Annotated in this window: 48 protein-coding genes and 1 pseudogene (2 of these 49 cut by a window edge); 28 read left to right on the forward strand and 21 right to left on the reverse strand. The window is 61.7% G+C overall.

All coding sequences use genetic code 11. The annotated features are described in order from the left end of the window. Both DAES_RS12525 and DAES_RS12530 read right to left on the reverse strand, forming a co-directional pair. Positions 1–368, reverse strand: partial view of an efflux RND transporter periplasmic adaptor subunit gene (locus DAES_RS12525; RefSeq protein WP_013515399.1) — the start only. The gene continues 691 nt to the left of window position 1, outside the view; only the first 368 of its 1,059 coding nucleotides appear in the window; it begins with the start codon at positions 366–368; the stop codon falls past the left edge of the window. 193 nt (positions 369–561) lie between these two features. Next, entirely contained in the window at positions 562–978 is a 417-nt protein-coding gene (locus DAES_RS12530) for a MarR family winged helix-turn-helix transcriptional regulator (protein WP_236608501.1), read from the reverse strand. A gap of 148 nt (positions 979–1,126) precedes the next feature. On the opposite strand from DAES_RS12530, the gene DAES_RS12535 reads away from it, so the two are divergent. Further along, positions 1,127–4,228, forward strand: a complete 3,102-nt coding sequence (locus DAES_RS12535; RefSeq protein ID WP_041271436.1) for a UvrD-helicase domain-containing protein — start codon at positions 1,127–1,129, stop codon at positions 4,226–4,228. A gap of 35 nt (positions 4,229–4,263) precedes the next feature. Here DAES_RS12535 and DAES_RS17815 read toward each other — a convergent pair whose 3' ends face one another. Continuing rightward, complete coding sequence (locus DAES_RS17815; RefSeq protein ID WP_013515402.1) at positions 4,264–4,407, reverse strand: hypothetical protein; 144 nt, start codon at positions 4,405–4,407, stop codon at positions 4,264–4,266. A 77-nt stretch (positions 4,408–4,484) separates the two neighbouring features. Between DAES_RS17815 and cbiR the strand changes: the two genes are divergently transcribed. The 4 genes from cbiR (at position 4,485) to polA (ending at position 9,543) form a co-directional block, all read left to right on the forward strand. After that, positions 4,485–5,288 (forward strand): cobamide remodeling phosphodiesterase CbiR, encoded by an 804-nt coding sequence (gene cbiR / locus DAES_RS12540; protein ID WP_013515403.1) that lies wholly within the window; start codon positions 4,485–4,487, stop codon positions 5,286–5,288. Continuing rightward, positions 5,285–5,794 carry a bifunctional adenosylcobinamide kinase/adenosylcobinamide-phosphate guanylyltransferase gene (locus DAES_RS12545; RefSeq protein ID WP_013515404.1) on the forward strand — a complete coding sequence of 170 codons (510 nt, stop codon included), beginning with the start codon at positions 5,285–5,287 and terminating at the stop codon, positions 5,792–5,794. The genes cbiR and DAES_RS12545 overlap by 4 nt, the downstream gene beginning before the upstream one ends. Positions 5,795–5,797: 3 nt before the next feature. After that, complete coding sequence (locus DAES_RS12550) at positions 5,798–6,793, forward strand: DHH family phosphoesterase (protein ID WP_013515405.1); 996 nt, start codon at positions 5,798–5,800, stop codon at positions 6,791–6,793. Positions 6,794–6,879: 86 nt separating this feature from the next. After that, positions 6,880–9,543 (forward strand): DNA polymerase I, encoded by a 2,664-nt coding sequence (gene polA / locus DAES_RS12555; RefSeq protein WP_013515406.1) that lies wholly within the window; start codon positions 6,880–6,882, stop codon positions 9,541–9,543. 82 nt (positions 9,544–9,625) lie between these two features. Here the strand turns inward: polA and DAES_RS12560 are convergent, their stop codons facing one another. Genes DAES_RS12560 through DAES_RS12570 form a run of 3 tightly spaced genes read right to left on the reverse strand, consistent with a single transcriptional unit; the run spans position 9,626 to position 12,230 of the window. Beyond that, positions 9,626–10,426: a sulfite exporter TauE/SafE family protein gene (locus DAES_RS12560; protein ID WP_013515407.1), complete on the reverse strand. Its 801-nt coding sequence runs from the start codon at positions 10,424–10,426 to the stop codon at positions 9,626–9,628. Between the two features lie 56 nt (positions 10,427–10,482). Further along, positions 10,483–11,505 carry an alpha-hydroxy-acid oxidizing protein gene (locus DAES_RS12565; RefSeq protein ID WP_013515408.1) on the reverse strand — a complete coding sequence of 341 codons (1,023 nt, stop codon included), beginning with the start codon at positions 11,503–11,505 and terminating at the stop codon, positions 10,483–10,485. Then, entirely contained in the window at positions 11,502–12,230 is a 729-nt protein-coding gene (locus tag DAES_RS12570; protein ID WP_013515409.1) for a FadR/GntR family transcriptional regulator, read from the reverse strand. The genes DAES_RS12565 and DAES_RS12570 overlap by 4 nt, the downstream gene beginning before the upstream one ends. Positions 12,231–12,560: 330 nt before the next feature. Between DAES_RS12570 and DAES_RS12575 the strand changes: the two genes are divergently transcribed. Further along, the gene (locus tag DAES_RS12575; RefSeq protein WP_013515410.1) at positions 12,561–12,875 is read left to right on the forward strand and encodes an SLC13 family permease; all 315 of its coding nucleotides are present in this window, start codon (positions 12,561–12,563) and stop codon (positions 12,873–12,875) included. A gap of 71 nt (positions 12,876–12,946) precedes the next feature. On the opposite strand, the gene DAES_RS12580 is transcribed toward DAES_RS12575, so the two are convergent. Further along, positions 12,947–14,161, reverse strand: a complete 1,215-nt coding sequence (locus tag DAES_RS12580) for a metallophosphoesterase (protein WP_013515411.1) — start codon at positions 14,159–14,161, stop codon at positions 12,947–12,949. A gap of 718 nt (positions 14,162–14,879) precedes the next feature. On the opposite strand from DAES_RS12580, the gene DAES_RS12585 reads away from it, so the two are divergent. The 6 genes from DAES_RS12585 (at position 14,880) to DAES_RS12610 (ending at position 21,191) form a co-directional block, all read left to right on the forward strand. Next, positions 14,880–15,590 carry an anaerobic ribonucleoside-triphosphate reductase activating protein gene (locus DAES_RS12585; RefSeq protein WP_013515412.1) on the forward strand — a complete coding sequence of 237 codons (711 nt, stop codon included), beginning with the start codon at positions 14,880–14,882 and terminating at the stop codon, positions 15,588–15,590. Beyond that, entirely contained in the window at positions 15,538–17,595 is a 2,058-nt protein-coding gene (locus DAES_RS12590) for a ribonucleoside triphosphate reductase (RefSeq protein WP_013515413.1), read from the forward strand. Before DAES_RS12585 ends, DAES_RS12590 begins: the two co-directional genes overlap by 53 nt. 309 nt (positions 17,596–17,904) lie before the next feature. Further along, positions 17,905–19,218 (forward strand): multiheme c-type cytochrome, encoded by a 1,314-nt coding sequence (locus tag DAES_RS12595; protein ID WP_013515414.1) that lies wholly within the window; start codon positions 17,905–17,907, stop codon positions 19,216–19,218. 33 nt (positions 19,219–19,251) lie between these two features. Next, complete coding sequence (locus DAES_RS12600; RefSeq protein ID WP_013515415.1) at positions 19,252–19,914, forward strand: hypothetical protein; 663 nt, start codon at positions 19,252–19,254, stop codon at positions 19,912–19,914. Beyond that, a complete protein-coding gene (locus tag DAES_RS12605) occupies positions 19,911–20,744 on the forward strand; it encodes a formate dehydrogenase subunit gamma (RefSeq protein ID WP_013515416.1) in 834 nt (277 codons plus the stop codon). Before DAES_RS12600 ends, DAES_RS12605 begins: the two co-directional genes overlap by 4 nt. A 195-nt stretch (positions 20,745–20,939) precedes the next feature. Next, on the forward strand, positions 20,940–21,191 hold the full coding sequence (locus tag DAES_RS12610) for a hypothetical protein (RefSeq protein WP_013515417.1): 252 nt from the start codon (positions 20,940–20,942) through the stop codon (positions 21,189–21,191). 41 nt (positions 21,192–21,232) lie between these two features. Here the strand turns inward: DAES_RS12610 and DAES_RS12615 are convergent, their stop codons facing one another. From DAES_RS12615 to DAES_RS12645, 7 genes are all read right to left on the reverse strand, one after another. Further along, positions 21,233–21,448 (reverse strand): YgaP family membrane protein, encoded by a 216-nt coding sequence (locus DAES_RS12615; protein ID WP_013515418.1) that lies wholly within the window; start codon positions 21,446–21,448, stop codon positions 21,233–21,235. Between the two features lie 153 nt (positions 21,449–21,601). Then, positions 21,602–23,287: a M14/M99 family metallopeptidase gene (locus DAES_RS12620; RefSeq protein WP_236608411.1), complete on the reverse strand. Its 1,686-nt coding sequence runs from the start codon at positions 23,285–23,287 to the stop codon at positions 21,602–21,604. 46 nt (positions 23,288–23,333) lie between these two features. Continuing rightward, a complete protein-coding gene (locus DAES_RS12625) occupies positions 23,334–24,038 on the reverse strand; it encodes a hypothetical protein (protein ID WP_013515420.1) in 705 nt (234 codons plus the stop codon). Next, positions 24,035–25,294 (reverse strand): L,D-transpeptidase family protein, encoded by a 1,260-nt coding sequence (locus DAES_RS12630; RefSeq protein ID WP_013515421.1) that lies wholly within the window; start codon positions 25,292–25,294, stop codon positions 24,035–24,037. Before DAES_RS12630 ends, DAES_RS12625 begins: the two co-directional genes overlap by 4 nt. A 62-nt stretch (positions 25,295–25,356) precedes the next feature. Continuing rightward, positions 25,357–25,917 carry an orotate phosphoribosyltransferase gene (pyrE, locus tag DAES_RS12635; RefSeq protein ID WP_013515422.1) on the reverse strand — a complete coding sequence of 187 codons (561 nt, stop codon included), beginning with the start codon at positions 25,915–25,917 and terminating at the stop codon, positions 25,357–25,359. A gap of 6 nt (positions 25,918–25,923) precedes the next feature. Continuing rightward, on the reverse strand, positions 25,924–27,219 hold the full coding sequence (gene purB, locus DAES_RS12640; RefSeq protein WP_013515423.1) for an adenylosuccinate lyase: 1,296 nt from the start codon (positions 27,217–27,219) through the stop codon (positions 25,924–25,926). 82 nt (positions 27,220–27,301) lie between these two features. Continuing rightward, the gene (locus DAES_RS12645; protein WP_013515424.1) at positions 27,302–27,640 is read right to left on the reverse strand and encodes an FmdB family zinc ribbon protein; all 339 of its coding nucleotides are present in this window, start codon (positions 27,638–27,640) and stop codon (positions 27,302–27,304) included. A gap of 338 nt (positions 27,641–27,978) precedes the next feature. On the opposite strand from DAES_RS12645, the gene DAES_RS12650 reads away from it, so the two are divergent. Further along, positions 27,979–28,482: a hypothetical protein gene (locus tag DAES_RS12650; RefSeq protein ID WP_013515426.1), complete on the forward strand. Its 504-nt coding sequence runs from the start codon at positions 27,979–27,981 to the stop codon at positions 28,480–28,482. 79 nt (positions 28,483–28,561) lie between these two features. Here DAES_RS12650 and DAES_RS12655 read toward each other — a convergent pair whose 3' ends face one another. Next, positions 28,562–28,891, reverse strand: a complete 330-nt coding sequence (locus tag DAES_RS12655) for a hypothetical protein (RefSeq protein WP_013515427.1) — start codon at positions 28,889–28,891, stop codon at positions 28,562–28,564. A 215-nt stretch (positions 28,892–29,106) separates the two neighbouring features. Then, positions 29,107–29,709 (reverse strand): hypothetical protein, encoded by a 603-nt coding sequence (locus tag DAES_RS12660; protein WP_041271437.1) that lies wholly within the window; start codon positions 29,707–29,709, stop codon positions 29,107–29,109. 198 nt (positions 29,710–29,907) lie between these two features. Here DAES_RS12660 and DAES_RS12665 point away from each other — a divergent pair, with 198 nt between their 5' ends. The 5 genes from DAES_RS12665 (at position 29,908) to DAES_RS12685 (ending at position 35,767) form a co-directional block, all read left to right on the forward strand. Next, positions 29,908–30,180 (forward strand): acylphosphatase, encoded by a 273-nt coding sequence (locus DAES_RS12665; RefSeq protein ID WP_013515429.1) that lies wholly within the window; start codon positions 29,908–29,910, stop codon positions 30,178–30,180. 101 nt (positions 30,181–30,281) lie between these two features. Further along, positions 30,282–31,721 (forward strand): sensor histidine kinase, encoded by a 1,440-nt coding sequence (locus DAES_RS12670; RefSeq protein ID WP_013515430.1) that lies wholly within the window; start codon positions 30,282–30,284, stop codon positions 31,719–31,721. After that, positions 31,718–33,076 carry a sigma-54-dependent transcriptional regulator gene (locus DAES_RS12675; protein ID WP_013515431.1) on the forward strand — a complete coding sequence of 453 codons (1,359 nt, stop codon included), beginning with the start codon at positions 31,718–31,720 and terminating at the stop codon, positions 33,074–33,076. Before DAES_RS12670 ends, DAES_RS12675 begins: the two co-directional genes overlap by 4 nt. 119 nt (positions 33,077–33,195) lie before the next feature. Continuing rightward, positions 33,196–34,158: a chemotaxis protein gene (locus DAES_RS12680; RefSeq protein WP_013515432.1), complete on the forward strand. Its 963-nt coding sequence runs from the start codon at positions 33,196–33,198 to the stop codon at positions 34,156–34,158. A gap of 25 nt (positions 34,159–34,183) precedes the next feature. Continuing rightward, positions 34,184–35,767, forward strand: a complete 1,584-nt coding sequence (locus DAES_RS12685; RefSeq protein ID WP_013515433.1) for a DUF885 family protein — start codon at positions 34,184–34,186, stop codon at positions 35,765–35,767. 87 nt (positions 35,768–35,854) lie between these two features. Here DAES_RS12685 and DAES_RS12690 read toward each other — a convergent pair whose 3' ends face one another. The 5 genes from DAES_RS12690 to DAES_RS17005 all read right to left on the reverse strand — a co-directional run bounded on the left by DAES_RS12690 (position 35,855) and on the right by DAES_RS17005 (position 44,722). Then, entirely contained in the window at positions 35,855–37,621 is a 1,767-nt protein-coding gene (locus DAES_RS12690; RefSeq protein WP_013515434.1) for an HD-GYP domain-containing protein, read from the reverse strand. An 18-nt stretch (positions 37,622–37,639) separates the two neighbouring features. Then, on the reverse strand, positions 37,640–38,020 hold the full coding sequence (locus DAES_RS12695; protein WP_013515435.1) for a response regulator transcription factor: 381 nt from the start codon (positions 38,018–38,020) through the stop codon (positions 37,640–37,642). Positions 38,021–38,130: 110 nt separating this feature from the next. After that, positions 38,131–40,662 (reverse strand): ATP-binding protein, encoded by a 2,532-nt coding sequence (locus DAES_RS12700; protein ID WP_013515436.1) that lies wholly within the window; start codon positions 40,660–40,662, stop codon positions 38,131–38,133. After that, positions 40,650–41,912 (reverse strand): ABC transporter substrate-binding protein, encoded by a 1,263-nt coding sequence (locus DAES_RS12705; protein WP_013515437.1) that lies wholly within the window; start codon positions 41,910–41,912, stop codon positions 40,650–40,652. Before DAES_RS12705 ends, DAES_RS12700 begins: the two co-directional genes overlap by 13 nt. 125 nt (positions 41,913–42,037) lie before the next feature. Beyond that, entirely contained in the window at positions 42,038–44,722 is a 2,685-nt protein-coding gene (locus DAES_RS17005; protein ID WP_157864860.1) for a hybrid sensor histidine kinase/response regulator, read from the reverse strand. A gap of 310 nt (positions 44,723–45,032) precedes the next feature. Between DAES_RS17005 and DAES_RS12715 the strand changes: the two genes are divergently transcribed. The 10 genes and pseudogenes from DAES_RS12715 to DAES_RS12750 all read left to right on the forward strand — a co-directional run. Further along, positions 45,033–47,858: an SIS domain-containing protein gene (locus tag DAES_RS12715; RefSeq protein WP_013515439.1), complete on the forward strand. Its 2,826-nt coding sequence runs from the start codon at positions 45,033–45,035 to the stop codon at positions 47,856–47,858. Positions 47,859–47,964: 106 nt separating this feature from the next. Then, on the forward strand, positions 47,965–48,789 hold the full coding sequence (locus DAES_RS12720; RefSeq protein WP_013515440.1) for a heteromeric transposase endonuclease subunit TnsA: 825 nt from the start codon (positions 47,965–47,967) through the stop codon (positions 48,787–48,789). After that, the gene (locus DAES_RS12725) at positions 48,776–50,863 is read left to right on the forward strand and encodes a DDE-type integrase/transposase/recombinase (RefSeq protein WP_013515441.1); all 2,088 of its coding nucleotides are present in this window, start codon (positions 48,776–48,778) and stop codon (positions 50,861–50,863) included. The genes DAES_RS12720 and DAES_RS12725 overlap by 14 nt, the downstream gene beginning before the upstream one ends. Beyond that, positions 50,864–52,504: an AAA family ATPase gene (locus DAES_RS12730; RefSeq protein ID WP_013515442.1), complete on the forward strand. Its 1,641-nt coding sequence runs from the start codon at positions 50,864–50,866 to the stop codon at positions 52,502–52,504. It abuts the gene before it with no gap. A gap of 4 nt (positions 52,505–52,508) precedes the next feature. Then, the gene (locus DAES_RS17385; RefSeq protein ID WP_083808653.1) at positions 52,509–53,210 is read left to right on the forward strand and encodes a TniQ family protein; all 702 of its coding nucleotides are present in this window, start codon (positions 52,509–52,511) and stop codon (positions 53,208–53,210) included. A gap of 50 nt (positions 53,211–53,260) precedes the next feature. Continuing rightward, positions 53,261–54,335 (forward strand): annotated as a pseudogene (locus tag DAES_RS12740) (IS3 family transposase); the annotation flags it as partial. 232 nt (positions 54,336–54,567) lie between these two features. Next, positions 54,568–55,263 (forward strand): TnsD family Tn7-like transposition protein, encoded by a 696-nt coding sequence (locus DAES_RS17390; RefSeq protein ID WP_083808654.1) that lies wholly within the window; start codon positions 54,568–54,570, stop codon positions 55,261–55,263. Next, the gene (locus DAES_RS17395; RefSeq protein WP_157864861.1) at positions 55,251–56,861 is read left to right on the forward strand and encodes a Tn7-like element transposition protein TnsE; all 1,611 of its coding nucleotides are present in this window, start codon (positions 55,251–55,253) and stop codon (positions 56,859–56,861) included. The genes DAES_RS17390 and DAES_RS17395 overlap by 13 nt, the downstream gene beginning before the upstream one ends. A 370-nt stretch (positions 56,862–57,231) precedes the next feature. Continuing rightward, complete coding sequence (locus DAES_RS18110) at positions 57,232–57,495, forward strand: DUF6471 domain-containing protein (RefSeq protein WP_013515445.1); 264 nt, start codon at positions 57,232–57,234, stop codon at positions 57,493–57,495. 8 nt (positions 57,496–57,503) lie between these two features. Beyond that, on the forward strand, positions 57,504–57,671 hold the start of the coding sequence (locus DAES_RS12750; protein WP_013515446.1) for a class I SAM-dependent methyltransferase. The gene runs 1,095 nt beyond the window's last position; only the first 168 of its 1,263 coding nucleotides appear in the window; it begins with the start codon at positions 57,504–57,506; its stop codon lies off the right edge, out of view.

Consider the following 57,671-nt stretch of genomic DNA (forward strand, 5'->3'; position numbering starts at 1 on the left):
GTGCGCACCCGCTCATGCTCCAGGCGCGCGAACTCGTACTCGGCGCGGGCCTGCTGGGCCAGGGCGCGGGCGCGGCGAATCTGCTTCTCCAGCAGGGTCGCGGAGAGCACCACCATGACATCGCCCTGTTTGACGCGCTGGCCGTCATCAACCTTGAGGTCCACCACCTTGCCCAGCACCTCGCTGGCCACATCGGATATCTCGGTGAAATACACGGTGCCGATGAACTCGGACTGGGGGACCATGTCGCCTGCGGTCACCTTGGCCGTGACCACGGGAGACGGGGGACGGCCCGTCTGGGCATGCGCCGGAACAACAAGAGTGGCCGTCAGGAACAGGGCCGTTGCGAGCATCAATATGAGACGCATAACACCATCACTTATTTGCTTGAATTTTTCCAAGGCTTGAAAATTGAAAGCCAGATCATCAAGACCAAGCCCCCCACCTGAACCGAACCCCAGACGAAATCGAGCCGCTGGCTGGCGAAATAGGCCGCGTTGTCCAGGGCCGCGATGCCAAGTTGACCGAAATCTCCATCATGGTGGTCTTTGCGACCAGGATTCACTCCGTCCCACGGAGCAGGCAGGCGTGATCGAACGACGGCTCGACGATCTTCCACAAGACCCGCATGCAGACTTCCAAATCCTCGGGCGAAATGTCGGCGCAACACCCCCGGCTGTTCTCAAGGGCCATTTGGATGGTCGCGTCCACCAGCCCGCGCCCCTGGTCGGTGATGAACAGGTGCTTGACCCTGCGGTCGCCGTCGCCGGACTCCCGGCGCACCAGCCCGCGCCGCTCCAATGCGGCCAGCAGACGGCTCACGCCGGTCTTCTCCTGCGAGAGCACCTCGCACAGCCTGCCCTGGCTCATCCCGTCGCACTTGTACAGGGGGAGCAGCGCACGCCACTGCTCCACGGTGATCCGGATGCCCTCTGCCGCGAACCGGGCCGCCAGACTGTTGGTAAGCAAACGGGACACCTTCCAGGTGAGAAACCCCAGGGAATCCTTCGGATTGAGTCGGTCAATGGTCATGGCGAAGGTTGTATATGCAACAAACACACAGGTCAACCGGTTTTTCGCAGGCATGCTGGTTGCAATAATGGGCGTATGCCTTTACTGTCCGGCCATGGAAAGATTCACCGCCGACCTCCACGTCCACTCCCGGTTTTCGCGGGCCACAAGCAAGAGCCTGACCATCAGGAATCTGGCCGCCTGGGGCCGTCTCAAGGGTATTTCCGTGCTCGGAACCGGCGACTTCACCCACCCCGAATGGCTGGCCGAGATCGAGGAGCAGCTCGTGGACGGCGGCCAGGGGCTCTTCGCCCTGCGGCATCCCGGCGGGCTCGAAGCCGAGATCCCGGAATTCGAAGGGCCGATACCGGGCCGCACCCGGTTCATGCTCCAGGCGGAGATCAGCTCCATCTACAAGCGCGGCGGCAAGGTGCGCAAGGTGCACAACCTCGTCTACATGCCCGACCTCGCCGCGGCCAAGCGGTTCAACGAGCGGCTGGCCCAGGTGGGCAACCTCGCCTCGGATGGCCGCCCCATCCTCGGCCTGGACTGCCGCAACCTGATGGACATGGTCCTCGAATGCCACCCCCAGGCCTTCCTGGTCCCGGCCCACATCTGGACCCCGTGGTTCTCCCTGTTCGGCTCCAAGTCCGGTTTCGACTCCATCCGCGAATGCTTCGGCGACTACGCGCCAGAGGTCTTTGCCATGGAGACCGGCCTCTCCTCGGACCCGGAGATGAACTGGACCTGGAGCGAGCTGGACCGCATCAAGCTCATCTCCAACTCCGACGCCCACTCGGGCGAGAAGCTGGGCCGCGAGGTCAACATGTTCCGGGGCGAGATGTCCTATGAGGGCATCTACCGCGCCCTGCGCGGCGAGGGGCTGGGCCACCGCTTCCTCGGCACGGTGGAGTTCTTCCCGGAAGAAGGCAAATATCACATGGACGGCCACCGCAAGTGCGGCGTGGTCATGGACCCGCACGAGACCATTGCGCGCGGGGCCATCTGCCCGGTCTGCGGCAAGCCCGTCACCGTGGGCGTCTACAACCGCATCCTTGAACTGGCGGACCGCCAGGAGCCTGTCAGGCCCCAGGGAGCGCCAGATTTCGTCTCGCTCATCCCGCTGCGCGAGGTGCTCTCCGAAGTGGTCGGCACCGGCTCCGGCTCCAAAAAGGTGACTGCCCTGTACATGCGCCTGATCCGCGAGTTCGGCAGCGAGCTGGACATCCTCCAGCGCGTGCCGCCCGAGGATCTGTCGCGCCACTCCTGCCACCTGGGCGAGGGCATCAAGCGCATGCGCGAGGGCAACGTCATCCGCAAGCCCGGCTTTGACGGCGAGTTCGGCGTCATCCAGGTGTTCAACGACAAGGAGCGCGCCCAGATCAGAAACGGGGCCACCCTGATCCCCATGGACGCCCCGAAAAAGGACACGACCGGCCCCGCCCCAGTCAGCGAGCCGGTCTGCCAGCCCCTGTCCATGCCCCAGGCCGCGCCCATCGCGCCCAACCCGGCCCAGCAGGCGGCCATCGACGCCGGTCCCGGACCGGTGCTGGTCCTGGCCGGACCCGGCACAGGCAAGACCCAGACCCTCATGGGCCGGGTGGCCCGACTCATCAAACAGGGCGAACCGGCCCGGCGCATCCTGGCCCTGACCTTCACCCGCCGCGCCGCCCAGGAGCTGCGCGACCGCCTCAAGACCCTGCGCGGGGAAAACGCCGAACTGCCCCAGGCCGGAACCCTGCATTCCCTGTGCTTCGACTACTGGAAGCACGCCTACAGCGAGACCCCCATCGTCCTGCCAGAGGCTGCGGCCAAGAAACTTTTCGCCGAGGTCAACCCGGAGTTCGCGGGCAAGAACCTCGACCACCACTGGACCCGGTACAACCTGGGCCGCGAGCGCCTCACGGACCTGCCCGCCGATCTGGCCGAGGCCCACATCAGCTACGGCAACCAGAAAAACCACTGGGATCTGGTGGACTACACCGACCTCCTGGAATTCATGCTGGAGCAGGCGGGCGCGCCCACCTTCCGCATGCCCTACACCCAGGTGCTGGTGGACGAGGTGCAGGATCTGACCCCGCTCCAGTTGGCCGTGATCCGGGGCATTGCCGGGCCGTCGGGCGAGGGCGTGTTCCTCATCGGCGATCCCAACCAGTCCATCTACGGGTTCCGGGGGGCCGCGGGCGACATCCAGGCCCGCCTGACAGAGCTGTGGCCCGCCATCCAGTCCGTCACCCTGACCGAGAACTACCGCTCGGCCCAGAACATCCTCGACTGCGCGGGCGCGCTCTTTCCGGAAGCGCCCAAGTTGCATTCCCATGTCCGGGCCGCCGCCTCCATCCACCTCTTCGAGGGGCCGGACGACATCCGCGAGGCCACCTGGATCAGCGACCGCATCAAGGGGCTGATCGGCACCACCAGCCACTCCCTGGCCGACGCCGGGGAACACGGCGAGCTCGCGCCCGGCGACATCGCGGTGCTGGTGCGTTTCAAGGCGCTCATCCCGATCATCCACAAGACCCTCAAGCGGGCGGGCATCCCCTGCTCCACGCCCGAACTCGAAGGGTTCTGGCAGGAGCCCCGCGTGGCCTCCATCCTGCACGCAGCCGAGCGGTTCCTGGGCATGGCCCTGGGCGGCGTCGAGGATGTCATCGACGTGCCAGACCACATCCTGGCCAAGGGACCGGTGGGGCTGGCTGCCTACTTGAGCGAGACCCCGCCCTTTGATCAGTTTTTCTGGGAGAGCCGACAGTTCAAGGAATTGAAGCACGAATTCGAGCTGCGCGGCGGCTGGCAGGGGCTGGTCAACTGGGTCAGCCTGCAATCCGAACTCGAGCTGGTCCGCCGCTCGGCGGAAAAGGTCCAGATCATGAGCCTGCACGCGGCCAAGGGGCTGGAGTTCGAGGCCGTGTTCATGCCCGCCTGCGAGGAGGGCATCCTGCCCTTTGCGGGCATGGACCTCCTGACCGCCAAGATCACGCTCACGCCGGGCCGGGGCCAGCGGTTCCCCGAGGAGCGCCGCCTGATGTACGTGGGCATGACCCGCGCCAAACAGAGCCTCTACCTCAGCCGGGCCGCCAGACGGCAGCTCTACGGCAAGACCCTCAGCCTGCCGCCCTCGCGCTACCTGCGCGAGATCCCGGAGGCCCTCCTGATACGCTCCACCCTGACCGCCCGCAAGGTGACCAGGGAGAAGCAGCTCGGTCTGCTCGACTAGCCGGGCCGGGACCGGGGGGCAGCCCTCGCCTCCCGCTAGAGAATGAATCGATAAAGCCCCCGCTCGTAGACGCGGCAGACGCCCCTGGCAAAGCCCAGGGACACGCCCGCCTGCCGGAGACGGCAATAGACATGGAGTGGGTTGAAGACATGCTGGCAGAACTGACGAAACGGTTTCATGGGCGTACCCCCCGGACTGGCTGTTTCCTCTGGAACCGTGTCGTGCAAGGCCCATGCCCGGAGAGAATAATCCAACAATGACCAATTGCCCCCACCGACCAGCCGACCCTGCCAGGGAAATATCTGCGCACACGCGGCACGAAACCGGCGCAGCCAGGCTCCCCTTCACCCTGGCCGCGCCCTCCTTTGTCATCCCGGCAGGCGTGGCTGAAAACGCCCGGTTCCTGGCCCGGCACTTTGCCGAGATCGGCCTGCTCTTTTTCGAGACCCGCGCCTGCCTCGACTACACCGCAGCGGACCTGCCGCCCGACCTGGCCGGGCTGCCCGTCTCCTGGCATGTCCACCTGCCGCTCGACCTGCCGTGGCATCAGGGGATGGACGCGGCCTGGGAGGCCATGGCCCGGCTCATGGACAAGGGTGCCTTTCTGCGGCCACACGCCTGGGTCCTGCACCCGCCCGGTGCGCCGGGCCAGCTGGCCGGGCTGGCCGCGCGGCTGCGCGACGCGGGCGTGGACCCGGCGGACATCCTGCTCGAAAACGTGGAGGAGTCGGACCTGTGCGCCCTCTGGGACGAGGCGCGCGCGGGCGGCTTTTCCACCTGCCTGGACCTCGGCCATATCCTGGCCTACGGGCAGGACGCGGTCCTGGATCTGCCCGGCCTGTGGCAGACGGTCAAGATGCTCCATGTCTACGCACCCGGCCAGGGCGGACGGCACGCCCCGCTCGACCGGCTCGACGCAGCGGGCCAGTCCCTGCTGCGCACCATGCTCGACCGGTTCCAGGGGAGCACCGTGACCATCGAGGTGTTTGACAAAACGGGCCTCTTCGAGTCCATTGCCCTGATTGGCTCATGGCTGGAACGCTGGGAGGCAAAAAAATGATCACCCTGATTCTCGGCGGCAACAAATCCGGAAAATCCGACTTTGCGCTCGATCTGGTGGCAAAAGGACCGGGTCCGGCCCTGTTCATCGCCACAGGCAAGGCCAAAGACCTCGAATTTCGCGAGCAGATCCGGCTCCACAGGCAAAGTCGCGGTCCCGGCCTGGAGGTCGCGGAGGTGGACAAGGGGTTGCCTCAAAAGCTCGGACAGGTTAAATTGTCCTTTCCGACCGTGGCGGTTGACAGCCTGGACTATTGGCTCTTCGCCTGCCGCGAGGCGGGGTGTGAAGATGACAAGGTGCGGGAATTTCTAGAAGTTCTCAGGGATTGGAGCGATAGTGAACTGGTGCTGGTCTCCTGCGAGGCCGGGCTTGGGCCTCTGCCGGTAGGCAGCGGGGTCCGGGCGTTCATCCGGAGCCTGGGCGCGCTCAACCAGAGCGTTGCCAGGGCGGCGGACAGGGTTGTCCTGATCGCCGCCGGGCTGCCGTTAACCCTGAAACAGGGATAGGTTGTGGCACTCTTCAGACAGCTGGACGAACAGGTGGAGCAGCTGCTGCGCCTCTTCAACAAGGATGAGAGCTGGCTCATCATCATCAACGCCGACCCGGACGCTCTGGGCTCGGCGCAGGCGCTACGCCGTATCATGGCCCGCAAGGTGAAAGCCGTGGGCATCGGCCAGATCAACGAGATCAAACGGCCCGACAACCTTTCCATGATCCGCTACCTGCGCATCCCCACCAGAAAACTCATCCCCAACCTCGCTGCCCAATACGACAAATTCGCCCTGGTGGACTCGCAACCCCATCACAGCCCGGAGTTCGCCTCCTACACCTTCTCCATCGTCATCGACCACCATCCCGTGGTCAAGGAGAACCCGGTCGAGGCCGCCTTTGTGGACATCCGGCCCAAATACGGCGCGGTCTGCACCATGATGACCGAGTATCTCTACAACATGAAGATCAGGCCGGGCAAACTGCTGGCCACGGCCCTGCTCTACGGCATCCGCTGCGACACGCGCACCTTTGAGCGCGAGTTCATCGACGCGGACATGTCCGCCTTCAAGTACCTGAACAAATTCTCGGACTCCAAGCTGCTCAACCGCATCAGCCGCAGCGAGTTCCACCTGGACTGGATGCGCTATTTCTCCCGCGCCTTCTACAACCTGCGCCGCATCGGCCACGGCCTCTACGCCCACTGCGGCACCGTGGACAACCCGGACATCCTGGTCATCGTCACCGACTTCTTCACCCGAGTGCACAACGTCCCCTGGGTGGTGGTCTCCGGCGTGGCCGACGACAAGCTGGTCTGCATCCTGCGCGGCGACGGCCTGCGCCGCGACATGGGCAAGATGGCCCAGAACCTGATGAACGGGCTGGGCAGCGCGGGCGGCCACAAGCAGGCCGCACGGGCCGAGGTGGACCTGGCAGCCCTGGACGGTGAAGACCCGGAAATCTTCATGCTCAAGCGGCTGGGCCAGGGCAGAAAATCGACCATCCACCGGCTGTGACGGCCAAGGGCCCAGCCTTGCTGACCGCCATCCGCCACTCCATCCACAGCGGCTGAAACAGCCCGACAACCAGCCGAGAGTTCGCCATGTCCCTCAAAGACCGCCTGCGCTTCGACAAGGAACCCGTCTATCTCATCGACGGCACCGCCCTCTTCTACCGCGCCTTCTACGCCAGGACCGACCTCGCGCGCGCCGACGGGTTCCCCACCAACGCCATCAACACCACCCTGCGCGTGCTCCTGAACATGCTGCGCGACGAGAACCCCCGGTACGTGGCCTTCATGATGGACGGCAAAGGCCCCACCTTCCGCCACCAGCTCTATGACCGCTACAAGGCGCAGCGCCCGGCCATGCCCGAGCCGCTGGCCATGCAGATCGAGCCGGTACGCCGGGGCGTGGAGCTGCTCGGGGTCAGGCTCCTGGTCTCTGACGGCGTGGAGGCGGACGACTGCATCTGCGCCCTGGCCAAGCGCTACAAGCAGGAGCGGCCCGTGGTGGTCGTGGCCTCGGACAAGGACCTCAAGCAATGCCTGGACCACAACGTGGTCATCCTCAATCAGGCAGGCAAGACCGAGAAGATCATCACCCTGGAGAGCTTTCGCGAGGAAGAGGGCATGGAGCCGTCCCAGTGGCCGGATTTCCAGGCCATCATCGGCGACTCGGCGGACAACATCCCCGGCATCCCCAAGGTCGGCCCGGTCACGGCCCGCAAGATCATGGAGACCTGCCCCACCCTGGAAGCCCTGCGCGACAACTGCGCCGCCCTGCCCGCCAAACTGCGCGAAAAGGTCGAGCCAGAGCTTGAAAACGTCTTTCTCTATCGCGAACTGACGCGCATGAAGACCGACTGCTGCGACCAGCCCCTCGATCACTTCGCCCTGCAACCCATGGACCTCGACGGCCTGCGCGCCTTCCTGGACGAATACGAGCTGCGCGGCCTCAAGCAGGCGTTGCCCAAAACCTCTGCCCCTTCGGGCAAGCCCGGTGCGTCAGGCAGCGCATCGTCCAAAACGTCGGGCGGGGCATCGCCCCAGGCAGGGGGCCAGTTCTCCCTGTTCGGCGCGCCCATGCCCGCCCCGGCCCAGGACGACGAACCGCCTATGACCGAGGCGACTAGCACGGACGCCCTGCCCTCGCTGGCCGGGGAGGACGTGGGCCTCGTCTTTGAGGACAACGCCTTTTTCATCGGCATGGAAGGCCGGGAATACCGCTACACAGGCCCGGCGGACGCGCTGGCCCGCGCTCTGGAGCACGCCTCTGTCATCGCCACGCCCAGCGTGCAGGATTTGCTGCGGGCAGACGCGGCCTGGGGATATCTGCTCTCGTCCCAGTGGTTCGACCTCAGCCTGGCCGCCTACCTGCTCGACCCCGAGGCGCGCAACTACACCTGGCCGCGCCTGCGCCAATCCCTGTTCCAGGATGGCCGCTCCGAGTTCGCCGAGCTGGCAGCCACCCTGCACCCCAAGGCCAGGGGACTGGCCGCCCTGGCCTACATGCGCGGCATCCGGGGGCAGGTGGAGTCGGCCCACCTCTCGACCCTCATGCGCGATCTGGAAATCCCGCTCATCCCGGTGCTGGTCTCCATGGAGCAGGCAGGCATCGGCGTTGACCTCGACGCCTTTGCCGGGTTCCTCGACGATGTCAGCACACAGCTCGACGAGCTGACCCGCTCCATCATCCGCCACGCAGGCGAGCCGTTCAACATCCGCTCCAGCCAGCAGCTGGCCGCCATCCTCTTTGACAAGCTCGACATCAAGGAGGGCAACAAGACCGCCACCGGGCAACGCTCCACCGCCAACCAGGTGCTGGAGGCGATCCGCAGCCGCCACCCCATCGTGGAGGACATCCTCGAATACCGCATGCTGGAGAAGCTGCGCTCCACCTACCTTGAGCCGCTGCCCAAGCTGGTGGGGGAGGACTCGCGCCTGCACACCCATTTCAACCAATTGGCCACGGCCACCGGGCGGCTCTCCAGCTCCCAGCCCAATCTGCAGAACATCCCCATCCGGGGCAAGCACGGCCCGCGCATGCGCGCCTGCTTCATCGCCGGGCCAGGGGCCATGCTGGCCGCCGCCGACTACTCGCAGATCGAACTTCGGGTGCTGGCTCATTTCTCCGGCGATCCGGCCCTTATCGACGCCTTCCGCAACGACGAGGACATCCACACCCGCACCGCGGCCCTGCTGACCGACAAGCAGCCGCAGGACGTGCTGGCCGACGAGCGGCGCAACGCCAAGACCATCAACTTCGGCCTCATCTACGGCATGGGCCCGCAGAAACTCGCCCGCGAGCTGGACATCACGGTCAACCAGGCCAAGGAATTCATCGAGCGGTACTTCGACAAGCTGGCCACCCTCAAGGCTTACTACGACACCATTGTCAAGGACGCGGAATCGCACGGTTTTGTCACCACCCTGGCCGGTCGGCGCAGGCTCCTGCCCGAGCTGCACTCGCGCAACACCCAGCTGGTGTCCCAGGCCCGGCGGCAGGCCGTGAACACGGTCATCCAGGGCTCGGCTGCGGACATCATCAAGATGGCCATGGTCGCGGCCCACAAGGACAAGGACCTGGCCGCCCTTGGCGCGCACGTCATCCTCCAGGTGCATGACGAACTCATCATCGAGGCCCCGGAGGCCAGCATCCGCCCGGCAGGCGAACGGCTCAAGACCATCATGCAATCCGTGGCCGACCTCGCCGTCCCCCTCAAGGTGGACCTCGGCCTTGGCCGCACCTGGGCCGAGGCGCATTGATCGGGTTGAACGCTTTTCGCAATGACAAAGGCCGCCCCCTTTCCGGGAGCGGCCTTTTCATTTCATGCGGTGCAGCAACCCGCTACATGAACACCGTCCAGAGCATCCTGCTCCCCACGAGGATGAGCAAAACGGCGAAGATACGCTTGAGCTTGTCCACGGGCAGGCTGTGGGCCAGCTTGGCACCCAGGGGGGCGGTGAGCACGCTCATGGCGATGATGCCGAGGAAGGCCGGGATGTAGACATAGCCGATGTGCGGGCCGGGAATGCCGTCCACGTTCCAGCCGCCGATGACGTAGCCCGTGGTGCCTGCCAGGGCGATGGGCAAGCCCACGGCTGCGGCGGTGGCGATGCATACGTGCATGGTCTGGTTGCACCAGGAGAGAAAAGGCACGGTCAGCGTACCGCCGCCGATGCCAACCAAAGCCGAGAAGATGCCGATGCCCGTACCCGCAGCAGAGGTGCCGACCACGCCGGGCAGCTCACGATGCGGTTTGGGCTTGATGTTGAGCAGCATCTGGATGGCCACATAGTAGAGGAAGAAGCCGAAGAACGCCTTGAGAAACCCGGTGGGCAGGGCCGAGGCGAGCATGGCCCCGAGGTAGGTGCCGATCACGATGCCCGGAGCCAGCCGCCAGAACGCGGGGTAGTTGATGGCCCCGCGCCTGTGGTGGGCGTACATGCTGGAGAGGGAGGTGAAGATGATGGTCGCCATGGAGGTGCCCAGCGCGATGTGCTGGATGTGCATCTCGGGGAAGTTCTGCAACTCGAATGCGATGTTGAGCATGGGTACGATGACCAGCCCGCCGCCGATGCCGAGCAGCCCGGCCAGGATTCCGGCCACGGCACCAAGCACGATATAGAGGATGTATGTCGTCAGCATTTATTCTCCGGCCCGTGCCGATGCCGGGCAAAAGGTCTGCTAGAGGTTGCCGCGCGCTAGCCGTTCCAGATGACGCGGGGGGTGACCGAGGCAATGTCTGCCGAGCCGGTCAGGACCATGGCCTGGATCAGCTGCCCCTTGAGAGCGGCCAGATACTTGACCACGCCCTCGCGCAATCCGCCCACCGCGGCCACGGACACCGGGCGGCCGATCATGACCGCGTCCGCGCCCAGGGCGAGCATCTTGAGCACGTCCGCGCCGTCGCGCACGCCGCCGTCCACAAGTATCGCCAGCCTGCCCCTGACCGCCGCCGCCACCTCGGGCAGCACCTCCACCGTGCCGGGGGTGTGGTCGAGCACACGCCCGCCGTGGTTGGAGACCACGATGGCGTCCGCGCCCACCCGCGCGGCCAGGAGCGCCTCGTCCGGGGTCATGATCCCCTTGAGGATGAACTTGCCGCCCCAGCCGTGGACTTCCTCGATGATCTTTTCCAGTTCAGCCGGAGTCTTGGGCGACACGGGCCGGCCCATCTGACGCAGGGTGACCAGCCCGGCGGCGTCCACGTCCATGCCGAAAATCGAGCAGCCCGTGGTCCGCGCCTTGTCCAGCTTCTCGGCCAGTTCCGGGCCTTCCCAGGGCTTGATGAACGGGATGCCATGGCCGTCGCTGGCGCTGATGGCCGCGTAGCCGGACTCGTGGATGACCGGGGGCACGCCGTCGCCGGTACAGCCGATGACGCCGCTGTCGCGGCAGCCGCCGACCACGGCCTCGATGTACTCCTCCTCGCTCACCCCGCCGCCCATGTTGAAGGACACGCCGCCGATGGGCGCGGCCAGCACGGGCATGGCCAGATCAAGGCCGAGCAGGGATACGGACGTGTCCGGCGCGCTGACATCATGCACCAGACGCATGTTCAGCCTGACCCCGGCCAGGGCCGTGACATTGTTCTTGAATGAAGCTGCGGTGCCGAGCCCGCCCATGCCGGGCACCTCGCCCGCGCACGCCTTGCCGTCGCAGACCTTGCACACGCGGCAATATCCCTTCATCAGTTCTCTCGCCCTTTCGCGCGTTTCCTTCATGATACCTCCGATGGTGTTTGATGCCCGGAGTAGCGGCTCCCGGCAAAGACAATGGCTTCGATTTCCTCAAGATGATCGCGCATGGCTTTTTCGGCCTGCATGACGTGACCGCCCCGGACCGCCTCGACAATGGCCCGGTGCGCGGCCAGCGACGCCTCCTGCCGCTCGCGCGACTGGAGTCCCTCCACCCGGCTCTGATTGAAATCCTCGTGCAAGACCTTGACCATCTCGCACAGGATCACGTTGCCCGCTGCCTCGGCCAAAAGCCCGTGCAGCAGCAAGTCATGATCCGCAGTCGGCTCCCCGGCGCGCACGGCCCGCTCCTGGTCGGCAAAAGCCGCCTCAATGCGGGCGATGTCGCGCGGGGCCGCGTGGCGCGCAGCCAGGGCCGCAATCTCCGGCTCGATGAGCCTGCGCACCTCAAAAATATCGCGCAGGGCCGGACGCCCGCGCATGATGATCCCGGCCAGGGTGGAGACAAACCGCTCGCCGTCCACCTCCCGGACGTAGGTGCCCGCGCCCTGGCGGCTCTCGACCATATCCTTTTCGGCCAGGGCCTTGATCGCCTCGCGCACGGTGTTGCGCGAGACCTCGAACATCCCGGCCAGGGTCCGCTCAGGCGGCAGCCTGTCACCGGGCCGCAGTTCGCCCCGGTCGATCATGCCCTGGATCTGGAGCACTATGTCTCCGTAGATGCCCTTTCTGCTCACCGGCCTGACTTCCATGCTCCTCCCCTCATCTTGCCGGGACCCCGTGTCCCGATCTCCTCCGGCGCCACTCTCGGACACCACTCACCGCCGCCCCGCAAGAGCAGCCGAAAACCCCAGGCCAGCCACTCTCCACAGCTCTTGAATTGGTTGGACCAGTGATCCTGTTAGACCAATTGTCAACCCTCGTCAACCCCGCCCAGCCAAGCATACGCCACCTCCGCCGATTCGGAAAGGCCGGGTGCGCACAGAGCGGAACCGCCCCTTGACATTGCCGCCACACTCTTTGATTCTCATGATGAGCCACCTTTGGCGCGCGAACCGAACCATCCCGGCATGAGGTCGGCCATGTCACCAGATATCCTTGTCGTTTCCCTGATCCTTGCCGCCGCCATCATCCTGCTGGTCACCAAGAGGCTGCCGATCGATGTCACGGCGCTTGGCATCATGGTGGCCCTCATGGCCGCAGGGCTGCTCGCCCCTGCCGAGGCCGTGGCCGGGTTCGCCAACCCCGCGCCCCTGGCCGTGGGCGCGCTGTTCGTGGTCAGCCGCGGGCTGGTGCGCACCGGTGCGCTCGCCTTTGTCACCCCGCTGACCATCAAATACACGGACGGCAGCGCGTCGCGCCTGCTCCTGCTGACCCTGGCCAAAGACCAGAAATGACAAGGCCCGAATCCGTTGCGGACGGATTCGGGCTCTTTTGACGAGGGGCAGGGGTCTTCAGAAATGGGCGATCAGACGATCTGCCGCAAGGTGTGCAGCGTGATCTCCGGGGCCGTGCCAAGGCGCATGGGCGGCCCCCAGTAGCCGGTGCCGGTATTGACATAGAGCAGGGTGTTCTCGTGCCAGTGCAGGCCGCGCACATAGGGTTGGAAGAGATGGATGGCCAGGGTCCACGGGAAGAACTGCCCGCCGTGGGTGTGGCCAGAAAGCTGGATGTCGAACCCGGCCCGGCTGGCCTCGTAGATCGACATGGGCTGGTGGGCCAGGAGGATGGACACGTCGTGGTCGGGGGCGGCGGCCATGGCCGCTGCCGGGGACGATGCGTGGGCCGGATGGATGATCGGGGCGCGGTAGTCGGCCACTCCGGCCAGGAGGATGCGGCCCTGACCGGTATCGATCAGGGTGTGCTCGTCCACCAGAGGGCGCATGCCCAGCCGGGCCGACTCCTCAAGCCACGCCTCGACCCCGGAATAGTACTCGTGGTTGCCGGTGCACAGCCAGACCCCGTGCCGGGCCTTGAGCTCGGCCAGGGGGGCCACCTCCCGGCGCAAGGCGGACACGGAGCCGTCCACCATGTCACCGGTGTGGACAACCATGTCCGCGCCCAGGGCGTTGACCTCGTCCACCACCATGCGCATCCAGCCGCCCCGCAGGGTGGGGCCGATGTGGGTGTCTGATATCTGGGCAATGGTGAAGCCGTCGAGCCCGGGCGGCAGGCCGGGCACGGACAGATCGTTTTGGACCACCACGGGATTTCGCCGCGCCTCGAAGATGGAATAGCCGGTCAGGGGCATGGACACGGCCAGGATGGCCGCGTTGGAGGCGTTGAGTACGAAGCGCCGCCGCCCCATGTCCGGGGCGCACGAGGCGCGCACCGCACTCCGGCGAGCGACGCGCCGCGCCCGCTCGCTCAGGGCGCATTTCACCCCGGTCGCCAACCGGCTGGCGAGGATGGGCAGGTCGCGCAGGAGCATGAACATCACGACCATGGAGACCAGTCCGAGAAAGACGAAGACCACCCAGTTCAGGCCCTCGAAAAGCATGCTTTCCGCGCCGTCGGTGCGCAGGCTCCTGGCCAGGCGCTGGCCATACAGAAGCGCGGCCACGGCCAGCCAGGCCGCGAACCGTCGGCCCCGGCTCACGGGCAGGGGCATGATCATCCGCCAGCCCAGGTACAGGGTCAGCAGCGTGGCGACGGCAAGAACGATGTAGGACCACATGGCCATGTGTTTCAGCTCCGGTTGGATTGGGATGATTTTTATATGATGGGGACCGGGACGGGCCTTGTCAATGCACTGCACAAGACTGCACGCCCGGCCTGGAACCGGACCGCCCCCGGCGCAGCAAGTCCCATGCCGCAAAACCAGCGGGAAATCGGCCCGCCCCGGACACGCGCCCACCCGCCCTAGGGGTTCCTGGACTGACAGGCAAACCGGGAAAATGTCACGATTTCATTGTTCCTTGCGCTGTGGAATGGAGCCAAAAAATTGTTCCCAACCCGTACCCCTTGTGGTAAGTCAGTTTCACCCGCGCGACACCCCGCTTTTCCATACCATCCACCCTGCCCGCTGTCGAAAACCGATCACATCGGAATCAGCGACTTTTTTTTCTAAACTTGTTCTAGAAAAAAGTTAAATATATGGGCAAGCAGAGATTGATCACATCTGTTGATAACTTTTTGTGAATTCTAATAAACGCCAATAATCGCCTGTAATCGCCAGCCACGGCTTGGCTGGTCATTTTTTTCTCAAAATCCCCCTGTACAAAAAACACCGTGTGAGATATCTATGCAGACATGTTCCGGCAGCTTCTGCGGCCTTTGGGAAGAGACTCCGGAACCGCGAGCGACACTGTGCAGGGGGAGCATTCGTGCCGTTCGAGCCGACACCCTCCCGGCGTTGCGACCGGGCATATTTTTTTTCGAGCATGAGGAGAAAGGGGAGAATGATGCGGATAAACGAACCCGCCGAGGCCTGGAAATACGTGCGCGGTTTCGAGAACCTGAGCCTATGCGACTGGCCCGGTCTCCACTCCTGCATCATCTTTCTGGGCGGCTGCAACCTGCGCTGCCCCACCTGCCACAACGGACAGCTCGCCTGGGACATGCACACCCTGCCTATCATCGAACCCCCGCGCATCAAGGCCTATCTGCGTGATCGGGCCGGATGGCTGGACGGCGTCACCGTCACAGGCGGGGAGCCCACCACGGTGCCCGGTCTTGCCGGGCTGCTCTTCGAAATCAGGCAGTCGGGCCTGCCCGTCAAGCTCGACACCAACGGCATGCGGCCTGACATGGTCCGCGAGCTCTTGAGCCTGGGGCTGGTCGATGTCTTTGCCGTGGATGTCAAGGGCCCCTTTGCCAAATATCCCGCCCTGACCGGCCACGCCGTGTCCGAGATCGCGGCCAGGGCCAACCTTGAGCGCATCTTCGGCCTGGCCGCTGCCCGGCCCGAAGCCTTCTACTTCCGCACCACCCAGGTGCCGGGCCTGACCGAGGACGACCTCGCCACCGCGCGTGGCTATCTGCCGCCGGATTTCACACTGACGATTCAAAAGTATGTACCCCCTCATACCCATGTGCCCCCAAGGAGGACGCAGGAGAATGCCCAGCCAAATCATGAAGAGAGACGGCCGGTTGGAAACGTGGTCAACTGACCGCATCGCCCAGGCCATTTTCAAGGCGCTCGCCGCCAGCGGGATCAAGGACCCTCTCCTCGCCAAACGCCTCGCCAGAAAAGTCGAGAAGAAACTCGACGGGATGGAGATTCCCGAGCAGGAACACGTCCAGAACACGGTCGAACAGATTCTCATGGAGTCGCGCCAATACGACATCGCCAAGAAATACATCCTCTACCGGGAGAAGCGCCGCCAATTGCGCTCCCAGAAGGCGGCTTACCTCGACATCAAGGATGTCATCGACACCTACCTTGATCAGGCCGACTGGCGCGTCAATGAAAACGCCAACATGACCCACTCCTTCCAGGGCCTCATGCTCCACCTGTCAGGCACGGTCCAGGCGCGCTACGCCCTGGAGAAGTATCCCGAGGAGATCCGGCAGGCCCACGAGCACGGATATTTCCATATCCACGATCTTTCCTTCGGCCTGGCGGGCTATTGCGCCGGATGGTCCCTGCGCGACCTGCTCCTTGAGGGCTTCAACCTTGAGGGCCGCGCCTCGGCGGGTCCGGCCAAGCATTTTGACACCGCGCTGGGGCAGATGAACAACTTCCTGGGCACCCTGCAAAACGAATGGGCCGGGGCCCAGGCCTTCAACAACGTGGACACCTACCTCGCCCCCTTCATCCGCCACGACAAGCTGTCCTATGATCAGGTGCGCCAGTGCATGCAGAAATTCGTGTTCAACCTGAACACCACCTCGCGCTGGGGCGGCCAGTCGCCCTTCACCAACCTCTCCTTCGACCTCGTGGCCCCCAAGCACATCGCCAGCGAACCGGTCATCATCGGCGGCAGGCTCGACGACACGCTGACCTACGGCGACTACGCGGTGGAAATGGCCATGATCAACAAGGCCTACATCGAGGTCATGCTTGAGGGCGACCACCACTCGCGCATTTTCTCGTTCCCCATCCCCACCTACAACGTCACCGAGGACTTTCCCTGGGAATCCGAGATCGGCGAACTGCTCATGCAGCTGACCGCCAAGTACGGCGTGCCCTATTTCCAGAATTTCATCAGCTCGGACCTCAAGCCCGAGGACGTGCGCTCCATGTGCTGCCGCCTCCAGATGGACCTGCGCGAGCTGCGCAACAAGACCGGCGGTCTGTTTGGCGCGGGCGACCTGACCGGCTCAATCGGCGTGGTCACCCTGAACCTGCCCAAGCTCGCCTACCTCGCCCAAAGCGAGGACGACTTCCTTGAGCTGATCACCGAATACGCCGGGCTGGCCAAGGATTCGCTGGAGTACAAGCGCAAGGTCATCAACAACAACCTCGACGCAGGCATGTTCCCCTGGTCCAGGCGCTATCTCAAGAACGGCTACAAGGGCCATTTCTCCACCATCGGCCTGCTCGGCGGCCACGACGCCTGCCTCAACCTGATCGGCAAGGGCATCGAGACCGAGGGCGGCGTGCGCCTCATGCGCCGGGTGCTCAACCATCTGCGCCGCCTGACTGCAGCCTTTCAGGAGGAGACCGGCAACCTCTACAACCTCGAAGCCACACCCGCCGAAGGCACCAGCTACCGCCTGGCCAAGATCGACAAGGAACTCTACGCGGACATCAAGACCCAGGGCAACGGCACCCCGTACTACACCAACTCCACCGCCCTGCCCGTGGGCATCTCCAACGACGTGCTCTACGCCCTGGAACACCAGAACCAGCTCCAGCCGCTCTACACCGGGGGCACGGTGTTCCACACCTTCCTCGGCGAGGCGGTGACAGACCCCAAATCGCTCAAGAACTTCATTCTCAAGGCGTTCACCAAGACCAAGATACCCTACATCTCCATCACGCCGACCTTCTCCATCTGCAAGGAACACGGCTACATTCTTGGCGAGCACTTCGATTGCCCCACCTGCGGCCAGGAGGCCGAGGTGTACACCCGCATCGTGGGCTACTACCGCCCGGTGAGCCGCTGGAACAAGGGCAAGCAGGAAGAATACACCGACCGCGTGGTCTTCAGCGACTGCCTGTGCAGCTAAAGGAACAGAATTTCCCCAAGCCCCATTGAGGAGTGGGGTTTGAGGATAGTGGAATGTGAGGCCTTTGACGCGCATGCGTCAAAGGCCTCGCGCATTTCCTGCCCCCCGAACGACTGTTATAAATTCCCCGTTCTCATTGACACGTCGTCTCCTCAGTGTATGTGTGAGATACTTTGGGGGATGCCCTGACTCGCTCTTTTATTACGATTCCGCACGAGGCGCGACCAACTGCGAACACCGCAGTGCGACCTCATGTCATTTCGGCCGAATGGGCGCCTCTGCAAATGCAACACACGGGGGGAGTGGATTATGACATGCAGACATATCATTGTTGTGGGCACGGTCCTGATCATGTCCGCGCTGCTTTCGGCCTGCGGGCGCGAACCGTCGGTGGACATCAAAGCCGTGAAGGCCCAGCCGAAGACCTTCATCGGCTCGGACACATGCCGCAACTGCCACCTTGAGCACTACGACTCGTGGAAGACGACCCTGCACAGCCGGATGCTGATCGACGTGAAGGAAAATCCTCACGCGATTGTTGCGGACATGAACCCGGAGTTGATCCGGGCCGATCTCGAAAAGATCAAGGACAAGCTGAAGGTGCCCGTGGAGGACATCTACATTCCCGACCCGGCTGAGATTCTCTACGTCATCGGAACCCAGTGGAAGCAGCGGTATGTGATCAAGAAGGGCGAAACCTTCCATGTGGCGCCGGTGCAATACAACGTGGCATCCAAGCGCTGGGTCAACTACTATGAGGACGCTTGGGACAAGCGCGACTGGCTGGTGCGTTGCGGCGGCTGCCACGCCACCGGCGTGGACCTGAAGAACAACACATTCTCGGAGTCGTCCATTGGCTGCGAGGCCTGCCATGGCCCCGGCTCGCAGCACACCGCCCTGCCCAGAACGGCCCTGTTTGAAAAGCGGGAAACCATCATCAACCCGGCCAAGCTCACGGCTGGCGTGGCCGTGCAAATCTGCGGCTCATGCCATACCCGCGGCAACTCCAAGGATCCCGACTTCAAGGAAGCGGGCTGGCCTGTCGGCTTCACACCGGGCATGGTGCTTGAGCCCATCTATGAAAACTCATACGACAAGGCAGACATGCGCCGACTCTATCCCGATTTCGCGTCCCGTTCCCATCATCAGCAGTACATCGACTGGATGCAGTCCAAGCATGCGGAGCAAGGGGTAACGTGTACATCCTGCCACTCCGTGCATCGCATGGGCATCGCTCCCACCCGCTTCCAGACCAAGGAGGCTGGCTCAAGTCAGTGCCTGAGCTGCCACACCATGGTCAACGCCAACCGGGCGCACTCCATCCATTCATTCGCCAACTGCCTGGGCTGCCACATGCCGCGCATCGCCAGCACCGCAGAGCCCAACGACATCCGCAGCCACACCTTCAACGCCAGGGCGCCCATGGACGCCATCGCCAACCCGGCCCTGCCGAACTCCTGCCAGATCTGCCACTACCACAAGGAAGACAGTCTGCAGGAACTGCAGCGCAAGTACGAGATACTGACTCAGCTGCCCCAACCGCAAGGGATGAGCATTCCTGCGGTGACCCGCGACACCTTCGCCCTGCCGGATTCCGATGGCAACACGGCGAATACCCAGTAGGCCCGGAGGCTGATCGCAACCCAGGGGGGAACCATGTTGAAGACAAGCTTGCCACCCCTGCTGATCCTGCTGACACTCCTCCTGCCCCTGCCTGCGGCGGGTCAGGAGGAGATGTCCTCCCGATACTATCGGTATCGCAGCACGGAGATGAGCACGGGGGTCTACGAGGAATATGAAGTCCGTCCGCGCGGAGCCCAGGGACGCGCCGACGGGGCGCGACAACAGGGGCGTGGCCTGAACAGAATTGCCGACGAGGAAGGCCGGGCGTTGAACCGGATATTCCTCAACGACGCCCACCGCGGACTCGCCTACTATGAGCAACGCCGGTGCGTGGATTGCCACGCCCGGGAGGCGGAAAACAACCGGCACTATGTGCGTTACGGCATCACCTGCAGGCAGTGCCACGGCGACGAGCCCATCGCCAGCAGCAACCACTTCTTCTCGCGGCTCAACAGTCTGCGCAGGCACACCCACGTCTGCGCCAAGTGCCATGAGGGGGCTGGTGTCTCATTCGCCCTTTACGTCGTGCACGAGCCCAACCCGGCCAGCGCTTCCACCCTGGAGGTCATGCCCGTGCTCTCCTACGCCTTCTGGATCATGATCGCCGTGGCAGTAGGGACATTGGCCCTGTTCCTCCCCCACACCGTCTTGTGGGGGGTCCGCGAACTCCTGGCCCGAAAGGAGGGAAGAAAGTGACGACAGCTGCCAAGACCCGGATACTGCGCTTCACACCGACGCAGCGCCTGTTCCATCTGACGCTCATGCTGACCTTTTTGATCCAGTCCGCCACCGGGCTGGCCAGAATGTATCATGAGACCAGCTGGGGGCAAGGGCTGGCGAACCTTTTCGGCGGGTTCTCCAGTGCCCTGACCATCCATATCGCCGTGGGGATATTCATGGTCTGCGCCTTTGTGATCCATCTGGCCTACGCCATTTTCCTGATCACCAAGCGCGGAATTGCCGCGGGCCTCAGAGGCCCGGACTCCCTAGTCCCCGGCCCGGGCGACATCAGGGAATTCATCAGCCATCTGCAATGGATTCTCGGACGGTCCGATCATCCGCGCCTCGACCGCTGGGGATATTGGGAAAAATTCGACTACTGGGCCGTGTTCTGGGGCATGATCCTCCTCGGCGGCACCGGATTGTTGCTGGCCAGCCCGCTGGCCTCCAGCCAGGTCGTTCCAGGATGGGGACTCAATGTCGCCTTCTGGGTGCATCGGATTGAAGCAATCCTGGCCATGGCCCACATATTCATCATTCACTTCTTTGTCGCCCATCTCAGGAGGAGCCATTTTCCCATGGATTCAGCCATGTTTGATGGCAGTGCAGACCTGGAGACCGCTCGAAGCGAAAGGTCCGCATGGATTGATCGGCTGAGTGCATCGGGTGAACTTGAGGAGCGGCTGACGGTGGCCCCGCCCGCTCACAGGAAGATTCTCCACCTGATCGCGGGACTCGGCGCCGTTGCGGTTGGCCTCTTCCTGCTCGTGGGAAGCCTGGTGCACGCGACCCGCATAACTTGGTAGGCAGGAGCAGGCCAGCCCTTTGGTGCACAGCGAGAATAGGCCGTTCCCTCCCCATACGATGCAATCCGATTCCGATGCCTCCGGCGCGCCCGCGTCGGAGGCATCGCGCATTGCAGAGGAATAATTGGCTGGCGTTGGACATTTCTCCCCTTCAGGGGACTGTTCCGCCATGTTTATTTTTGATAGAGTAACGTCATGAAGTGTCCACGTTGCGGCAAGATCATCACGGCGGCGGCCGCCGCCTGCAGACACTGCGGGGCGCGCATCGCCAAGCCCTGCGAAAAGCTCACGCGCAGGATGACGGCCAATGGCCGCATCGCCCTGGCCTGCGGCGGATTGCTCATCCTCATGGCCGTCGCCGCGCTGCTCGCCGGAGCCTACCCTCTGGGGCTGTTCCTGGCCGTCATCGGAGCCACCTTCACCGGCATCGGCAAGATGATGAGCTGATCAGGGGCGTACGCCGACAAAAGAGCAGACATTCCAACGGATCATTCAGGCCGTTGCCCGCTGCAATCGCACTCCCGAAAACCCAGCTTGCGCAGCACGGCCATGCCGGGGCACCAACTGGTAAAGGCCGACTGGAACAGGTTGACGCCCACAATGGCGGCCAGCAGCAGCCACAGGCGCGAATAGCCGAAGGCCAGGACCAGACTCAGCAGCACCAGGAACCCGGCCAGGGCGCGGGTGATTCTCTCCACCGTCATTTCCCCATCCTCCTTGCTTGTTCGAAACAGAGACACACTGCCAACCATAGCACCCCTGCCCGGCCAAGGGAAGCAGGGCTGCGGAAAATGACGCCGATCCCCGGCGAGACACAGGGAGCGGGCCTCGACAGCCGTCAGCAGGGCGCAGGGGGCTTAGTTGGTTGAGGCTGGCGTCCGGCTGGCGAGCCCGCCGGCAGTGAAGGTCATGGTCCCCAGGCCGCCGAATGTGGTTGCCTGACGCATGGTCAGCTCCAGGGGCTGGGAATACTTGACGGTGAAGGGCGTGGCCGTGCCCAGCGGACGGGTGCCGGTGGTGGCCATGAGCTTGTCGCCGGGGCCGTTGCTCCAGGCATCCTCAAGCACGTACTCCCCTTCGGGCAGGAAATAGCTGCCTCCCGCATTCCACGGGATGAGCAGGGACTGCCCGCGGGTGTCGGCCAGACGCAGGGCGAACACGGTCCGCGGCTCGATATCGATCATGAAGGAGGCCGAGGGAGCGCCCGGAGTCTCGCGCACCACGCGGTAGCGGTCAATGCCGGGAACGCCCGATTCAACGCGGTAGTTGCGCAGAAAGTTGTCGGGATCAAGGACGATCTCCCATCCCATGTCCTGCCCGTTGTTGGCCCAGGGGATGGCCACGAATCCCTTGAGATTGATGATCTCCTGCTTGTCGCTGCCCCACACTCCCTCAAGGATGATCTGGTCGCCGAGCACGGTGTGCAGCACCTCGCCGTCGCGCACGAACACGGGATTGCCGTTGAGCCAGCAAACGAACACGGTCTTGTCGTCGCTCCCGGCACCCGGCATCCTGCCGGACCAGTTGACGCGGGTGGTGGCCACGGCCTTGCCGTCGCTGCGCAGCTCAAGCTCGGAGAAGGGCTCAAGGGCCATGCGCCGGGCATTGATCAGGTTGACTCCCGGACGGTCCGAGGCGAACAGGGCCAGTTCAGGCGCAAACTCCCTGGGGCCGGATGACAACTCCTTGACCGCCAGGGTCGAACCGGGGGTGAGGTTGATGACGCTGCCGCCAGTCATGACACGCCCGTTGACGCTGACGCTGACGCCCGTGGCCGCATAGGCGCGGACCTCCTCGTCAGTGAAGGCGGGCGGAGTTATCTGGACGCCGAGATGGCGCAGGAGCATGACCGTGGCCGCGAGCTGCTGCCGCACCTTCCATTCGATCTGCCGGATGCTCTTGCTGACCTCGACAGCCATGGCCGGAATGCCGTGCTCGGACAGGGCGTAGCAGGTCAGGGACTTGCGCATGTCGGGATAGTCCGTTCCCTGTTCGAAGGTCCGGGTGTTGAAGAGCTTGAACTGGTAGTCGCTGGTGGGGATGGTGTCGTTGAGTTCCTTGAGCACGGTGTTGACGGTCCGGGCGAGATCGACCTTGCCGTAGGACAGCGCATCGACAATGATGGACTGGCCGTACCGCTTGGGATTGCGCAGGGGGTCGATGTAGACGGGATTGTAGAACCCGCTGCCCTCGTGCAGATGGATGAACGCGTCGCTCTGGGCCAGCAGGAACCGGATGACGCGGGCCACGCGGTCCTCGTAGAAGCGGTTGTAGTCCTGATCGAAGCGGCGGTTCATGTCCACGTTGATCTGCCGCTTGCCCTGGTGGATGGAGGGCACGTTGGCCCTGGGCAGGACCAGCAGATTGCCCCGGACGGCCTTGGCCTGGGTCAGGAGCTGGGCAGTGATGAATCCGGCGGTCTCATCGCCCTGGATGCCGCCCTGGACCATGACTGTGGGGCCGGGCAGCTCCCCCTGGATGAAGACGGCACGCAGCGGATATTGGGTGCCAGAAAAAAAGGAATGCTCCCATGTCCCTGCCATGGCGGAAAGGGCCAGGGCGGGGAAAGCCAGGAACGTCAGGGGCAGGCTAAGCCAGGATAAGATACAAAGGATACGTTTCAGCGAAAATGACATCCCCGTCCTTCCCCTTGATTTCCAACCTGAGCCCGAACATGTCCTTCTGCTCCAGCCCGTCCGGCATGATGAAGGAGGTTTGGATGCGCTTGAAACGCTGAATCTGGAAACTCAGGTCACTGGTGTCGGTCTTGGCCACCTGGGTGGACCCGTCCTTCTTGACAAAGGCGATGGCCGCCTGTCCCACCACGGCCCTGGCCGATTGGAGGTTGTTCAGGTCGAAACTGACGGTCATTTTGCGGCTGGTCACCTTGGCCTGAAGATTTTCCACACTCACCAGTTGGGTGTCCACGCGGGTGAATATCCGGTTGAGGTCGACTATCTCCTGGGGTTTTTCCCGCTCCAGCTCGCCGGTGCCAGCCGAAACCAGGGATTGCAACTCGGCGGGATCATACGACTGGAGTATCTTCTCCATGTTCCCAAGCCGCTCGAGACGGACCTCGGCATCGACCAGCCGCTGTTCCAGACTCTTGTTTTCAGAACGCAGCTCAACATTTCGCTTGACCCCGCGCACCCCCGTGTAGATGCCGCCCGCAGCGCACAACAGCAGAAATATCTGACTGAAGGCAAAGACCTTGAGCCAGAAGGGGCTGATGCGGTACCGGGTCACATCCCGGTCATCCCGCATGAAGAGTACGCTGTATTTGGAGTTGCTCATCGTGCCCGTTTCCACTCCTCGCTGTCGATCTTCCAGGTGCTGCCATTGGGGGTCAGGATCAGTGTCTTGAGGCCGATATCAGAATACCCGCCTTCATCGGCGAAGGTTTGCAAAAAGGCGACTTCAAAGCCGCTCGGATGCGGTTTCACCCGAAAATCATCAACATCAAGAGTAACAGGCGCGGTCCTGGCCCACAACGTCTTTTTGTGCTCGGCGATGAGGGTCGCGCCCTTGCGTTCGTCCTGCACGGCCTGCTCGGCATAGAACGCCCTGTAGGCCTTGAGGTCCATGCCCAGCCACGCCGTCCTCCACGCATCGACCAGAACCCGCAGCTCCCCGGTCTTGGCGGCCACGTATTTATCGGTCAGGTCTTCGCTGGCCGGGGTGTACTCCCGCCCGACGATGCGCCAGCGGCCTTCGGCGTCCTGCTTCCAGTAAAACCGCTTGCCCGTGTTGGTGGCCAGTCCTGGCGTGCGGTAGTACTGATCGAACCAGGTCACCCAGTAGTCCGGCCCCGGCACGGCATGGATGTTGTCCACCATGACGTGTATCCAAGGCTTTTTGCTGAAGACGGTACGTTTGTGAGCCGCAAAGGTGCTGAAGCCGTACTGCTCGGACAGGCTCATGAGGACCGGGTCGTAGTGGGAGAAAAATGCCTCGCCGCGCCCCTCCCAGTCACTGGCCCACTGCCTGAGCTGGCTGGCCAGGGTCTCGGCCACCGCGTCCTGCCCGCCCGGATCCTGTGTCCAGGACAGGCCATCGGCAATGACCACCGGGGTGCCGTAGGCGATCTCGCGGGCCACGTCGCGCATGTCGGGCACCTTGAGCGCCACGCAGCCCTGGGTGTCGCGCGGCACAAATTCCTTGCCCCGGCCATGTATCCAGATGCCGCCGCCGGTCTTGCCCTTAATGCGGTCCACAGGATTGGGATAATTGAGCGCATAGGCGATGTCGCCATAGAGGCCCCATTCGAGCTTGCGCTTGATCCGGTGGCCGACAAAATACACACCCTCCGGGGTGCGCAGGTCGCCCTCCACCCGCTTGTCGCCGTCCGCCTGCCCCGTGGTGCAGGGAAAGCGGCGGATCTCCCGAAGCGGGCTTTGCCGCTCAAGCATGATCAGGGTCTGGGCCGTCTTGTCCACGGCCACGAGCCGGGGCGGCCCATAGGCGTGGGATGTGAGGGTGGGCACCCATCCCTCGGCTTGAGCCGGGATGGAACACAGGATATATGCTAGGACAATGACAAGTACTCTCATGCTGTTCAGACAGCTCCTTGCCCTCAGGCTTCCTTCCCCGAACCACAACCGCCTTTCGGCGGCTACCGCCCCCCGGCGGACAACAACGCCTTGCGCGTGAAAATAGCTTCCAGTTCCAGGCCTGCCGCCTTGAGCCGCTCGCGCCCGCCTTCCTCGCGGTCGAGCACGGCCAGGACGCCCGCGATCTCAAGCCCGGCCTCGCGCACCCGCTCCGCCGCAGTGAGCAGCGTGCCGCCGGTGGTGCAGACATCCTCCAGCAGCACGACCCGGTCGCCCCGACTGAAGTTGGCCAGCCCCTCAAGGTACTGGTCGGTCCCGTGGCCTTTGGCCTGCTTGCGGATGATGAAGCCGGGCATGGGCCGCCCCTCAAGGTGCGAGACCACGGTCACTCCAGTGACCAGGGGATCGGCCCCAAGGGTCATCCCGCCAACGCCCTTCACCTCGTAATTCTTGAGCATCTCTACAAAGAGACGCCCGATGAGGTAGCCCCCTTCAGGGTGCAGGGCCGTCTGCTTGCAATCGAAATAATAATCGCTTTTTTTGCCCGAGGTCAACGTGAAGTCCCCTTCCTTGTAGGAAAGGGCCAGGAGCAGGCCCGCCAGTCTGGTCTTCAATTCGTTCATATATCCCTACCCCTTGAACACGCGCGCAAAAATATCGTCTTCGTAGCGTTTGTAATACGAGGCGTCGAAGGCTTCGTCAAGGTCGTTTGCCTGAAGCAGGGCCGCCATCGCCGGGTCGTTGCGGATTTCGTCCTCAAACTGGACGCGCTCGGCCCAGCAGCGCATGGCCACCTTCTGGACCATCTCGTAGGCCTCCTGGCGCTTGAGCCCGGCGGCGATGAGCTTGTTGAGCACCCGTTGCGAGTAGAACAGGCCGAATGATCCCATCAGGTTGCGCCGGATGTTGTCCTCTTTGACCACCAGCCGTTCGAGCACGCCGCTCAGGCGGTGCAGCATGTAGTCGATGAGCGCCGTGGTGTCGGGCATGATCACGCGCTCCACCGAGGAGTGGCTGATGTCGCGCTCATGCCACAGGGCCTGGTTCTCCATGGCGGCCAGGGAGTTGGAGCGGATGAGCCGGGCCAGTCCGCAGAGGTTTTCGGCAGAGATGGGATTCTTCTTGTGGGGCATGGCCGACGAGCCCTTCTGGCCGGGCGTGAACCCCTCCTCCACCTCCAACACCTCGGTGCGTTGCAGATGGCGCAGCTCTAGGCCGACGCGCTCGATGCCCCCGGCCAGCAGGGCCAGGGCGGTGAAGAACTGGGCATAGCGGTCGCGCTGGACGATCTGGGTGGAGTGCGGGTCCGCCTCAAGGCCGAGAATGGCGCAGGCGCGCTCCTCAAGCTCCGGGCTCAGGTGGGCGAAGGTGCCGACCGCGCCCGAAAACTTGCCCACACGGACCGCCTCGCGGGCGGCCTCGAACCGCACCTTGTGGCGCATGAACTCGGCGTAAAATCCGGCGAATTTGAGCCCGTAGGTGGTCGGCTCGGCGTGAATGCCGTGGGTGCGCCCCATGCACAAGAGCCCCTTGTGCTTGTGGGCCATGTCCCTGAGCACCGCCAGGACGCGGTCGATGCCCTCGGCGATGATGGCCCCGGAACGGGTGAGCAGCACGCCGTTGGCCGTGTCCACGATGTCCGACGAGGTGCAGCCGAGATGGATGTAGCGCGAACTTGGGCCGACCTTCTCCTCCACCGCCGTCAGAAAGGCGATGACATCATGCTTGGTGGTCTCCTCGATCTCAAGGATGCGCTCCAGGTCGAAGTCCGCCTTGGCGTGGATCTCGTCGCAGGCATCGGCAGGCACCTGTCCCATGTCGGTCCAGGCCCTGGTCACGGCCAACTCCACCTCAAGCCAGACCCGGAACTTGTTCTCCAGGGTCCACAACTCTCTCATGATCGGGCGGGAATATCTTTCAAGCATGCTCTCTCTCGCTCGTAGAATTTCTGTGCGGCGGAACCGCCATCAAAAAAAAGGCAGCCATGGCTGCCTTTTCCGCTCTTCGTCAGGATGCGGAGCCTGCGGACGGAGAGTCCGAGACCTCTTTCTTGGCCACGGGAGCTGTCTCCGTGTCGGAGGCCTTGCTGGCACCGGCCTCACAGCCTTTGCCAGTTCCGTTGTCGGCTCCGCTGGTTGCGTCACCGTCTGTTTTCACAGGGGGCTTCTTGCCCGCGTAGTCGGTGACATACCAGCCGGACCCCTTCAACTGGAAAGACGTGTGCGAGATGAGCCGGGTGGCGGGTTCGCCGCACTGCGGGCACTGCATCTCCCGCTCCTCAAACCCCGACTGCCATTCCTCGAACACGGATTGGCAACCCCCGCATTGATATTCATAGATGGGCATCGGCAAGCCCCCTAGGACTTCAATGGTTAAATGTTTGAAAGCCGAAACCCTTAGGACTTGGCTTCAGCCTTGGCTTCACGGATGCGGGCCTTGATCGCCTTCTTGCGACGCTGACGCCTGCGGTCCAACTCTTTCATGCGCTCATGCTTCTTGTGACGTGCCATTTCGGTCTCCTTGATATTTCTGCCCTGACGGGCTTTCTTCCATGCGAGCCGCATCTGATATAACAACTGCCACCACTTTGTCCAGCCCCGCGAGAAAGGATTTCCCCTTGACGCGGCCACTCAGGATGACCATATTCCCTTTTCCAACGCCATCGCCCGTGAGGAAGTGAGACCATGATCAAAAGTGTCAGTTTGAAGAGCGCCATCAAGGACGCCATCGAGATATTCCAGTTCGACCTGTGGATGCGGTTCCACTTTGTCACCGAAAAAGATGACCAGTTGTGGATCGCCATCCCCGAGGATGTCATGGCCCGCATTCAGGACGAGCACCCGGCCCTGCACCGTCTGGCCGACATGGTCAACGACACGGCCATCGACTACAAGCGCGCCCAGGAAAACGTCTGCGCCTATGTCAGCGCGCGCCTGGACGGGCAGAAGTACGACCCCTCGGTCCTGCCCCAGGTCTTTGACAACGCCGCCTTCAAGATCGAGATGTATATCTTCAATCTCTGGATGAAGATGCACGAGAGCCACCTGGACGAGGAATACATGGGCTTTGCCGAATGGCTCGAAATGTATGAGGGCTGGAACTCGCTTGACGAGGTCAAGGAGTACCGGGCCAAGCTCGTGAACAGCGGTGCCGATCCCGGCGACCCGACCTGCACCACCACCCAGTAGCATCCGCCGGAACCCAGACGCGAAAGCCCCCGCGACCACATGGTCGCGGGGGCTTTCGCGTCTTTGTCGGCCCGCACGGTCACTGGCGGGGCGGAGCTCCGGTGTCCCGTTCGTTGCCTGGGGCGGGCTTGCGCTCCACCCCGGTCACCTTGCCGCCCTTGCCCTTGATGACCACCCGATCGCCCCGGCCCGACGGATCGCCCTGGTCGGCCCCATTTTGGTCAGTCCGGTCATCCTGCCTTGCCGTATCGGCCTGCTCGCCCCGGTTCTCCTGGCCGGAGAACGCCACCAGCACGGCCCCCTGCGCGTTGGGCGCGGCCTGGGATGCTGCCTGGGATGCTGAAAGAGGGGCGGCCAGGACCGGCGCAGCCATCAAGACCAGCAGCAGTCCCGCGACGGAAATTTTCATGCAATGCCTCCAATACGTCATCCACACACATCCAAGGGTCAGCAAGCGCCATGCCGGGCAGGCCTGGACCAACCCCCATCGCCACGGACAGCGCGCCATGGGACCACGCGCCCAGCCCAATGGTCCGGAACCGCACGCCCTGTGCGCAAAAAATGCGCTGTTACAGACGCCTTGTGCCCACCGGGCCAAACGCTACCCGCGCCGCCGCGTCCATGTCAATGACCCTGGCGCAGCCCGTAGTCGAGGTACAGGGTGGAAACCGCCTCGTCCACTGCCCGAAGGCCCGGCCCGTCGCCCGGCTGGACAAGACCCACGAACCTGAGCATCCCGATGCTGGTGTAGACGATGTAGACCACGGTGACCACCTCGCGGCCCTGGGAGTCGACGCCGTCCAGTTCCAGGCGCAGCATGTTCCTGGGCTCGTGGAAGCTGGCCTTCCTGAGCCGCGGCCCTGGCCCGGCCCCCTGGCTGGCATGCCCGCCGCCCGTATCGGCCTGCTTGAGCCCCCGGATCACGAACCGGTTGAAGTTGGCGATGTGATCCTTGGACACCACCCGTCCGGGCAGCCTGGACACCAGCAGGCAGACCGGGGCCGGGGCTTCCATGACATACCCCGCCTCCCAGCCCACGGGCAGCGGTGCCACGCCGTCGCTCAAGGGGCGAAACCGGTCCAGCGCCGGACCAGGCACCTCTGCCCAGCCGCCGGACAGCCAGATGGTGTATCCGAGGGTCTGATTGTAGTACGGCAGTCCGGCCACAGCCGGGCCCGACCACAGGATCAGAATCGCAGCCGCCGCGACAACATATTGAAAACGCATGAGATTACCCTGCTTCACGGTTGTGAGGCAGTCAGAGCAGACCCCCTTCATACGCCGATCCCGGAACCCTTGCAAGTCACAACCGGGCCGCGCATCGGGCGGGATTGCACCAAAGTCGCAGCCACCCCTTTTCATTCCCGTTTTTTTTCCGTATACAAAAGACACGATGGAATCACCTATCTTTACGGGAGAAACACCATGAAGAGCTACACCTGCATTGTCGAAGGCAAGGTCACCGGCGGAAAATTCCAGTCATGGGTGCTCAGCACGGCCCAGCGGCTCGAACTCAAGGGCTGGGTGCGCAACATAAACGATGGCAAGGCTGAAATCCTCGTCCAGGGCAACCCTGATTCCTACGCGGTCCTTCAGGCAGCGCTGAAGACCGAGGCGCCGGTGCCGGACCTCAAAGCCGTCACCTGCACGGTCATCGAATACGACAAGGTCCACGAGCGGTTCGAGGTGCGGGGCTAGCGCCCCGCGATCCACCGGGCCACACCCATGGCCGCCAGCGCGTTGCGGCGGAGTCCGCGACGCTGGCGGTCTTTGCCGCCCGGAAAGCAACGGGAACCACGATGGCCAAGGCCCAAGGCCTGAACATAGCGGCCAAGCTCCTGCTCTGGTCATGCGCCCTGGTGGTGGTCTTTGCCGCCACCACGGCCTATCTGCTGCGCCAGGTCCGGCACGACGCCGAGGTCTCGAGCCGCATCATCAGCGTCAACCACGACGTGGACTCAGCCATCCAGCGCATGCTTGAGCGGCTCTACAGCGTGCAGGACAACATCCGCCGCTACCGGCTCATCGGCAGCCAGGAGGCCGTGCGCTTCGTGGTCGAGGATCTGACCCGGTTCGGCGAAATCCTGGACGACACGCTGAAGAAACACCCCGGCTACGCTGACCAGTGGCGCGACCTGAACCAGGAATTCGAGATCACCCTGACCCCTGGCGAGGCTCCAGGCGACACCCTGACCCCGGACGCCACGATCCTTGAATGGACAGACACCCTCGGGCACAGCCTGCTCGAAAACCAGATCGACACAGAACGCGCCCTGATCCGGCTCCACGAATCGGGCAGGCGGGCGGCGAATATCGGCCTGTACGGCCTGATCCTGAGCCTGACCCTCGGCATCGGCGGCAGCCTGATCCTGGCCTGGCACCTGAACCGGTCCCTGTCCGAGGTCCGGCGCGGGCTGCGCGACCTGGGCCAGGGCGGAACCGTGCGCGACGTGCGCGTGCTCTCAGGCGACGAACTGGGCGAGTTGGCCCGCGCCTTCAACGCCATGGCCGGGCGCCTGAGGCGCGAGGAGCGCATGCGCGCCGATTTTGTGGCCATGCTCAGTCACGAAATACGCACCCCGCTGACCAGCATCCGCGAGGCCGTGGATCTCGTGGGGTCCGGCGCCTTGGGCGAGGTCAACGAGCGCCAGGAGCGTTTTCTGGCCATCGCCGGGCAGGAATCCATCCGCCTCTCGGACCTGCTGGCCCGGCTCATGACCGTCTCGCGCATGGAGTCCCAGGCCCTGGACCTGTCGCCCGAGCCGACCGATTGCGCCGGGCTCGTGACCTCGGCCCTGGAGCGGCTCGCCCCCACGGCGCAGGCCAGGCGGGTCGCCCTCTCGGCCCGGCTGCCCGACGCTCCTGTCAGCTGCGTCTGCGACCCGGCCCATGTGCAGCAGGTGCTGCTCAACCTGATCGGCAACGGCATCAAGTTCAGCCCCGAGGGCTCGACTGTGACCATCGAACTCCTGGCCGACGAGTCCGCGGCCACCTTCCGCGTCAGCGACACCGGCCCGGGGATTGCGCAGCAGGAGCAGGAACTGGTGTTCCACAAATACTACCGCGAGCCGGGCATGCGCCACAGCGTGGACGGCGCCGGACTCGGACTGGCCATCGCCCGGCGCATCGTCGAGGCCCACGGCGGACGCATGGCCCTTGACAGCGAGCCGGGCCTCGGCTCCACCTTCAGCTTCACCCTGCCCCTCAAGGGGGCGGCACCCCGCAAGGACACCCCATGACCAAGGCGCACATCCCGACCATCCTGGTGGTGGACGACGACGAGAACATCCTCCAGGTGCTTGAGGCCCGGCTCCTCTCGACCGGGCTCAATCCGCTCATGGCCGACCGGGCCGAGACCGCGCTGGAGATGCTGGCCTGCGAGCCGGTGGACCTCGTGGTCTCGGATGTCAAAATGCCCGGCATGGGCGGCCACGGGCTGCTGCGCGAGATTCTCGAACACTGGCCGCACATCCCGGTCATCATGCTCACGGCCCACGGCACCATCCCGGACGCTGTGGGGTCCATCCAGGCCGGGGCCGCCGACTACCTGACCAAGCCCTTTGACGGCAAGGAGCTGGTCCGCCGCATCCGGGCCATCCTCGAGGCCGGACCGCCGGACCGGGGCGCGCCACCGTGCGCCAGGGACGCGTCCGCAGCCACGGCCAGCCTCTGGGGCGGCGAGGCCCCGGCCATGGCCCGCTTCCTCTCCCTGCTCGACCGCGTGGCCCGGTCCACGGCGGGCGTGCTGCTCTTTGGCGAGTCCGGCACGGGCAAGGAGCTGGCCGCGCGCATCCTCCACGAGGCAAGCCCCAGGGCGGGCGGCCCCTTCGTGGTCGTGGACTGCGGCTCGACCCAGCCCACCCTGCTCGAAAGCGAACTCTTCGGCCACGTCAAGGGGGCGTTCACCCACGCCCTGAAGGACAAGAAGGGGCTTATCGAGGAGGCGGACGGCGGCACCTTGTTCCTGGACGAGATAGGCAACATCTCGCCGGAGATGCAGACCCGGCTGTTGCGCTTTTTGCAGGAGGGGACCATCCGCCGCGTGGGCGACACCCGCGAGCGCAGCGTGGCCTGCCGCGTGGTGGCGGCCACCAACGCCAACCTGCCGGAAAAGGTCCGGGCCGGACAATTTCGCGAAGACCTCTACTACCGGCTCAAGGTGGTCACCCTGACCATCCCGCCCCTGCGCGAACGGGCCGAGGACATCCCGGTCCTGGCCCGCGGCTTCGTGCGCACCATGTGCAACGAGCAGGGCCGTCCCGAGGCGCGCCTCTCGGCCAAGGGGCTGGAGCGGCTCAAGGCCCACCCCTGGCCGGGCAACGTGCGCGAACTCAAGCACGCCCTGGAGGCCGCCCTGGTCTTCTGCCAGTGCAACACCCTCGAGGCGGATGACATCCAGCTCGACCCGATCCCGGAGGGATCTCCGGCCTCCAATGCCCCTCTGTCGCTGGACGAAAGCGAGAAACAGGCCATTATCCGCGCTCTGGCCCTGCACGGCGGGGTCAGAAAGGACGCCGCCGACGCCCTGGGCATCAGCCGCCGCGCCATCCACTACAAGATCAGGAAATACGGCATCGGCTCGGATCACGACTGATATCCGTAATTATTTGCCGCTTAGTGGAACCCGCGCACTTGCAAGGGCCAAGGTCCATGGTATAAGGATGGTGCCCGGCTTGTGCCGCACCCGCGCCAATCGCACTGGAGACAGCGTTCATGGTCGAAAACAACATCCTGCTCGAATCCGGCACAAACGAGGTCGAGATCGTCGAATTCTACCTCGACGAGGCCCGTGCCTCCGGGCAGTACCGGGGCTACTACGGCATCAATGTGGCCAAGGTGCTGGAGATTCTCCAGATGCCGGAGCTGACCGACATGCCCGAAGTCTCCCACCCCGCAGTGCTGGGCGCGTTCAACCTGCGCCACGAGATCATCCCCCTGGTCGATCTGGCGGGCTGGCTCGGCAAGATCCGTGCGAAAAACGAACCGCCCAAGATCATCGTGACCGAGTTCAACAGGACCAAGAGCGCCTTCCTGGTCTCGGGCGTCACCCGCATCCACCGCATCAGCTGGAACCAGGTGGAGGCCCCCACGGGCTACGTCTCGTCCCTGTCTGTCAATTCCATCACCGGCGTGGTCAAGTTCTCGGGCCGCATCGTCTTCATCCTCGACATGGAGAAGATATGCATGGCCCTCAACCCGGACGCGCCGCCCGTGCAGGAGGCCAGTGAGCAGGTCAGGCAGGATATCCTGAGCCGACACGTCAAGGCCCTGGTGGCCGACGATTCCGTCATGGCGCGCAAGATGATCTCCGGCATCCTCGAAAAGGCCGGGTTCACCGTCCATCCCGTGGAAAACGGAGAGCTGGCCTGGCGCTACCTCTCCAACGCACGCCGCATGGCCGCCGAGCACCACCGCCCCCTGACCGATTTTGTGGACATCGTGGTCACCGACATCGAGATGCCTGTCATGGACGGCCACACCCTGACCCGCTCCATCAAGGAAGAGCCTGAACTGCGGAACCTCCCCGTTGTCCTGTGCTCGTCTATCATCACCGAGACCCTCCACCACAAGGGCGTGGCCGTGGGCGCCGACGACCAGGTGTCCAAGGCGGAACTCGGCGACCTCGTCCCGAAAATCCACAGCCTGCTCAAACGCGCGGCAACTGCCAAGACATAGCCCCCCCCAAAGCCGGAACCCCTCCATGAAAATCAAATCAGCGGATTCTTTTTTTTCCTATCTTGGCAAACATTTTCCGGTCATGTGCGCGTCCGGGGCCTTTCCCCACCTGCCGCCGGTCATGGCCTCGGCCAAGTGGCTCGACCGGCTCGACGACCTCTCGCGCCGGGGCATCGCCAAGCATGTGGCCCGGCTGGTGTCCTTCAGGAAGGAGTTCGAGACCGGGGCGGCCAAGGCGAGCGGCCCGGAACGCTGGATCATGCAGGCGCTGGCCCGGTGCGCGGCCTGCGCCATCGCCGAGCTCGATGGCGCGAAAGCCTGGGGGAAAAGCCCAGAGCTGTACCTCCAGGTGGCCTTCACCGGACTGGAGCAGGCCGTGGACATGCCCGCCAAAAACCAGGCCGCACGCGAAAAACGCTTCATCAAACGGCTCAAAGCCATCCCGGCCCTGCTGGCCCACGGGCCGGACAACATCGAGACCGTGAGCACCGCCTCCCGTTCCCGCACCCAGACCATGATCCGCGACTGCGCCCGGTTCCTGACCGGCCTTGGCGAGACGGACCTGGGCCGGGCGGGCAAGGGTCCGCGCCTGCTCGGCGACAGCCTGAACGCCCTCCGGGACTACGACCGGTTCGTGGCGGCCCGGCCCGAAACCCGCGAGACCGAAGGCGCGCCCTTTGCCCTCATGGCCGCCGGGCTGCTCGGCACTGACCGGTCCGCCGCCGAGATGTTCGCCATCGCCGAGGCCGAATTCGTCCTGCGCGCCCATGGGCTGCGCAAGCTCGAACCTGAGCTTGGGACAAAGTGGCGCGATGCCCTGGCCGGATACAGGGGCCCGGCAGAGGAGACCCTCGAGCCCATGGACGCCGTGGTCCGCGAGATTCACCGGCTACGCGCCTTTGTCTACGAGACCGCCCTGCCCGGCGTCTTCAACGACTCCGGACTGCGCATCGACCCGCAGCCCCTGCATATGGCCTCCACCCTGCGGCCCATCCACTACGATCCGGCCCTGGGAGCCTGGCCCGACGAACCCTCGCGCTGCTATGTCAGCCCGCAGATGTTCAGCGGACGCGGCTTCCGCGACGACCCGGCCCGGCTGGCACGGATGCGCCGCGAATACGTGTTCATGACCGCCCGGCAGACCTATCCGGGCCGCCACCTGCTCAACTCCGAGCGGCGCGCGTTGGGCGACTCGCCCCTCTCCCAGATCATCAGCCCCCTGTTCATTGCAGGCTGGCTCGCCTTTGCCGAAAACCTGCTCGACGAACTCGGCTACCTCGAAAACCCCCTGGACCGCCTTGTCCATCACCATCGCGGCCTGCGTCGGGCCGGGCTGGCCATGATCGACGCCGGACTGGCCGCAGGCTCCCTGACCCAGGACCGCTGCCTGTCCATCCTGGCCGACTCCGGCTTCTCGCACGAGGAATCCCTGGAGCAGGTGCGCGCCATCCGGCTCGCCCCCACCAGCCGGATCACACCCGTGCTCGGCCTGCACGAGTTCGACACCCTGCGCCGGGAATCGGGCCTGGAGCTTGGCCCGTTCTGCGCGGCGGTGTTCGCCCAGGGCCAGATCCCCTTCCCGGCCCTGGCCGAGAGCCTCAAGACATAACCCGCACGGGACGCGCAAAAAAACCGCCCAGAACCCTGACAGGAGGGGACTGGGGGGAACACGCGCCGCGCCGCACAAGTGGCGGCATCAGAGCGCGGAAAAACTGCCTATTTCCGAAAGATGGGTGACCCGGGCCAGCTTGACGCGGCCCGACAGGGTCTCGATCCTGGCTACGTTGGCGCGGAAGAAGGCCACCAGTTGGCGGTCGAGCTTGCCCTGCCCGGCCTCGCCGTCGAGAATCCGGATGGCCTCGCTGCGGGTGAAGGCGGGCTTGTAATGCCGTTCCTGGGTCACGGCGTCGTAGATGTCCACAATGGCCATGATCCGGCTCTGGATCAGGATATCGTCGCCCATGAGCCGATCGGGATAGCCGCTGCCGTCCATGCGCTCGTGGTGCTGGCGGATGATGGTCAGCATGTTGGCATACCCCTCCTGCAACGGAATATGCTGGAGGATGCGCTCACTCTCTGCCGGGTGCCGCTGGATCTCCCTGCGCTCGTCCTGGGTCAGGTTGCCGTATTCGAGCAGCAGCGCGTCCAGCTCGTCCTCATACAAGAGGGGCAGCCTCTCCCCGCCCACGGCCCAGTAGACCGAGCCGAGCCGCCGGACGTAATCCAGGTCCTCGGAGTCCGGGTTCATGGCCGTGTTGAGGGCTCGCACCCGCTCAAATGCCTCGACCCAGTCGAAGTCCGACGACAGGCCGTGAAACTGGAACCTGGCCCGCACCACCTGCATGCGCCGCTCTGGCAGCCGCGAATCCTTGGTCAGCACGTCTTCCTTGATACCGATCTTGCCGACATCGTGCAGGATACCCGCGTAGTATATTTCGCGCAGCTCCTGATCCGTGAAATGCGCCCTGGTAAATCCTGCGTCCTCGTTGAGGAGATGGGCAAAGGCCACGCCCAGATGGGCCACCCGCTCGGAATGACCCGCGGTGAAGGGATCGCGGGAATCAATGGCCTCGGCCAGCGCCTTGAGGATGGCGTTCATCAGGGTCTGCACGCCCTCGAAATTGAAGGCGTTGCTCACCGAGATGCCGGTCACCGAGGCCAGGGTGGCCAGGCTCTTGCGGTGCGCGGCCTCGAACACGCCTGTGGCTGCCGAAGCCAGGACGAGCATGCCCTCGCACCGGTTGGGCGACAGGATGGGAATGACGATCATGGCCTTGATCCCGGCCAGTTCGCCGTGCCAGCGGCTGTCTGCCGCCAGATCGTTGATGATCTCGCCGTGGCCGGACCGGGTCATCCGGGCGAACAGCTCGCTGTCGGCCAGGGGCTGGAGATCGCAGCCGGACGGGAAACCGAACTGGGCCGCCAGCCGCAGCCGGGCGCAGCCGGGCTCGGCAAGAAAGACCATGCCAAACTCGCCGGGATAATTCTCGCGGCGGCACTCGTTGATCAGGGCGTCCACCACGTCGCGCATGCGCAGGGAGGTGTTGATGACCGGCACCGAACGATGGAGCAGGGCCAGCTCGCGATACTTGGCCAGGGCCTCGTCCGCGATGGAGCGCCGGGCGCGCTCCATGTCGATGAACTCCTGGATGGCGTAGGCGGCAAAGGCGAGCAGCCGGTCGCCAGCTTCACGCCGCTCGGACGCATCGGCCCCGAAGAGGCGCATCCGGAGCTGGCCGCCGTGGAGCAGGTCGAACTGAAGCGGGGTGGAGAGGATGTCCGGCCTGTTCTCGGCGAAATAGGCCTGGGGGTCGAGATCCGTCAGGGCGTCGCACCCTTCGGTCAGGACCACCTCGCCCTCGTAGACAATGGCAAGGGGACAGGCGCCACCGGTCAGGTCAAAGGCCTTGCGCAGCAGGTTGCGCAGGGCCACGGGGCGGATGAATTTCTTGAGCGGGGTCATGCAGATTGAAAAACAGGCCTATAATCCCAACATGTCCTTGGAGACCTTGAGAATCTCGTCCGGGTCAAAGGGCTTGGTCATGTACATCTTCGCGCCCAGCTCCAGGCCCTGTTTGCGGTCCACCTCCTGCCCCTTGGCCGTGAGCAGGACGATCTTGACCTCGTTCAGACTCTGGTCGCCCATGACGATCCGGCAGACCTCGTAGCCGTTCATTTTGGGCATCATGATGTCGAGAAAGACGAGATCGGGCCTCTCGCTCCTGATGAAGGCAAGGCCCTCCTCGCCGTCCGAGGCGGTGAACAGCTCGACGCCGTACTCGTCCTCAAGCTCTTCGAGGGTCTGCTCCAGAAGCATCTTGATGTGGACCTCGTCATCGACAATGAGGATTTTTCTGCCCATTTCGCAAACTCCTTCAAACCGAAATGAAAAACGCTCCGAGCATGCACCACGGCGGGCCCGTCAGGATTCATGCCACACAATAGACTCTCTGCGCAACGGCGGCAACCCCGTTATACCGCTTTTTCCCGTCCGCCACGCACGGGCAGGATGATCACGGTCAGGTCCGGCACGCGGGAGAGCAGGTCCAGGTCCAGCCTGTCGGCCATTTCGGCGGGGATGAAGATCATGCCCTTGAACCCCTTCTCCACATGCCGCCAGATGTCTCCGGGCGGGCACAACGTCATGTCACTGGGGCAGAACACGGTCAACCCCTCAAAGGTGACATCGTCGAGATCGCCCAGCACGAGACAGGAGCGGCGCACGTCCTGTTTGAGAAGCAGGGCGCGGACCACCTCCACGAGCCGCTGGTCGTTGACCGGCTTGGTCAGGGCCAGGTCGCCGCCTGCGGACATGTCCTCACTCAGGGCCGAGAGGACAAGAATGGGAATGTGCCGGGTGAACGGATTGTGGCGCAGGCACCGGATGGCCGTGCGCCCGTCCATGTCGGGCATCATCAGGTCCATGGTGATCAGGCCCGGCATGTGGTCCCTGGCCATGACCACGGCCTGCTCGCCGTTGGCAGCCAGCATGACCCGGAAGCCGCACCCCTCGAACAGCTCCGTGAAATAGAGGCCCAGGATCGGGTCGTCGTCGACCACCAGGATGAGCGGCGGCAGATGACGCTCGTCCGCCAGACGCATGAGCATGGCCGAATCCGGCTCGGGCAGGATTCCCCGGCACGCCTCGTCCACCGCGTCTTCGCGGGGACGGGTCATGAGGGCCGGGATGGTGAAAATGAAGTCGCTGCCCTTCCCAGGCTCGGTCTCAAGCCAGATCCTGCCGCCGTGATGCTCGACGATCTGCCGACAGATGGGCAGCCCAAGCCCGGTGCCCGAAGGCTTTTCGGTCAGGGTGTCGCCCACCTGCTTGAACTTGTCGAAAATCTCGTGGATGAATTTCTCCGGGATACCCGGCCCATGGTCGGCCACGGACACAAGCACTGCGTTGCGGTCCAGGTGCGCCCGGCATGTGACCGGACCTCGGCTGGAGAACTTCACGGCGTTGGAGATGAGGTTGACCATGACCTGGACCAGCCGGGAATGGTCGCCGCGCAACGGCGGCAGCCCCTCCTCGACGTCGAGGACCACCTCGATCCCCTTGGCGCTCCACAGCCCGCGCGTGGCCTCGATGGCCTGGCGCATGACATCGCCCATGAAGACAGCCTTGTCGCGCCAGACCACCTGCCCGGCCTCCATCTTGGCGATATCGAGCACGTCGTTGATCATCTCGGTCAGCCGCTCGGCCTCGGTCACGATGATGCCCACGTTGTCAAGCACCTGGGCCGCAATCCGGCTCGCGTCCGCATCCCCCCCCAGAGAGGGCAGCACGCCTGCCCTGATCTTCCTGCCGATGATCTTGGCAAAGCCGAGGACAGAGGTCATGGGCGTCCTCAACTCGTGGGACACGGTGGAGATGAAGTCCGTCTTGAGCTGGTCCAGGGCTTTCTCGCGGGTGATGTCGCGCACCAGCACAACCCCGCCCAGACATCGGCTGACCGGCTCAGCCACCATGATGGATGAGCCCACGGCCTTGCCCGTGCGCCCGTCGGACAGGGGGATCTCGGCGGACTGGATGACCCCGCCGCAGCTGCGGATGGCCAGCGCCAGTTCCGAGACCTCCACCGGAAACACGTCGGCGGCGGCAAAGCCCACATAGTCCTTGTCGCCCAGGGCGAAGAACTCCCGCATGGCCGGGTTGATGACCGATACCGAGCCGCTGGGGCTGACCACCAGCAGCCCGTCGACCAGGTTGTCGATGATGGCCGAGAGATAGACCATGTGCTCGCGCAGCTCGCCCGTGGCCTTGTTGACCTCGGATTCCATGTCCGAGAAGAGCCGGGCCAGCTCCCCGGCCATGGTGCGCATGGTCCTGGCCAGGTGCCCCACCTCGTCGCTCGAGGTGATCTCGATATCCGCCGTAAAATCGTGGGAGGCGAGTCTGTCCGCGTACTCGGTCAGTTGCAGCAGTGGCCGGGAGATGCGGCGGGTGATGACAAAGAGCACGCCCACGCAGACCAGCAGGATGACAAAGAGCAGCGCCTGGACCTGGATCACTGCGGCCCAGAAGTACTTCATGATCAGTTCCTTGCTCATGCCCACATGGACATATCCGGCCACCCCGGCCAGGATGGGCACCCCCACGTCGATGATCCGGCCCAGGGGCGCGGCGACCACCTCTGTCACCAGCGGCGCGTCCTGCGGCTCGGCCAGAGTGGTCAGCCGGGGCGGCATTTCGGGCACAAAGGTGTGGGAGACCACGATGCGATCGCTGTCCATGACAAAGACGTAGGCCACGCCGTCGATTTCCAGGTACTGGTCGATCATGGCCTGGACCGTGGCCGCGTCGCGGTTGAGCAGGATATCCTGGCTCGCGCCCGCGATGGACTGGGCGATGGCAGTTCCCTTGCTGACGTACTCCTCCACCATCCGGTCGTAGAGCATGTACGCGGCCAGGACCGATGTCAGCATGGCGATGACGCCGAAGAGGACCACAGCGAGAATCCCGGTCTTCTTGAAGATGGAGAGACTTCTTACCTGCGCCATGCTTCCCACTGCTCATCGCGCACCGGCACGAACGCGCCCTGCTCCACGGTGGTGAAATACACGCGGCTGAGGCCCTGGTGGTTGTCCGGGCCAAAGCTGAGTCTGACATCGATTCCAAGATCCACATCCCTGAGGGATTGCGCCGCCGCGGCCAGTCCGAGTTGGGGATTCGCGTCGAATTCCCTGAGCACGCGGGCCATGGCAATGGCGTTGAGGTACCCCTCGAATCCGGCAAAGCTGTAGCGAAACGGCTGGTATCCTGTCCCGGCCACATCCGGTGGCACCACCTCGATGGTGTCCATGAGTTGCCGGTACTCGCGCACGGCGGGCAGGCTCAGATCCTCGTAGCTCGGCACCACCTGGGAGTTGACCAGATCACGCGTGTAGTCGATGCCGCGCGCCTTGCCGATACCCTCCAGCCTGGCCAGCATGTTCTCGCTGCCCACAAAGGAGACGTTGGCTATGGGCTGGTCAAGCCCGGCGTCGCGGGCATCGCGGATAAAGGCGGCACAGGGGGCGTAGGTTCCGACCGAGATGATCGCGTCGGGCCTGGCGCGGGCAAGGATGCGCACCTGCTCGGCCATGGGCTGGTCAAAGCCGGAGCCTCGCCGGTAGGTGGCCTCGCCGACCATGGTCAGGCCGTGGGCGGCCAGGGCGCGGCGCACGCCGTCCCAGCCGCTGCGGCCATAGGCGTCCGCCTGATAAAAGACCGCGATCCGCTTGCGCCCCAAGGCCACGAACCTGTCCACCAGCCCCTTCAACTCCTGGCGATAGGAGGCGCGCAGATTGAAGACGTGCCTGCCGTAGGGCTGCTCACGCTGGGGCTGGGCGCCGGTAAAGGGGAAGAACAGCAGCTTGCTCGCCCCCGCCGTGCCGCCGAGCAGCGGCAGGATGCGGGTCACGGTAGGCGTGCCGACATAGCCGTAGAGGCAGAGCACGTCGCCCCGCCGCAGCAGTTCGAGGGTGTTTCTGATGGCGGGGTCGGGCTGGTAGCCGTCGTCCAGGGTGACGAGGACCACGGGCTTGCCGTTGATGCCCCCGCTCCTGTTGAGGTGGGTGAAATAGGCGGCGGTGCCGCGATACAGCTCGCCCCCAAGCCCCCGGCTGTGGCCGGTGAAGGCCGCCGACATGCCGAGCACGTAGCTGGGGCCGCCCGTCCCGGCACGGGCAATCCCGCAGGCAGCCAGCACGGCCAACCCCAAAACTATGGCCGGGCAGGCCCGCTGTATCCAGATGACGCACTGTCTCATGCTCCCCCCGCGTCCGAAAGCGCGCGTCTCGGCGGCTCACGGACGGACCACCTCGCTACCATGTTACGCGGAGGATGAGAAGCCGTTTGTTCCGCCCAAGGGGTGGGAACAAGTCGTTTCTGGCGTCAGACTGTCTGGCCGTTGCCGGGCAGGAGCAGCACCTGGACGTTGGTCATGCCGCAGATGCGCGGCAGGTCGATGGCGTCGGCCATGGATTCGGGCATGACCACTGTGCCTTCGAAGCCGTCGTCGAGCAAGGCCCACAGTTCGACCTCGGAGCAGCGGATGACGCTTTCGCCGCACAGGCCGGCCAGGCGGCAGGATTCGGGCGCGGACACGGAACCCAGGGCCAACACCGGGCGCGCCGGGCCACCATCGCCGATCAAGGCGTGGACCGCGCCGATAAAGGCGTCGCCATTGACGGGCTTGACCAGGGCGGCGTCGCCCCCGGCCATGTGGCACCCCTCGAAGACCGAGACCACGAGTATGGGGATGTCGGCCAGATGCCGGTCGCGGCGCAGGGTGCGGATGGCCGTGCGGCCATCCATGCCGGGCATGAGGATGTCCATGGTGATCAGGGCCGGGCGGCGGGCGGCGGCCAGGGTCAGGGCCTGCTCGCCGTCACAGGCGGCGTGGACGCCGTAGCCCTCCTTTTTGAGCAGCATGGAGAGGTAGTCCCTGGCCGCGGGGTCGTCGTCCACCACCAGGACCAGCGGCCTGTCCGCCGGGTCTGCCGGGGGCAGGGCCACGTTCATGACCGTGCCGCGTCCAAGCTTGGATTCCGCCCAGATGCGTCCATGGTAGTGCTCGACGATCTGGCGGGATATGGCCAGCCCCAGGCCGGTTCCCGCCGGCTTCTCGGTCAGGGTGTCGCCCCTGTGCACCTGATGGAACTTGTCGAATATCTGCTCCAGGTATCGGGCCTTGATGCCCCGCCCGGTGTCTTCCACGCGGATTCTGGCCATGCCCTGGTCGTCGAGATAGAGGTCCACGGCCACCTCGCCGAAATCGGTGAACTTGACCGCGTTGCTGAGCAGATTCATGAGCACCTGATGGATGCGGTCCTGATCGGCATGGACCAGGGGGACCGGGTCCATGCGCCGGATGGTCAGCCGCACCTGCGGCTTGGGACTGAGCAGGCCGCTGGCCGCGCTCACGGCGCGGTTGACGCACCCGGCCAAATCGATCTCGGTGAACCGCCAGTCCTCCTGGCCGGACTCGATCCGGCTCAGGTCGAGCACGTCGTTGATCAGGCGTGTCAGGCGCTCGCCTTCGCTGCCGATGATATCCAGGTTCGACTGGATGCGCTCGCCCAACCGCTGCGCCTGCGCGGTGTCGGCCAGGTGCATGAAGGTGCGCGTGAAATCCCGCCGGATGATCTTGGAGAATCCGAGCAGCGAGGTCAGAGGCGTGCGCAGCTCGTGGGAGACGGAGGAAAGAAAGGCGGACTTGAGTTCGTCGAGCTCCATGAGCCGCCGGTTGGCCTGCCGCAGCTCCATGGCCTTTTCCACAAGGACCTTGGTCCGCTCCCGGACCAGATCCTCAAGATCGGAATTCATGGTGGCCAGCACTTCGGCCTTGCGCTTGCGCTCGGTGACATCGGTGAACACGACCACGGTCTCGCCGCGCCCGCTGCGATAGGTTTTGACCTGCACCCAGCTGCCGTCGCTGAGCAGCTCCTCCACGGGCGGGCTGATGGTCCGGTGGCACTTGAGCCGCTCCTCGACCCAGGCGTCCTCCCGCCCCAGGGCGCTGACAAACAATCCGCTCTCGGCACCAAGGCGGGAAATCTGCTCCACCGTCAGGCCCGGCTTGAAAAACCCTTCACCGCAGCCGGCCACTTCTTTGGCCCGCCTGTTGGCGATGATCAGCCGCTCCTTGTTGTCATAGAGCAAGAACCCTTCGGAAATGGAATCTATGGCGTCCACCAGCCGATCGCTGGCCATGGCAGCCCGGCCTTCGAGATCGTTGATCAGGGCCGTGATGCGGTGGGCCATGGCGTTGATGGAGTCGGCCAGCCTGCCAAACTCGTCGTCGCTGCCGATGATGGCCCTGGCCTCAAGGTTGCCCAGGCTCAGCTCGGTGGCGGTGTTGCTCAACTGCACGACACTCCTGGCCACGCTGCGGTTGAGCACCCAGAAAATGGAAGCGGCCAGGAGCAGGGCCAGGAGCACGGACAGCATGAGGACATACCGGACCAGCGCGCTCGACCGGGCAATCTCGTCATGGGCGTTGCGCGCCCCGTCCGTGGCAGAGACGGCCAACTGGCGGACCAGAGAGATCAGATGCAGGTATTCGCCCTCCATCTCGCCCTGGGTGCGGGCAAAGGACTGATCGCCGACACCGACCGCCCCGGCCAGCTCGACCATATCCTCGAAAAGCGCACCGTAGCGCCGGATTGATTCGCCAAGCTCCTCCAGCCGGACCGCCCCGGCCTGGGAATCAGACGAGAACTGCCGCATGTCCTGCAGCCAGGCCGCGTTGCGCCCGGCCTCGCCCAGCCGCTGGGTGAACTCCGGAACAAAGACCATGCGCGCGCCGTCCAGGCCGAGATCCCCGATCCGCTGGCAGAAATCGCGCTCGGCCTGACGCGCCAGTTGCAGCCGGGAATCCATCTCAAGGGCCAGCCGCTGCATGCGCATGGAGTCGGCCACTATCTCCCCGGCCTTCTTCTCCAGCACGCTCAAGGCCGCGACCCCGACGACCGCCACCAGCAAAATAAGCGCAAGCAAAGACCCGAGCGCGACCGCGAACTTGCGGACAATGCCCATGGAGCGCCATTTGGAATCGAGATAGTGAAGAAGCTTCATAGTTTGCGCATTTGCAATCAGCCCGCACCCACACCGCCAAAGACAGGCTGGCCGATCACAACTCCCCCGAACGTGACAGGCTCCGGCGACCCGCGATCACCGAAATCTCATCAGCCCTAGACCATCTGATACCGGATGTCCAGAGTCGCGGCGAATCCGGCCCGCCAAGGCAGGGCCATCGGGCTTGCCAAGCCGGGGCAGGTGCAGTAATTCCAAGGACGCGGTCCGGACGGGGCCATGTCCCGCGCCCCGTGGCGTTGCGACGCAATCCGGAGACCGCCCACTTTCTCACCAGGAGTTTACACCCCCCATGTGTGGAATCGCCAGTTTTCTCAGCAACAGGCAGTGGCTTGAGACACCCGACACGGCGTGGATCGACACCGTTGCCGATGCCTTTGACACAGTGGTGGCAGGCAACGACCTCATGGACGCCGCCGCCCCGCTCTCAGCGCTGACTGACCATTTCTACGACCTGATGGCCTTTGGCCTGCACCTGCAACTGGCGACCGACCCGGCCACCCGACTGCGGCTCGAAGCCATCCGCGACGCCATCCGCAAGCTGCGGGGCGCGGCGGCGGTCAAGCTGGAGCAAGGCCCGCGCACCGACGCGCTTGAAGCCCTGCGCGAGCAGCTCGACGACTACCTGTGGCAGATCGACCAGGAGGTGCTGGCCAATGTCGGGCGCACCCTGGCCCTGATGCCCGCCCCCCTGGCCGCGGACGCCAAGGCCCGCGACCGCCATCTGCTGGCCTGGGGCATGGAGCTGGTGCTCGAATCCATCGACAAGCTCGAAGTGCGTGGCCGCGACTCCGCCGGAGTGGCCGTGGCCTTCATCCTGCCTGCGGACATGGACCCTGAACTGCGCCTCTCGCCCGCCCAGAAGGCGGAATTCTGCGACCGCTGCTCCATCGCCCACGCCGACACCCGCCAGGTGCTGGTGCGCAAGCTCGACGACGGGCGCACGGCCTGCCGGTTCCTTTACAAGGTGGCCCAGCTGGTGGGCCAGCTGGGCGACAACGGCGCGGCCCTGCGCCGGTTCATCGTCGAGGACGAACTCCTGTGGACCATGGCCGAGGGCCTTGAGACCCTAAACATCATCGCCCACACCCGCTGGGCGTCCAACGGCATCATCTCGGTGCCCAACTGCCATCCCGTGGACGGGCTGGTGGAAGGCGGCGTTTCCACCGGATTGGAAAAAACCATGTTCGTGCTCAACGGCGACGTGGACAACTACCGCACCCTGGTGGAGGAGACCGTGGTCTCCAAGGGCGCGTTCATCCCGCCGATCATCTCCACCGACGCCAAGATCCTGCCCGTGCTCTTCCACATGGACGCGCCCGAGGACGGCGACGCCGAGGAGCGGTTCCGCAGCGTGCTCAGGCGGTGCGAGGGCTCCCTGGCCGTGGTCATGCAGAATTTGAGCGATTTCGACAGCCAGTTCCTGGCCCAGAAGGGCAGCGGCCAGAGCTTCAACGTGGGCCGCACCCAGGACGGCTGGCTGGTGGCCAGCGAGGCCTACGGCATGGCCGCCAGGGCGCGCAGCTCCTACCCCATAGCGGTCCATCGCCAGGGCGGCGTCTCGGTCATCCTGCGCGACAACGACCCGGCGGACGCCGTGCCCATGGCCCGGTTCCTCGATTCGGGCGAGGGCGTGCCTCTCAAGGCCGAGAAGATCGAGATATTCTCGCGCGACATCTTCCGCGGCGAATACAACCACTACATCGAAAAAGAGATGCACGAGGCGTCCAACTCCGTGCGCAACACCCTGCACGGCAAATACCTCAGGCACAACGGCCGGGCGACCTTCCTCCCCGAGGGATTCGGCAACGGCCCGGCCCTGGTCAGGCGGTTCACCACCGGGGCCGTCCCGGTCAAGCGCATCATCTGCGTGGGCCAGGGAACCGCCGCCGTGGCCGCCATGGCCGTGGCCCGGCTGCTCAGGCGCTCGCTGGCGGGCAGTTCCATTTCAATAGAGTCCTACACCGGCAGCGAGCTGGTGGGTTTCATGGGCGACGAGCGCATGGACGATGTGGTCCTGGTCCCGGTCTCCCAGTCCGGCACCACCACGGACACCAACCGCGTGGTGGACCTGTGCCGCGACCGGGGCGCCTGGGTCAATTGCATCGTCAACCGGCGCAACTCGCCCCTGGTCCAGAAGTCCGACTCCTACATCTACACCAGCAATGGCCGCGATGTGGAAATGGCCGTGGCCTCCACCAAGGCGTTCTACTCCCAGGTGGCGGCGGGCAAGCTGCTCTCCCTGTGGCTGGCCAGCGTGCTTGGCACCATGGACGCGGACGCCGTGACCGCCGAGATCACCGCCCTGGAGGGGCTGCCCGCCAAGATCGATCAGGTGCTCGACGGCAAGGAGGCCATCGCCGAGGTGGCGAAAAAGTACGCCCCTGTCCACCGCTACTGGGCGCTGGTTGGCAACGGAGCCAACTGCGTGGCCGCGCAGGAGGTGCGCATCAAGCTCTCGGAGCTGTGCTACAAGTCCATCCCCTGCGACGTGACCGAGGACAAGAAGCACATCGACCTCTCCACCGAGCCGCTGACCCTGGTCATGGCCAGCGACCTGCCCGAGCTGGTGGTCATGGACACGGTCAAGGAAGTGACCATCTTCAAGGCGCACAACGGCTCGCCCATTGTCTTCTGCGCCGAGGACGAGACCCGCTTCGACGGTGTGGCCGAGGCTGTCATCAAGGTGCCTCGCGCCGGCGGCGGGCTTGACTTCGTGACCGAAACCGTGGCCGGACACTGGTGGGGCATCGCCGCGGCCAAGGCCATCGACGCCCACGCCGAGCCCTTCCGCGCCGCGCGCATCGCGCTTGGCGACATGATCGCCGATCCGGCCACCTGGGACCGCACCCTGGTCCTCAACCAGCTCAACAAGTGCGTGGACCGCATCGCCTCAGGCGCGACCGACTCGGCCCTGCCCGCCCGTGTGGCCGCGGCCCTGGCCAACTACATGCTCTGGCTGGTCAACCAGTCGCCCTCCATCTGCGTCACCGAGACCCGTCTGGCCGACATCCTGACCATCCTCAACAAGGCCATCGAGGAAATGACCCGCCCCATCGACACCATCCGCCACCAGGCAAAAACCGTGACAGTGGGCATCAGCAGACCGCAGGGGTAGCTCTGGTGTGGGCGAGTAATAAAGTTGAGAACCAAGTAATAAAGTTGAGAACTAAAGCCGCTTCTGGTAATCACATTAAGTGAACCAACCAGGAGCGGCTTTATTCATGGCAAAAAAGAAGTACTCCCATACGGATGTAACGTTTCAGCGATGGATCAAAGAAGGACGCGGCGCAGGCAGAGGCCGCGACTATAAACCATGGCTGACAGTAAGAGACCTCCCTTCCCTAGGGCGTTCTCACCGAATTTTCGGGCACAAATCCCAAAGGACCCACCACCTGTTCTCCGATCTGGAGCTTGCGGTCTTCCTCCTTCTTGAATGGCAGACAACAACTCTGGAAATAAGAGAGCAATTTCCGCTTCAACGAGAACTCACTATTGAGATCGCTGAACAATGTGGCATTCCCCACCCGTCGGTGGCAGGTGTCACTCAGTACATGTCCTCAGATTTTCTAGTGACCGCTTCTCAAGCTGAATTCCCAAAGTTTGCAATACAAGCAAAACGCTCTGAAGATCTCGTCAAACCAAGAGTGATCGAAAAGCTGGAGTTGGAACGGCAATATTGGCAGCGAAAAAACACCCCCTGGTTTCTGATCACAGAAAAAGAGATTCCCTCTGCTGTCTTTCAAAACATAGAATGGCTTTACCCTGCTCAACGCGGCGAGATAGCAACGTCCGACCTGATTCATCGACTCAGCATCTACAATCATCATTTTGCTGAACGCCCGGATTCTACTATTATAAACATAGCGAAATCACTTGATGTCGCATACGCACTCCCTGTGGGAGAATCACTACGCGAGATCCGCCAACTGCTCGCCCACCGCTTCTTCATTTTTGATTTGTACAAGCCATTTCGGAAACTCACTCCAGCGGACCTTGTCCCCTTAGACACCGCAACTATGGAGGTGCTTCAGCATGTTCAGAATTAATGAAGTCCTCACACACGAAGGGACGCTGTTCAGGGTCCTATCTCTACTTGGAGAGCAGATCGTCTGGATCAACATCGAAGACTCCAGAGGACTCCCCTCACTTGTCTTTGTCAGCGAACTCTCGAAGGCCTTTGATGACGAAATGCTCATCCGAGCTGATGATCCATATGCAAAACTTATCCTTGCAACTCCAGAAGAAGGCAGCACGGCACAGCTCAAGCGAGATAAGAATTTCAGGCTAATTCGAGATATTATCAGTGATCCGCTTTTTTACGACCCACAAGTCAGGGGTGCCAAGATCAAGGAAGTCGCCTCAGCCAACAGTGCGTCCAAATCAAACTTATACAAACTCATTCGCCGCTATTGGCAACGAGGGCAAACCCCTAATGCGCTTTTACCTCATTATAAAAACTCCGGCGGAAAAGGGAAAAAACGCAAAGCCAACGGCAAAAAGTTTGGCCGTCCCCGCACTATTAGTCCGGGCGTAGGCGCAACCATTGACGAACAAACAGAGCGCCTTTTCAGGATAGCGATTGATAAACACCTACTCACAGAAAATAAAAGTGATTTTCCATATGCCCATCGGAGGTTTACAACACTCTACAAGAACTATTTCCCGGACACGTCTGAATCTGAAATTCCTACGAAATGGCAAATGCTGCACTTTTACAAGCGCGAGTACAGCCTTACTGAAAAGCTCAGAAAACGGACCAACAAAATCGAATACAACAAGGATGTCAGGCAACTTTCATCCACAGCAAATGCAAAGACTCTTGGACCTGGTTCCCGCTATGAAATAGACGCCACCATTGCAGACATATATCTGGTCTCCGACAGTGATCGGGGCAACATAGTAGGTCGTCCTGTTATCTATTTTGTCAAAGATGTGTTCAGCCGCATGATAGCTGGTTTCTATGTTGGGTTTGAAAATCCGTCATATGCAACTGCAATCCAAGCTCTGACGATGGCTATGACCAACAAAGTTCAACTCTGCGCAGAGTACGGTGTTAAAATTTCAGAGGAAGACTGGCCCACAGTCGGGCTGCCGGATGCAATACTAGCTGACAGAGGCGAACTACTGGGCCACCAAATCGAATCCCTCGAAAACAGTTTTTCCGTCAGAATCGAAAATACTCCTCCTTACCGGGGAGACGCAAAAGGTATAGTTGAACGTAGCTTCAGGACCATTCAGGCCGAGTTTAAACCGTTTGCCCCCGGCGTTGTGGGCAAAACAAAAATCAAGAAGCACGGCGGACGCGACTATCGGCTCGATGCCAGATTCCCCGTTCAAGAATTCAAGGAGATTATCCTCTCCTCTATCCTCATGCACAATCGATTTGATGTATTGGAAAAATATGATCGCGAAGCCGATATGCCACCAGACTTAGAAATGACGCCGCTCTCCATCTGGAATTGGGGTATCCAGCACAGAACGGGACGCCTGCGGGCAGCCCCTGAAGAAGCCATACGAATTAGCTTGTTGCCAAGAACCAAGGCAACCATTTCCGATTTAGGTATTTCTGTCTTTGGCGTATACTACACTTGCCCTGAAATAATAGAGCAAGGCTGGCTCCACCGTGCCAAAGAAGTACGAAGGCCCGTTGGATTGCAAGCAGCGTTTGATCCAAGCTCCGCCGACAAGATCTACCTCTTTCCGTCAAAGGACAAAGGGGAATACTGGACATGTAGTTTGACACCAAGATCCAGAGAGTTTGCTGGCGCTTCATTCTGGGATGTGTGGCAAATAAAAAATCAACAGAAAAAGACTGTTGCCACAAGCCGACAGCGTTTAAACGAGCAAAAAAGACAGCACGAAGAATTCATCGCAAAAAAGATCAAGGCAGCTCAACAGCGATCTCCTCAACTTGACGATTTGAGCGACGCAGAGCGCATTCGGAGTATTCGCTCCAACAAAGAAAACGAAAAAAGGATAGAACGACAACAGCGCAACCCAGAAAACAGTCAAAAGACTAATGCAAGAAAGGGCAAGACCATTCCTTTCAAGGAGAATACGCTCGAAAAATATGATTACCCAAATCTCATAGAGGAACTCTTCGACAACGAGGATAACTAAATGGCTCTACCGAAGAACATGGTAAAAGCGGTATACCGTCCTTCCAGCATCCCACAATACAAGGGCAACCCTTTGATTGAGGCCTTACCTCCATTGATGGATACCCGGCAGGTAAGATCCGGCCTGACCGGAAACGTACAATTCGATCCTAAAGACATCTATGCCGGGGCCCGTGAAAGGGCGCATATCATATCCTCGTTGCTTGACGACTTCTTCCAACCTCTTTCTGCTCATGTTCAGTTGGAAGAAAAAATCTCAATCATGATAAGACAGGGCTACGTTGGAAGAAATTTGGCAGATGGCTCGCTCAACACGCACATGCAAAACGGCTACGAGCGAGTGATGACTGGAGATCTGGAGGTTTGCCGTTTTGAACACGCAAAATCAACGGCCTCAAGTCTCTCCCTAATTGGCTGCTCTGGCAGCGGGAAAAGCACGACTATCAGCCGCGTTTTTTCGACGTATCCTCAAGTTATTTACCATGAAGAACGCAACTTCACTCAGATAACTTACCTCAAAGTAGATTGTCCTCACGATGGAACTCTGAAGAATCTATGCAGACAATTCTTCATGGCAGTAGATCGCGTCCTACACACCGATTATGAGACCAAATACACCGGCAAACGCCACGGTACCGATAAGCTGCTAGCAATGATGAGCCAAGTTGCTAACACTCACGCCATAGGAGTGCTTATCATCGACGAAATCCAGCACCTTGATCGTCGGCGTTCAGGTGGTGTGGAGAAAATGCTCAACTTCTTTGTCACATTGGTAAACACAATTGGGTTGCCGGTCATATTCGTTGGGACGCCCAAGGCCAGACCTATTTTTGAAAGAGACTTACGCTCCGCAAGGCGCGGAGCAGGATTTGGCTCATTGTTTTGGGAGCCCATGAAAGCACCTGATATCAGCCCAGGTATGAAAACAGAATGGATGGCTTTTTCTGACAAACTATGGACATACCAATGGCTCCAAAAGTGTGACGTGAGTCTTAGTGAGGACCTTAGGGCTTGTTGGTATGATCTCTCGCAAGGAGTCCTCGACATTGTCGTCAAACTATTCGTCCTGGCCCAATTAAGAGCTATTACCACGGGGGGAGAACGAATAACAACGGGGCTCTTGCAAAAGGTTTACGACGATGAATTAAAGCCAGTGCATCCCATGCTAGCCGCACTTCGTTCAGGCGATCCTGAGAGGATTGCGCAGTACTCTGACTTGATTGTTCCCAACATTGATCTAAAACTGCTCGAACTGACAGCTTCAATCAAACTCCCGGCACCGCTAAGAACCGAAGCAACTCTCTTTGATGAGAATCCGCAGGCTCAACGCTTATACAATTTACTCGTCGGCATGGAATGCGAAGGGAATCGAATCGTCCCTCTAGTAATAAGAGTGTTGGAAGCCCATCCAGACCTCAAAACATCCAAAATGATCGAACTCGCACTAAAATGGTATGAGTCACAGGAAGCTCCTCGCCCCCCAACGAAGGCCAAGTCTATTCCTCGAAAGGATTGGCATTCGCTAGGCTCGGAGGACCTCAGGTTCGTGTTTTCCCAGACCGACTCCAAAGACATGTACGAGCACCTGAAGCAAAACTCCATGATCTTCGACATGGAAGACTGGTTACGCAAGCCGGGGTAAACCCATGCTCAATTTCCCCATGCCATACCCTGACGAACTATTGTACAGCACTGTGGCGCGGGCTGGTGTCCATTTCGGAATAACAAGCCCCAAACAACTTCTTGATGAAGTCTTCAACAACAGAAAGGTCGTTGCCACAGCTGACCTTCCATCTCACATTCAAGCCATATCCGAGCAGTATCCCAAATCACTAGATCTGACAGCTGAAACTCTTGCTTACAAGCATACGCTGTTTCCGCTCTACGCCCCATTTATCCCGGAACCAAGACGACTCAAAAGCCTTAACAGGATGATGCATTGCACCAAAGGCGCAGTACATCTAGCTTTAGGTGTTACGACATCACAGATTCAACAGAAGCAACATTTCCGACTCTGCCCTGAATGTATGGAAGAGCAACTCTCAAAATATGGGGAATACTACTGGGCTCGTCAATGGCAAGCGGCAGGCTATAAATATTGCCTCAAACACGCAGAACTGAACAGCACGCGGTATGCACTGCATAATTACCACCGACATTCTTTCATCGCCCTCGCACCTACCACAGCCTGCTTGCCTCCCCGATCAAATTCACCGCCCCGAGATAAACGCATCGAAAAGAGAGTGGAAGAGCTCCTTAGTCTGCCCCCAACACATTCTCCCAGCTTTGAACAATGGAACCTCTTGTATAAACAGGTAGCCCGCACCTGTAAAGTCCCCGTAAACTAGGTCCATTGCCAAGTAGAGACTTCTGGCCCAAAATGGGACAGGAGTTTTGTATGCGTAAATCGAAGTTCAGTGAGTACCAGATCGTCAAGATCCTGAAGGCAGTGGAAGGCGGACGGACTGTCGTCGATGTCTGCCGCGAGCACGGCGTGAGCAGCGCCACGTACTACAAGTGGAAGTCAAAGTATGGCGGCATGGAGGCATCCGATATCCAACGGATGAAGGATCTCGAAGCGGAGAACCGTAAGCTCAAGCAGATGTTCGCCGACCTCAGCCTGGAAAACATGGCGCTCAAGGATGTAATCGAAAAAAACTCTGAGGCCAGTTCAACGCAAGGAAGTTGTCACGCACATGGTCAACGCGTTTGAGCTGAGCTCGCGCAAGGCCTGCGCGGCCATGGGCATCAGTAGGAGCTACTACGCCTACAAGCCGCACCCGCGGGACGATAGCGATGTCATCGCAGCCTTGACTGAACTGGCCGAGAAAAAGCCTACATGGGGCTTCAGTAAACTTTTCAACGTCCTTCGACAGCAGGGCAAGCCCTGGAACCACAAGAAGGTTTGGAGGGTTTACTGCCTCTTGAAAATGAACCTGAAGCGCAAGGCCAAGAAGCGGCTTCCGCAAGCCTCTCGGACGGCAGTGGCCCAGCCGCTTGCGCCAAACCATTGCTGGTCGATCGATTTCATGCGGGACACCCTTTACAGCGGTCGCGTCTTCAGGACTTTCAACGCTGTAGATGATTACAACCGTGAGGCCTTGGCCGTGGAAATCGATACCAATATGCCAGCAGGAAGAGTGGTAAGGGTGCTGGATCGGGTCGCCGAAGAGCGTGGCTGCTATCCCGAAAGGTTGCGAATGGACAATGGTCCGGAGTTCTCGGGGACTGTCATGGCGGCCTGGGCAGAATCGCATGGCGTGAATCTGGAGTTCATTCAGCCTGGCAAGCCCACCCAGAACTCATACATCGAGCGGTTCAACCGGACCTACAGAGAAGAAGTGCTTGATTTGTACGTGTTCAACAGCCTGAGCGAAGTTCGGGCCATTACGGAGGACTTTATCCGTGAGTACAACGAGGGACGTCCTCATGAATCCCTGGGGAATATGTCGCCGATAAATTTTGCTGCCCAGAGGGCAGGGGGTACCCCCTGCCCTCTGGGCAACCCCCCCGAAAACTGTCGGGAGTCTCTACCGTTAACTGGCCCTATGAAAGGGGACTTTACACACCGCTGACGTTACTAGAAAAAGCAAAGTCATCTACGCCGCCCTCAAGCACAAAGTATTGTCCAACTGGCCTACCCACAAACTCCACGAGTTAGGCATCCCTGTTACTGACAGCCAATCCAACTGGCTGCGGATATTCATGAGAAAGCAACGAAAGGCGTTCAGCTATCTGCAACACATTGTGGTACTGGAATCCCTACTGGGATCGGAGTGGCTTTTTGAAGAAGTGATTTCTCAGGCGCATAAGCAGACCATCCAGGAGAGCACGTCTTCATACTCCCCATCCAAGAGCCACTCGCTATCGACTCTCCACGCCAAACGTAACGCATGGCTAGAGATGGTGAAGGTCAAGGGAACGAGAGAAGCGCGGCTGTCTGGAGGTGATCATATTTACACATGGCTTTACAGAAATGATCGAAACTGGCTAAAAAGAATCAACAGGAAGCACAGAAAAGCAACACGTTCGGAAAATCGACGAGTTAACTGGCATGAACGCGACAAGCATATCCTTCAAAGGCTTGAAGCCATTAAGCAGAACCGTGCCAACAAGTTGGACTCACCGCGCCGAAGCAAAAATTGGTATAGCGCGCAAGCTGGATGCCAGCACATGTCACGCAAGATGGACAAGCTCCCTCTTTCGGCAGCGTTCTTGGAAAACAACAGCGAAGACGTTGCCAATTATCAGATAAGGAGGATCATCCGAGTCATGCAAGCCTATGATGCGCCACTGGCGGAACTACCTTACTGGGAGCTCTTGCGGCTATCAGGACTAAGCGAGCAGAGAATGAAAAAGCGAACCAGACAGTTTTTGCAACATTTAGGATGGTCAGTGTGAGCAACTATCCATTTGAGGGATTTAAAGAAAACACAAAAATTCTAGGAGTTGGCTCTCTTTTTAGGCCCATCTATAGCAACAGATGGAATATTGATCTCCAACTTTCTCCGAAACAGGTCAAAGATTTTCTAAGCATCTCCAATGCACCCGCAATAGCACGAAACCGCATTCTCAAAGCCACTAAGAAAGAAGACAAACGGGGGTGGAAACGCCGCTTCCGCATCTCTGACACAAGAGATTGGGATATAAAAACGATTGGAGAATGCCCGGTCCAAAGACTCGAAAAATGGTCGAATCCGAACCAACTATGCTTTGTCTTCACAATAGGTGAAGACATCACCATCTATCTCCCTCAATTTGAACTGGCTCGCACTCTTTTCTTTCATGGCGGGTACCTCTCTCGAACCGCCATTGAATCTGACTGCTTAAAATCAGAGTTCGCAGTGGAGATCGACCACGAAAACAATGCCATCATTCGCGTAATGCCTTCAGCCAGCTTCACCGTAGCTCACCTCAATGAGCCAAAATGCCGCAATTATCTGTCTTGGATTTTGCTTGATGAAGACGCCAAGCAATCTTATGAGAGTATTACCAAATACCAACGTAAAGACGGGATCGACTATAAAAATTATCGCAGATGGAACTTTCAATTCGACCCGCCGCCACTGACACACGTTTGGCTACAAATACGGGGGCAATTCTCTAACGATTCAAAAAGTTGCTTCGTGCATGAAATCGATGAGATAAAAGGCATTCCCAACAAGTCATTTCGAAGTATTGAAATGGCACATCCAGATTTTGAACGCCTCATCCCGAGCGAGGGGCAGGCCATTCGCCCAGTAAGCAATAACCCTGAATCTCCATTACTCATCCACGATGACATAGCATCAAATGCCAATACGCTACCGATTGTTATGGAAGCCGACAGTGTTTCTATAGAATTCAAAACCCCATTCCATGTGACCAAAATAACTTCCAAAGAACGAAAACAAGGGAGTACACTTTCTGGTGAGGAGAGTGAAGACAAACAGATTTCGGTCAGCACGGAAGAAGGCGTCGAGGATCGAGGCCTCCCCGGAGCAGATTGGGACACACTGAATGACGAAACGGATTATGAGCAGTTCTTTGAGAACAAGTTTGTCTGCTTTCGAGACATGGTCAAAATATTGATAGAAACCTATGGGTGCGTTCCCACCTCAAAGGCGATCCCACCACTACCCAAAATCGGCAAATGCAAAAAACATATCCTCTCAACAACCGGCGAATCCAGATGCATGGCTATAATTGGCCTACAGGTTGGCGAAAAAACAGTTCACCTGCTCGAAGTCGATACGTCAGATGCCGACAAATCCTTATCCACGCAAGTCCTCGTAGTAAAGGATTTGGAAGCATGGGAGACAAACGTCGAAAGACTCAAACGAGAACTGCTTCAGTCTTCCCTCAGATGGCCAAAAAAACTGCTCGATGAGCTATGCGGGAAAGACCACTTCAATGGAGTCAATCACCCACAGGCTCCTTCAAGCAATAAGGGCGTGCTTGAGCTAGACTCTATTGCAGGCTGGGCCAGCCGGATCTATAGCTGGATGCTACGTTTGTGATTGAGTGCCATGAATAATACCTCTAACTCCCTCTGAAGAAGAGATAGTGGAAAAGTCAGCTATTCCACTAGATAGAAATTTTATGTATATCGCAGCCTTCTTCATATGAGTTCGGTCACTGTTTGCATCTAAACCATCTTGCGCTCTGACTTGTATATTGAGGGAAACAAAAGCTCCTAAAAACACGATGATATCCCATCATCGATGAATCTAAAGCAAAAAAGGAAACGACTAATCATGTCGTTTCCTTTTTTCTTTCGAGACCAGGACTCATCAATGGCTCATAAAAAAACATCGCATGAGTATAATACCATTTTTGACATAAAAATATCTTGAATGATATTTAAATATCATATATTTTAAAAAAATGATGCCAGATGACACAAAAAAACACTGGTGCAATGAAGCCAGAGGGATTCTTAATGCACAACTAAAGCGTCAGGGAATTACTCACGAAGAGCTAGTCCACAGACTCGCTGAAATTAGTGTTCTCGAAACGCAAGCGAGCATCGCCAACAAGCTGTGCAGAGGGACCTTCTCTGCAGCATTTCTGTTGCAAGTTCTGATGGTAACGGCCCCCAAAGAACAGAAAGTAGTTAGTATAACAATCTTAGACCAAGCCATCTGTGCTTAGGAGTTCACATGCAGGTAACATTTGAAGAGTGGACTCAAGGACGCGAGGTACCATTTATTGGAACCAATGCGGGGGCACAGGAACTACCATTCCAGAATTGGCGACGTTTTAAAGAAGCTTTTGCGCCAGAGCTGATCTCCAAGGCAATTGTAGAAAGCGAAAGGACTGTTGAACGA

Source organism: Pseudodesulfovibrio aespoeensis Aspo-2 (genome assembly GCF_000176915.2).
In the GTDB taxonomy this organism is placed as follows: Bacteria; Desulfobacterota; Desulfovibrionia; order Desulfovibrionales; family Desulfovibrionaceae; genus Pseudodesulfovibrio; species Pseudodesulfovibrio aespoeensis.

Excerpts from the sequence above, each read along its gene's own strand:
- DAES_RS17395 (WP_157864861.1), top strand. The coding sequence starts at position 55,251 with ATGGTCAGTGTGAGCAACTATCCATTTGAGGGATTTAAAGAAAACACA.
- DAES_RS12600 (WP_013515415.1), top strand. The coding sequence starts at position 19,252 with ATGTTGAAGACAAGCTTGCCACCCCTGCTGATCCTGCTGACACTCCTC.
- DAES_RS12610 (WP_013515417.1), top strand. The coding sequence starts at position 20,940 with ATGAAGTGTCCACGTTGCGGCAAGATCATCACGGCGGCGGCCGCCGCC.
- DAES_RS17385 (WP_083808653.1), top strand. The coding sequence starts at position 52,509 with ATGCTCAATTTCCCCATGCCATACCCTGACGAACTATTGTACAGCACT.
- DAES_RS17005 (WP_157864860.1), bottom strand. The coding sequence starts at position 44,722 with ATGAAGCTTCTTCACTATCTCGATTCCAAATGGCGCTCCATGGGCATT.
- DAES_RS12620 (WP_236608411.1), bottom strand. The coding sequence starts at position 23,287 with ATGGCAGGGACATGGGAGCATTCCTTTTTTTCTGGCACCCAATATCCG.
- DAES_RS12625 (WP_013515420.1), bottom strand. The coding sequence starts at position 24,038 with ATGAGCAACTCCAAATACAGCGTACTCTTCATGCGGGATGACCGGGAT.
- DAES_RS12585 (WP_013515412.1), top strand. The coding sequence starts at position 14,880 with ATGATGCGGATAAACGAACCCGCCGAGGCCTGGAAATACGTGCGCGGT.
- DAES_RS12680 (WP_013515432.1), top strand. The coding sequence starts at position 33,196 with ATGGTCGAAAACAACATCCTGCTCGAATCCGGCACAAACGAGGTCGAG.
- DAES_RS12575 (WP_013515410.1), top strand. The coding sequence starts at position 12,561 with ATGTCACCAGATATCCTTGTCGTTTCCCTGATCCTTGCCGCCGCCATC.
- DAES_RS18110 (WP_013515445.1), top strand. The coding sequence starts at position 57,232 with ATGCCAGATGACACAAAAAAACACTGGTGCAATGAAGCCAGAGGGATT.
- DAES_RS12705 (WP_013515437.1), bottom strand. The coding sequence starts at position 41,912 with ATGAGACAGTGCGTCATCTGGATACAGCGGGCCTGCCCGGCCATAGTT.
- DAES_RS12695 (WP_013515435.1), bottom strand. The coding sequence starts at position 38,020 with ATGGGCAGAAAAATCCTCATTGTCGATGACGAGGTCCACATCAAGATG.
- DAES_RS12700 (WP_013515436.1), bottom strand. The coding sequence starts at position 40,662 with ATGGCGCAGGTAAGAAGTCTCTCCATCTTCAAGAAGACCGGGATTCTC.
- DAES_RS12690 (WP_013515434.1), bottom strand. The coding sequence starts at position 37,621 with ATGACCCCGCTCAAGAAATTCATCCGCCCCGTGGCCCTGCGCAACCTG.
- cbiR (WP_013515403.1), top strand. The coding sequence starts at position 4,485 with ATGACCAATTGCCCCCACCGACCAGCCGACCCTGCCAGGGAAATATCT.
- DAES_RS12565 (WP_013515408.1), bottom strand. The coding sequence starts at position 11,505 with ATGAAGGAAACGCGCGAAAGGGCGAGAGAACTGATGAAGGGATATTGC.
- DAES_RS17815 (WP_013515402.1), bottom strand. The coding sequence starts at position 4,407 with ATGAAACCGTTTCGTCAGTTCTGCCAGCATGTCTTCAACCCACTCCAT.
- DAES_RS12590 (WP_013515413.1), top strand. The coding sequence starts at position 15,538 with ATGCCCAGCCAAATCATGAAGAGAGACGGCCGGTTGGAAACGTGGTCA.
- DAES_RS12685 (WP_013515433.1), top strand. The coding sequence starts at position 34,184 with ATGAAAATCAAATCAGCGGATTCTTTTTTTTCCTATCTTGGCAAACAT.
- DAES_RS12535 (WP_041271436.1), top strand. The coding sequence starts at position 1,127 with ATGGAAAGATTCACCGCCGACCTCCACGTCCACTCCCGGTTTTCGCGG.
- DAES_RS12675 (WP_013515431.1), top strand. The coding sequence starts at position 31,718 with ATGACCAAGGCGCACATCCCGACCATCCTGGTGGTGGACGACGACGAG.
- DAES_RS12670 (WP_013515430.1), top strand. The coding sequence starts at position 30,282 with ATGGCCAAGGCCCAAGGCCTGAACATAGCGGCCAAGCTCCTGCTCTGG.
- DAES_RS12595 (WP_013515414.1), top strand. The coding sequence starts at position 17,905 with ATGACATGCAGACATATCATTGTTGTGGGCACGGTCCTGATCATGTCC.
- DAES_RS12725 (WP_013515441.1), top strand. The coding sequence starts at position 48,776 with ATGTTCAGAATTAATGAAGTCCTCACACACGAAGGGACGCTGTTCAGG.
- DAES_RS12730 (WP_013515442.1), top strand. The coding sequence starts at position 50,864 with ATGGCTCTACCGAAGAACATGGTAAAAGCGGTATACCGTCCTTCCAGC.
- DAES_RS12645 (WP_013515424.1), bottom strand. The coding sequence starts at position 27,640 with ATGCCCATCTATGAATATCAATGCGGGGGTTGCCAATCCGTGTTCGAG.
- DAES_RS12660 (WP_041271437.1), bottom strand. The coding sequence starts at position 29,709 with ATGCGTTTTCAATATGTTGTCGCGGCGGCTGCGATTCTGATCCTGTGG.
- polA (WP_013515406.1), top strand. The coding sequence starts at position 6,880 with ATGTCCCTCAAAGACCGCCTGCGCTTCGACAAGGAACCCGTCTATCTC.
- DAES_RS12720 (WP_013515440.1), top strand. The coding sequence starts at position 47,965 with ATGGCAAAAAAGAAGTACTCCCATACGGATGTAACGTTTCAGCGATGG.
- DAES_RS12570 (WP_013515409.1), bottom strand. The coding sequence starts at position 12,230 with ATGGAAGTCAGGCCGGTGAGCAGAAAGGGCATCTACGGAGACATAGTG.
- DAES_RS12580 (WP_013515411.1), bottom strand. The coding sequence starts at position 14,161 with ATGGCCATGTGGTCCTACATCGTTCTTGCCGTCGCCACGCTGCTGACC.
- DAES_RS12630 (WP_013515421.1), bottom strand. The coding sequence starts at position 25,294 with ATGAGAGTACTTGTCATTGTCCTAGCATATATCCTGTGTTCCATCCCG.
- DAES_RS12545 (WP_013515404.1), top strand. The coding sequence starts at position 5,285 with ATGATCACCCTGATTCTCGGCGGCAACAAATCCGGAAAATCCGACTTT.
- DAES_RS12560 (WP_013515407.1), bottom strand. The coding sequence starts at position 10,426 with ATGCTGACGACATACATCCTCTATATCGTGCTTGGTGCCGTGGCCGGA.
- DAES_RS12650 (WP_013515426.1), top strand. The coding sequence starts at position 27,979 with ATGATCAAAAGTGTCAGTTTGAAGAGCGCCATCAAGGACGCCATCGAG.
- DAES_RS12655 (WP_013515427.1), bottom strand. The coding sequence starts at position 28,891 with ATGAAAATTTCCGTCGCGGGACTGCTGCTGGTCTTGATGGCTGCGCCG.
- DAES_RS17390 (WP_083808654.1), top strand. The coding sequence starts at position 54,568 with ATGAGAAAGCAACGAAAGGCGTTCAGCTATCTGCAACACATTGTGGTA.
- DAES_RS12665 (WP_013515429.1), top strand. The coding sequence starts at position 29,908 with ATGAAGAGCTACACCTGCATTGTCGAAGGCAAGGTCACCGGCGGAAAA.
- pyrE (WP_013515422.1), bottom strand. The coding sequence starts at position 25,917 with ATGAACGAATTGAAGACCAGACTGGCGGGCCTGCTCCTGGCCCTTTCC.
- purB (WP_013515423.1), bottom strand. The coding sequence starts at position 27,219 with ATGCTTGAAAGATATTCCCGCCCGATCATGAGAGAGTTGTGGACCCTG.
- DAES_RS12715 (WP_013515439.1), top strand. The coding sequence starts at position 45,033 with ATGTGTGGAATCGCCAGTTTTCTCAGCAACAGGCAGTGGCTTGAGACA.
- DAES_RS12615 (WP_013515418.1), bottom strand. The coding sequence starts at position 21,448 with ATGACGGTGGAGAGAATCACCCGCGCCCTGGCCGGGTTCCTGGTGCTG.